This window comes from Pseudomonas fluorescens (assembly GCF_902497875.1).
Taxonomy (GTDB): domain Bacteria; phylum Pseudomonadota; class Gammaproteobacteria; order Pseudomonadales; family Pseudomonadaceae; genus Aquipseudomonas; species Aquipseudomonas fluorescens_BR.
Genome location: NZ_CABVHY010000036.1, coordinates 1 through 56,372, shown reverse-complemented (window position 1 = coordinate 56,372; position 56,372 = coordinate 1). Strand labels below are relative to the sequence as shown.

At 58.2% G+C, this 56,372-nt stretch carries 49 protein-coding genes, 4 tRNA genes and 5 pseudogenes (1 of these 58 running past the window's edge); 21 read left to right on the top strand and 37 right to left on the bottom strand.

Annotated features, from left to right (window positions below; genetic code table 11):
* The 8 genes and pseudogenes from F8N85_RS28350 to F8N85_RS28315 all read right to left on the bottom strand — a co-directional run.
* Nucleotides 1–527: the 5' portion of a DsbA family oxidoreductase gene (locus F8N85_RS28350; RefSeq protein ID WP_150806788.1), read on the bottom strand. The gene continues 172 nt to the left of window position 1, outside the view; 527 of the gene's 699 nt are visible here — the first part of the coding sequence; the start codon lies at nucleotides 525–527; the stop codon falls past the left edge of the window.
* A gap of 23 nt (nucleotides 528–550) precedes the next feature.
* Nucleotides 551–1,123 carry a TetR/AcrR family transcriptional regulator gene (locus F8N85_RS28345; RefSeq protein WP_150806787.1) on the bottom strand — a complete coding sequence of 191 codons (573 nt, stop codon included), beginning with the start codon at nucleotides 1,121–1,123 and terminating at the stop codon, nucleotides 551–553.
* Nucleotides 1,124–1,228: 105 nt separating this feature from the next.
* Nucleotides 1,229–2,000 (bottom strand): annotated as a pseudogene (locus tag F8N85_RS28340) (SDR family NAD(P)-dependent oxidoreductase).
* 98 nt (nucleotides 2,001–2,098) lie between these two features.
* Nucleotides 2,099–2,653 carry an OsmC family protein gene (locus tag F8N85_RS28335; RefSeq protein WP_104910643.1) on the bottom strand — a complete coding sequence of 185 codons (555 nt, stop codon included), beginning with the start codon at nucleotides 2,651–2,653 and terminating at the stop codon, nucleotides 2,099–2,101.
* Nucleotides 2,654–3,048: 395 nt separating this feature from the next.
* Entirely contained in the window at nucleotides 3,049–3,624 is a 576-nt protein-coding gene (locus tag F8N85_RS28330) for a TetR/AcrR family transcriptional regulator (protein WP_150806786.1), read from the bottom strand.
* A 323-nt stretch (nucleotides 3,625–3,947) separates the two neighbouring features.
* Nucleotides 3,948–7,034, bottom strand: coding sequence for an efflux RND transporter permease subunit (locus F8N85_RS28325; protein WP_150806785.1), 3,087 nt, complete (start codon nucleotides 7,032–7,034; stop codon nucleotides 3,948–3,950).
* Complete coding sequence (locus F8N85_RS28320) at nucleotides 7,031–8,152, bottom strand: efflux RND transporter periplasmic adaptor subunit (protein WP_150806784.1); 1,122 nt, start codon at nucleotides 8,150–8,152, stop codon at nucleotides 7,031–7,033. The genes F8N85_RS28325 and F8N85_RS28320 overlap by 4 nt, the downstream gene beginning before the upstream one ends.
* Nucleotides 8,153–8,329: 177 nt before the next feature.
* Nucleotides 8,330–8,950 (bottom strand): TetR/AcrR family transcriptional regulator, encoded by a 621-nt coding sequence (locus tag F8N85_RS28315; RefSeq protein WP_030132395.1) that lies wholly within the window; start codon nucleotides 8,948–8,950, stop codon nucleotides 8,330–8,332.
* 87 nt (nucleotides 8,951–9,037) lie between these two features.
* Between F8N85_RS28315 and F8N85_RS28310 the strand changes: the two genes are divergently transcribed.
* From F8N85_RS28310 to F8N85_RS28300, 3 genes and pseudogenes are all read left to right on the top strand, one after another.
* Nucleotides 9,038–10,555, top strand: coding sequence for an efflux transporter outer membrane subunit (locus F8N85_RS28310; RefSeq protein WP_150806783.1), 1,518 nt, complete (start codon nucleotides 9,038–9,040; stop codon nucleotides 10,553–10,555).
* Between the two features lie 298 nt (nucleotides 10,556–10,853).
* Nucleotides 10,854–11,129: pseudogene (zapE, locus tag F8N85_RS28305) on the top strand (AFG1/ZapE family ATPase); the annotation flags it as partial.
* A 69-nt stretch (nucleotides 11,130–11,198) separates the two neighbouring features.
* On the top strand, nucleotides 11,199–12,530 hold the full coding sequence (locus F8N85_RS28300; RefSeq protein ID WP_150806782.1) for a leucine-rich repeat-containing protein kinase family protein: 1,332 nt from the start codon (nucleotides 11,199–11,201) through the stop codon (nucleotides 12,528–12,530).
* A gap of 129 nt (nucleotides 12,531–12,659) precedes the next feature.
* Here the strand turns inward: F8N85_RS28300 and F8N85_RS28295 are convergent, their stop codons facing one another.
* Entirely contained in the window at nucleotides 12,660–13,367 is a 708-nt protein-coding gene (locus F8N85_RS28295; RefSeq protein WP_150806781.1) for a YebC/PmpR family DNA-binding transcriptional regulator, read from the bottom strand.
* 216 nt (nucleotides 13,368–13,583) lie between these two features.
* Between F8N85_RS28295 and F8N85_RS28290 the strand changes: the two genes are divergently transcribed.
* On the top strand, nucleotides 13,584–15,674 hold the full coding sequence (locus tag F8N85_RS28290) for a type VI secretion system Vgr family protein (protein ID WP_150806780.1): 2,091 nt from the start codon (nucleotides 13,584–13,586) through the stop codon (nucleotides 15,672–15,674).
* An 8-nt stretch (nucleotides 15,675–15,682) separates the two neighbouring features.
* Here F8N85_RS28290 and F8N85_RS35895 read toward each other — a convergent pair.
* The 3 genes and pseudogenes from F8N85_RS35895 to F8N85_RS28280 all read right to left on the bottom strand — a co-directional run.
* Nucleotides 15,683–15,790, bottom strand: a pseudogene (locus F8N85_RS35895) (hypothetical protein); the annotation flags it as partial.
* A pseudogene (locus tag F8N85_RS35220) lies at nucleotides 15,773–15,913 on the bottom strand (FAD-dependent oxidoreductase); the annotation flags it as partial. The pseudogenes F8N85_RS35895 and F8N85_RS35220, both read right to left, overlap by 18 nt.
* 85 nt (nucleotides 15,914–15,998) lie before the next feature.
* Complete coding sequence (locus F8N85_RS28280) at nucleotides 15,999–17,324, bottom strand: MFS transporter (protein ID WP_150806779.1); 1,326 nt, start codon at nucleotides 17,322–17,324, stop codon at nucleotides 15,999–16,001.
* Nucleotides 17,325–17,607: 283 nt separating this feature from the next.
* Here F8N85_RS28280 and F8N85_RS28275 point away from each other — a divergent pair, with 283 nt between their 5' ends.
* Nucleotides 17,608–18,480, top strand: coding sequence for a LysR family transcriptional regulator (locus F8N85_RS28275; RefSeq protein ID WP_150806778.1), 873 nt, complete (start codon nucleotides 17,608–17,610; stop codon nucleotides 18,478–18,480).
* Nucleotides 18,481–18,741: 261 nt separating this feature from the next.
* On the opposite strand, the gene F8N85_RS28270 is transcribed toward F8N85_RS28275, so the two are convergent.
* Nucleotides 18,742–19,617, bottom strand: a complete 876-nt coding sequence (locus tag F8N85_RS28270) for a LysR substrate-binding domain-containing protein (RefSeq protein WP_150806777.1) — start codon at nucleotides 19,615–19,617, stop codon at nucleotides 18,742–18,744.
* A gap of 111 nt (nucleotides 19,618–19,728) precedes the next feature.
* Between F8N85_RS28270 and F8N85_RS28265 the strand changes: the two genes are divergently transcribed.
* From F8N85_RS28265 to F8N85_RS28255, 3 genes are all read left to right on the top strand, one after another.
* Nucleotides 19,729–20,838, top strand: coding sequence for a 2-aminoethylphosphonate--pyruvate transaminase (locus tag F8N85_RS28265; protein ID WP_150806776.1), 1,110 nt, complete (start codon nucleotides 19,729–19,731; stop codon nucleotides 20,836–20,838).
* A gap of 205 nt (nucleotides 20,839–21,043) precedes the next feature.
* The gene (phnX, locus tag F8N85_RS28260; protein ID WP_150806775.1) at nucleotides 21,044–21,871 is read left to right on the top strand and encodes a phosphonoacetaldehyde hydrolase; all 828 of its coding nucleotides are present in this window, start codon (nucleotides 21,044–21,046) and stop codon (nucleotides 21,869–21,871) included.
* Nucleotides 21,872–22,069: 198 nt separating this feature from the next.
* On the top strand, nucleotides 22,070–22,618 hold the full coding sequence (locus tag F8N85_RS28255; protein ID WP_150806774.1) for a cytochrome b: 549 nt from the start codon (nucleotides 22,070–22,072) through the stop codon (nucleotides 22,616–22,618).
* Here F8N85_RS28255 and F8N85_RS28250 read toward each other — a convergent pair.
* Nucleotides 22,615–23,553 (bottom strand): 1-aminocyclopropane-1-carboxylate deaminase/D-cysteine desulfhydrase, encoded by a 939-nt coding sequence (locus F8N85_RS28250; protein WP_150806773.1) that lies wholly within the window; start codon nucleotides 23,551–23,553, stop codon nucleotides 22,615–22,617. The genes F8N85_RS28255 and F8N85_RS28250 overlap by 4 nt on opposite strands.
* 311 nt (nucleotides 23,554–23,864) lie before the next feature.
* On the bottom strand, nucleotides 23,865–25,904 hold the full coding sequence (locus F8N85_RS28245; RefSeq protein WP_150806772.1) for an NADPH-dependent 2,4-dienoyl-CoA reductase: 2,040 nt from the start codon (nucleotides 25,902–25,904) through the stop codon (nucleotides 23,865–23,867).
* A 207-nt stretch (nucleotides 25,905–26,111) separates the two neighbouring features.
* On the opposite strand from F8N85_RS28245, the gene F8N85_RS28240 reads away from it, so the two are divergent.
* Both F8N85_RS28240 and F8N85_RS28235 read left to right on the top strand, forming a co-directional pair.
* Nucleotides 26,112–27,242, top strand: a complete 1,131-nt coding sequence (locus tag F8N85_RS28240; RefSeq protein ID WP_150806771.1) for a nitrilase-related carbon-nitrogen hydrolase — start codon at nucleotides 26,112–26,114, stop codon at nucleotides 27,240–27,242.
* Nucleotides 27,243–27,245: 3 nt separating this feature from the next.
* Entirely contained in the window at nucleotides 27,246–28,283 is a 1,038-nt protein-coding gene (locus F8N85_RS28235) for an AraC family transcriptional regulator (protein ID WP_150806770.1), read from the top strand.
* A gap of 387 nt (nucleotides 28,284–28,670) precedes the next feature.
* Here the strand turns inward: F8N85_RS28235 and F8N85_RS28230 are convergent, their stop codons facing one another.
* The 11 genes from F8N85_RS28230 to F8N85_RS28180 form a co-directional block, all read right to left on the bottom strand.
* The gene (locus F8N85_RS28230) at nucleotides 28,671–29,540 is read right to left on the bottom strand and encodes a DUF2242 domain-containing protein (RefSeq protein ID WP_150806769.1); all 870 of its coding nucleotides are present in this window, start codon (nucleotides 29,538–29,540) and stop codon (nucleotides 28,671–28,673) included.
* Nucleotides 29,541–29,795: 255 nt separating this feature from the next.
* Nucleotides 29,796–31,667 carry a SurA N-terminal domain-containing protein gene (locus tag F8N85_RS28225; protein WP_150806768.1) on the bottom strand — a complete coding sequence of 624 codons (1,872 nt, stop codon included), beginning with the start codon at nucleotides 31,665–31,667 and terminating at the stop codon, nucleotides 29,796–29,798.
* 101 nt (nucleotides 31,668–31,768) lie between these two features.
* Nucleotides 31,769–31,845, bottom strand: a tRNA-Asp gene (locus tag F8N85_RS28220).
* 54 nt (nucleotides 31,846–31,899) lie between these two features.
* On the bottom strand, nucleotides 31,900–32,172 hold the full coding sequence (locus tag F8N85_RS28215) for an HU family DNA-binding protein (RefSeq protein ID WP_002552737.1): 273 nt from the start codon (nucleotides 32,170–32,172) through the stop codon (nucleotides 31,900–31,902).
* 148 nt (nucleotides 32,173–32,320) lie between these two features.
* A complete protein-coding gene (lon, locus tag F8N85_RS28210) occupies nucleotides 32,321–34,717 on the bottom strand; it encodes an endopeptidase La (protein WP_150806767.1) in 2,397 nt (798 codons plus the stop codon).
* 182 nt (nucleotides 34,718–34,899) lie between these two features.
* A complete protein-coding gene (gene clpX, locus F8N85_RS28205; RefSeq protein WP_150806766.1) occupies nucleotides 34,900–36,183 on the bottom strand; it encodes an ATP-dependent Clp protease ATP-binding subunit ClpX in 1,284 nt (427 codons plus the stop codon).
* A gap of 105 nt (nucleotides 36,184–36,288) precedes the next feature.
* A complete protein-coding gene (gene clpP, locus F8N85_RS28200; protein WP_150806765.1) occupies nucleotides 36,289–36,930 on the bottom strand; it encodes an ATP-dependent Clp endopeptidase proteolytic subunit ClpP in 642 nt (213 codons plus the stop codon).
* A gap of 90 nt (nucleotides 36,931–37,020) precedes the next feature.
* On the bottom strand, nucleotides 37,021–38,331 hold the full coding sequence (gene tig, locus F8N85_RS28195; RefSeq protein WP_150806764.1) for a trigger factor: 1,311 nt from the start codon (nucleotides 38,329–38,331) through the stop codon (nucleotides 37,021–37,023).
* Between the two features lie 409 nt (nucleotides 38,332–38,740).
* Nucleotides 38,741–38,825: transfer RNA gene (locus F8N85_RS28190), tRNA-Leu, on the bottom strand.
* A 56-nt stretch (nucleotides 38,826–38,881) separates the two neighbouring features.
* A tRNA-His gene (locus F8N85_RS28185) sits at nucleotides 38,882–38,957 on the bottom strand.
* A 40-nt stretch (nucleotides 38,958–38,997) separates the two neighbouring features.
* Nucleotides 38,998–39,074 (bottom strand) — tRNA-Arg (locus F8N85_RS28180).
* 279 nt (nucleotides 39,075–39,353) lie between these two features.
* Here F8N85_RS28180 and folD point away from each other — a divergent pair.
* Nucleotides 39,354–40,208, top strand: a complete 855-nt coding sequence (folD, locus tag F8N85_RS28175) for a bifunctional methylenetetrahydrofolate dehydrogenase/methenyltetrahydrofolate cyclohydrolase FolD (RefSeq protein WP_150806763.1) — start codon at nucleotides 39,354–39,356, stop codon at nucleotides 40,206–40,208.
* Between the two features lie 93 nt (nucleotides 40,209–40,301).
* Here folD and F8N85_RS28170 read toward each other — a convergent pair whose 3' ends face one another.
* A complete protein-coding gene (locus F8N85_RS28170; RefSeq protein WP_150806762.1) occupies nucleotides 40,302–40,616 on the bottom strand; it encodes a type II toxin-antitoxin system YafQ family toxin in 315 nt (104 codons plus the stop codon).
* The gene (locus F8N85_RS28165) at nucleotides 40,582–40,872 is read right to left on the bottom strand and encodes a type II toxin-antitoxin system RelB/DinJ family antitoxin (RefSeq protein WP_150806761.1); all 291 of its coding nucleotides are present in this window, start codon (nucleotides 40,870–40,872) and stop codon (nucleotides 40,582–40,584) included. Before F8N85_RS28165 ends, F8N85_RS28170 begins: the two co-directional genes overlap by 35 nt.
* Nucleotides 40,873–41,258: 386 nt before the next feature.
* Here F8N85_RS28165 and pbpG point away from each other — a divergent pair, with 386 nt between their 5' ends.
* Entirely contained in the window at nucleotides 41,259–42,197 is a 939-nt protein-coding gene (gene pbpG / locus F8N85_RS28160; protein ID WP_150806760.1) for a D-alanyl-D-alanine endopeptidase, read from the top strand.
* 87 nt (nucleotides 42,198–42,284) lie between these two features.
* On the opposite strand, the gene F8N85_RS28155 is transcribed toward pbpG, so the two are convergent.
* A complete protein-coding gene (locus F8N85_RS28155) occupies nucleotides 42,285–43,016 on the bottom strand; it encodes a PA2778 family cysteine peptidase (protein WP_191636284.1) in 732 nt (243 codons plus the stop codon).
* Between the two features lie 166 nt (nucleotides 43,017–43,182).
* On the opposite strand from F8N85_RS28155, the gene F8N85_RS34680 reads away from it, so the two are divergent.
* On the top strand, nucleotides 43,183–43,350 hold the full coding sequence (locus F8N85_RS34680; RefSeq protein ID WP_191636283.1) for a hypothetical protein: 168 nt from the start codon (nucleotides 43,183–43,185) through the stop codon (nucleotides 43,348–43,350).
* A gap of 78 nt (nucleotides 43,351–43,428) precedes the next feature.
* On the opposite strand, the gene F8N85_RS28150 is transcribed toward F8N85_RS34680, so the two are convergent.
* Both F8N85_RS28150 and F8N85_RS28145 read right to left on the bottom strand, forming a co-directional pair.
* Nucleotides 43,429–44,178, bottom strand: coding sequence for a TerC family protein (locus tag F8N85_RS28150; protein WP_150806759.1), 750 nt, complete (start codon nucleotides 44,176–44,178; stop codon nucleotides 43,429–43,431).
* A gap of 29 nt (nucleotides 44,179–44,207) precedes the next feature.
* Nucleotides 44,208–44,459 carry a hypothetical protein gene (locus F8N85_RS28145; protein WP_150806803.1) on the bottom strand — a complete coding sequence of 84 codons (252 nt, stop codon included), beginning with the start codon at nucleotides 44,457–44,459 and terminating at the stop codon, nucleotides 44,208–44,210.
* 136 nt (nucleotides 44,460–44,595) lie between these two features.
* Here F8N85_RS28145 and nhaR point away from each other — a divergent pair, with 136 nt between their 5' ends.
* Complete coding sequence (gene nhaR / locus F8N85_RS28140; protein WP_150806758.1) at nucleotides 44,596–45,501, top strand: transcriptional activator NhaR; 906 nt, start codon at nucleotides 44,596–44,598, stop codon at nucleotides 45,499–45,501.
* A gap of 4 nt (nucleotides 45,502–45,505) precedes the next feature.
* Here the strand turns inward: nhaR and F8N85_RS28135 are convergent, their stop codons facing one another.
* Nucleotides 45,506–46,660 (bottom strand): MFS transporter, encoded by a 1,155-nt coding sequence (locus F8N85_RS28135; RefSeq protein ID WP_150806757.1) that lies wholly within the window; start codon nucleotides 46,658–46,660, stop codon nucleotides 45,506–45,508.
* Between the two features lie 280 nt (nucleotides 46,661–46,940).
* Between F8N85_RS28135 and sstT the strand changes: the two genes are divergently transcribed.
* Nucleotides 46,941–48,182 (top strand): serine/threonine transporter SstT, encoded by a 1,242-nt coding sequence (sstT, locus tag F8N85_RS28130; RefSeq protein ID WP_150806756.1) that lies wholly within the window; start codon nucleotides 46,941–46,943, stop codon nucleotides 48,180–48,182.
* Nucleotides 48,183–48,254: 72 nt separating this feature from the next.
* On the opposite strand, the gene F8N85_RS28125 is transcribed toward sstT, so the two are convergent.
* Nucleotides 48,255–48,764 carry a DUF1993 family protein gene (locus F8N85_RS28125; RefSeq protein WP_150806755.1) on the bottom strand — a complete coding sequence of 170 codons (510 nt, stop codon included), beginning with the start codon at nucleotides 48,762–48,764 and terminating at the stop codon, nucleotides 48,255–48,257.
* A 111-nt stretch (nucleotides 48,765–48,875) separates the two neighbouring features.
* Here F8N85_RS28125 and F8N85_RS28120 point away from each other — a divergent pair, with 111 nt between their 5' ends.
* On the top strand, nucleotides 48,876–49,523 hold the full coding sequence (locus F8N85_RS28120) for a YceH family protein (RefSeq protein ID WP_150806754.1): 648 nt from the start codon (nucleotides 48,876–48,878) through the stop codon (nucleotides 49,521–49,523).
* Between the two features lie 66 nt (nucleotides 49,524–49,589).
* Here F8N85_RS28120 and F8N85_RS28115 read toward each other — a convergent pair whose 3' ends face one another.
* Complete coding sequence (locus tag F8N85_RS28115; protein WP_150806753.1) at nucleotides 49,590–50,408, bottom strand: shikimate 5-dehydrogenase; 819 nt, start codon at nucleotides 50,406–50,408, stop codon at nucleotides 49,590–49,592.
* On the opposite strand from F8N85_RS28115, the gene F8N85_RS34675 reads away from it, so the two are divergent.
* From F8N85_RS34675 to F8N85_RS28100, 4 genes are all read left to right on the top strand, one after another.
* On the top strand, nucleotides 50,407–50,592 hold the full coding sequence (locus F8N85_RS34675; RefSeq protein ID WP_191636282.1) for a hypothetical protein: 186 nt from the start codon (nucleotides 50,407–50,409) through the stop codon (nucleotides 50,590–50,592). The genes F8N85_RS28115 and F8N85_RS34675 overlap by 2 nt on opposite strands.
* A gap of 72 nt (nucleotides 50,593–50,664) precedes the next feature.
* Nucleotides 50,665–51,033 carry a hypothetical protein gene (locus F8N85_RS28110; RefSeq protein WP_150806752.1) on the top strand — a complete coding sequence of 123 codons (369 nt, stop codon included), beginning with the start codon at nucleotides 50,665–50,667 and terminating at the stop codon, nucleotides 51,031–51,033.
* 246 nt (nucleotides 51,034–51,279) lie between these two features.
* Nucleotides 51,280–51,474: a hypothetical protein gene (locus F8N85_RS28105; RefSeq protein WP_150806751.1), complete on the top strand. Its 195-nt coding sequence runs from the start codon at nucleotides 51,280–51,282 to the stop codon at nucleotides 51,472–51,474.
* 109 nt (nucleotides 51,475–51,583) lie between these two features.
* Nucleotides 51,584–51,766, top strand: coding sequence for a hypothetical protein (locus tag F8N85_RS28100; RefSeq protein ID WP_150806750.1), 183 nt, complete (start codon nucleotides 51,584–51,586; stop codon nucleotides 51,764–51,766).
* Here F8N85_RS28100 and F8N85_RS28095 read toward each other — a convergent pair.
* Nucleotides 51,763–52,824 (bottom strand): AI-2E family transporter, encoded by a 1,062-nt coding sequence (locus F8N85_RS28095; protein WP_150806749.1) that lies wholly within the window; start codon nucleotides 52,822–52,824, stop codon nucleotides 51,763–51,765. The two genes, F8N85_RS28100 and F8N85_RS28095, sit on opposite strands and share 4 nt — an antisense overlap.
* 160 nt (nucleotides 52,825–52,984) lie before the next feature.
* Here F8N85_RS28095 and yegQ point away from each other — a divergent pair, with 160 nt between their 5' ends.
* A complete protein-coding gene (gene yegQ / locus F8N85_RS28090; RefSeq protein ID WP_150806748.1) occupies nucleotides 52,985–54,316 on the top strand; it encodes a tRNA 5-hydroxyuridine modification protein YegQ in 1,332 nt (443 codons plus the stop codon).
* 179 nt (nucleotides 54,317–54,495) lie between these two features.
* Here yegQ and F8N85_RS35890 read toward each other — a convergent pair whose 3' ends face one another.
* Both F8N85_RS35890 and F8N85_RS35885 read right to left on the bottom strand, forming a co-directional pair.
* Nucleotides 54,496–55,251 carry a methyl-accepting chemotaxis protein gene (locus F8N85_RS35890; RefSeq protein ID WP_412072517.1) on the bottom strand — a complete coding sequence of 252 codons (756 nt, stop codon included), beginning with the start codon at nucleotides 55,249–55,251 and terminating at the stop codon, nucleotides 54,496–54,498.
* A 102-nt stretch (nucleotides 55,252–55,353) separates the two neighbouring features.
* A pseudogene (locus F8N85_RS35885) lies at nucleotides 55,354–56,178 on the bottom strand (cache domain-containing protein); the annotation flags it as partial.
* Between the last annotated feature and the right edge of the window lie 194 nt (nucleotides 56,179–56,372).

The following is a 56,372-nucleotide window of genomic DNA, read 5'->3' as shown; positions in this document are numbered from 1 at the left end:
GCGGCGATATGTTCGTCTTCCTCCATCTCTACGCGCAATTCAACGGATGACCACGCCCGTTGGATTAACGCGTCCGAAACACCTGCGGCCCTGGCTATGGCCTCCAGGCTGCCGCGATCAAACAGCGACTGACCATGGGAGGTGCTTTGCTCATATAGCGCCTCGACCAGGCGTTTTTTAACGGCTTCGTCCGCAACCGCCTTGACCAGTACATGGGCATCGGCAGTATCGCCAAACAGCATGCTGTCAAAGCGGTAATCAAGCCCATCGGCCTGGCCATATTTACTGACGGTGTTCATCATTGCGACAGCGGAATCCGGATTGCCGAGCTTGCGTTTAAGGGCAGCGATCATAGGCTCTGGCGCGTGATTTGCCGCCAGACGATAGGCCTTGACGTTGACTTGTACATTGTCTTTTTCAGCAAATTTATCGAGCGCCTGCTCGAATCGGCGCTTGGCTACCCAGCACCAAGGGCAAACAAAATCAGACCAGATATCCACTGCATATTTTTTCGAAGAGGTTTGCATGACTCGTCCTGTACTCAAAGAAATTAAGACCGCGTTACCAGCGTTTCAAGCAAATAATCGAAGCCTGCCAACGTGTCGGTTGATCGGCCCAATGTCCAATCGATAAGGCTCGCGCCCTCCAGGCTGCTCAGCAGCATGAACGCGTAGGTCTCAACGGGTTTGTCCAGCGACCAGTTGCGCTGCCGGACCCCGTCATTGAGGGTGGCCTGAAGCCAATCGAGCTGGCTCTCAAAGAACACCCGAGTGAGCCCTTGCAGCGACAGCGGCAGTGCCGCCATTTCTGCCGCCAGGGCGCCACACAAGGGCAGCAGCCCCTCGTTGGCGCTGATGATGAAAAGCCGGGCAAAACCACGAAGCCGCAGCAACGGATCGGTATTCATTTCTTCGATCGAACTGAGGGTCGCATCGAAGCGTTTGATGTAGTCCTTGATCAGCTCCGCGCCCAGACTTTCCTTGGTCGGGAAGTGATGGTGAATACTGGCTTTTCTAATACCGATCTGCGCCGCAAGATCGGCATAACTGAACGCGGAATAGCCCTTGGAGCGCATTTGGGTTTCCGCGACTCTCAACAGCGCTGCTTTTGTCGTGATCGCCATTGAAGACTCCTGCGGCCAGCATTCAGCCTTCTTTCACTTGAACTGAGTGAAGGCGTGAAAGCTCCCGCGATGGGAGCTCTCATCAGACCGCGCTCGCCACTGTGGTCAGGCCCGAACAGCCATAACTCCAGCATCCACGTCCCAGATTGCGCCGGTCACCCAGGACGTCTTGTCCGACAGCAGGAACAGGATGGTGTTGGCGACGTCTTCGGGAACGCCGACTCGTCCCAACGGGTGGAAATCGTTCAGCGACTTCATCGCTTCCGGGATCGACTCTTTGTCCATGAACCCTTCATAGATCGAGGTGTGAACGATCCCTGGCGAGACAGCGTTGACCCGAATACCCGAGTGAGCCAACTCAATTGCCAAGTTGCGTGTCAGCGCATGCAAACCTGCCTTTGCCATGGAGTAGGCAGAGGCCGGCGAACCTGCCAATGCGGCCTGTGCACCGATGGAGCCGACGTTGACAATTGCCCCTTCAAGCTTGGCGGCCAGCATGTTCTTGACCACGGCCTGAGTGATGAAGAAGGTCGCACGATTGAGAGACAGGTACATGTCGTACTCGGTCTCATCGTGCTCGGTGAACGGCTTCGGAATAAAGATCCCGGCGGAGTTCACCATCAGACTGATATCGCTATGGTTGGCATTGATTTCCTTGCGAACGAAATTCATGCCTTCTTCAGTCATCAGGTTGGCGACGATCACCGACACAGCCCAGCGGGCTCAGCTCGTTACGCACCGCATCGGCCTTGTCTTGCTTGCTGCCGGTGAGCACTACGCTGCCGCCTGCCTTGAGCACCATGCGTGCCGTTTCCAGGCCCATGCCACTGGTACCGCCGACGACCAACAGTTTTTTGCCTTTAAAAAAATCGTACATTGCAGACTCCGGTTATCCAGATTTCGTAAGGGTCGGCACCAGGGCAGCTAGCCGCCTACTGGTGCACGCTAGGTTTGAATCTGTTTGAAACAGGCGAATCAGCCCTCACGCACTTCGAGGGTCGGCACCATACGGATAGCTTTCGAAAAGTTGGCGTAGTTGACAGAGGTTTTGAGCACCACGTTGTGCAGCTCTTCAACACGCTCACGGGAGGCGTCGGTATGCAGGCGAATCACTACACTCACTTCGTCGTAGCCCGGGTTGACGCTTTCGTCGATGCCCAGGAAGCCACGCAGGTCGAGGGTGCCGTCAGTCTCGATTTCCAGGCTGTGAATCTTGATCCCCATCATCGCGGCATTGGCAGCATAACCGACCGACATGCAGGCGTTGAGAGCGGCCATCAGCAGCTCTTGAGGGTTAGGCGCAGTGTTTTGGCCCAGCAATTCATTAGGCTCATCGGCGACGATTTCGAAATCCCGCGAGTAGGTTTCACCGGCCAGACTGTAGCGATTGACTTTGGCCACAGAGCGAGTCTGGCCTTTCCACTGAGTCTTGACGTTGAAGCTCGCGTGGCGCTTGGTCGCATCCTCAGCAACGCCTTGGGCAAACTGCTGGAGTGCGGCGACATCGATACCATTCAGGTTGTTGCTCATGTGTTCGTTCCTCTTTGGATGGACCGGGAGTTTGGCCCGGAAGATAAACAAGCCTACCAACTAGTAGGTTGTCGATCAAGAAGTTATTCTTCTTATAACCAACCACCGAAAAAAAACAGCTTAAACAGCGTTTTTTTCCTGAATAGGGATAACTGCGATAACAATACCGTGATTGCTACTTAATCTTGTACTTTTGGTCACACACCGAAAGGCATGGGTAGGTATCCGCAACCCAAACGCGAGACTAGACGTACGCTCGTCAGATTGAGTGCGCGCAAAAAGAATTCAGAGAGTGTGAGCTAAGCGGCTGAAACCACTTACGAGGCGGGAAAACGGACCGAGCCAGCAGTGGCAGAATCGGTCGTTTTATGACGCAGAAAAAAGCTGATCGAACCTCAGTGATGCGTTTCGGTAACCCGAAGTCCATCTAAAATGAAATCAAATCCAGAAGACTGTTCGTAATTGTCGTTCAGCGCCCAAGATACAAAGCTGCCACCTTCCAACGTATTCAAGATGAACCTGGCAACCTTCACGCCGTCCAGCTCAGCTTTGAGTTCCCCTGCCGCTTGGCCCAGTGCGATATTGGCCTGAAGCCAATTGAGATGGATTTCGAAAAAGTCCCGCGTCATTTCCTTTAGGCTTTCAGGCAAAGCCAGCAACTCCGCCGCCAAGGCGCCGCAGAGCGGAAGCATCGCGTTTTTACTGCTTTGCGCGAACATCAAGGCGAAGGCATTGAGCCGATCGATAATGCCGGTATTTTCATCATTGATGCATTCCAGCTGATTCTTGAACCGGAACAGATAACTCTCAACGATGGCAATCGCCAGACTTTCTTTGGTGGGAAAGTGGTGGTGAATACTCGCCTTCTTGATACCGATGTCTTCCGCCAGATCGGCATAGCTGAAGGCTGCGTAACCCTTGGTACGCAACAGAATCTCAGCGCTGCTCAGGAGGTCGGAACGTGTACTCATGATGCCGTTTCCAAATTTATCAATGCGGCATCATAAATTAGTACTTCTTCATAAGACAGCGTTCAGGTTGCGCACCTATGAACCACCCACTGGAATCGGCCTATAAATGAGACCTGCGCGGACTTGAATGCCGGTAAATACGGCCATGCCTCAAGCAACACCGTCTGCAATGACAGGGCTGCAGATAGCCCGCCAAACACCGTTCTTCCCTGGAGCCAGTTGGCCGGAGCCTCGAAGGGCGCAGCGGGATCAAACTGCTGAGTAATCCGGGCCAACGAGCTCATATCGATTTTCCTTTTTGAGACGATCCAGGCACGCAGGTATCAAGCAACATGAGTGTTCGCTGCAAGCTCATGCGCGGGCTCAGGCTTGATCTTGAACCAGAGGGCGTACATCGCTGGCAGGAACACCAGGGTCAGTACTGTGCCGGCAAACGTACCGCCAATCAGGGTGTACGCCAGCGTTCCCCAGAACACCGAATGGGTCAGCGGAATGAACGCCAGCATCGCCGCCAACGCCGTGAGAATCACTGGCCGTGCACGCTGCACAGTGGCTTCGACCACTGCGTCATAAGGCGACAGACCGGCTTGCTTATTAGAGTGAATCTGGCCAATGAGGATCAGCGTGTTGCGCATCAGAATCCCTGACAAGGCAATCAATCCCACCAAGGCGTTGATCCCGAACGGCTGCTGGAACAGCAGCAGAATTGGCACCACACCAATCAGGCCCAAAGGCGCGGTGGCGAACACCATCATCATTGCCGACATCGAGCGCACCTGAATGATGATGGTCAGCAACATCAGCGCGATCATGATCGGGAACAACGGCAGCAATGCCTTGTTTGCTTTACCCGACTCCTCGATCGCGCCGGCAAACTCAATGCGGTAGCCCGCCGGCAGCTTTTCGATGATGGGTTGCAACTGCGTTATCAAGGCGTTGGATACATCGGGAGGCTGACGACCTTCAGCCACGTCACCGCGCACGGTGATGGTCGGCGTCCGATCACGACGCCGCAGGATGGGCTCCTCCATGCGCACATCCACCGCCCCTACCTGGGACAGCGACACGCGCTGGCCTTGGACGCCGGTCAGCGTGAAGGCGGCAATTTTCGACGGATCCAGACGCGTTTCACCCGCCGAGCGAGCCACCACCTGAACCGAACGAATGTCCTCACGCACCTCGGTGACAGGCACCCCCGTAAGCAGGAATTGCAGCTGTTGCGCGACATCGGTCGAGGTCAAGCCGAATGCTTGCAGGCGATCCTGATCCAGCGTGAGATGAAGTGCCGGTGCGCGCTCGCCTAAGTCGGTGTTGACGGTCCTCATCAGGGGGCTGACGCTCATGACCGCACGCACCTGCGCGGCGATATCTCGTAACACCGCGGGGTCGGCGCCCATCACCCGAAAGGCCACCGGATACGGTGAATAAGGACCAAATACCAACTGCGTCACCCGCACCCGAGCTTCAGGCGCCAAGCCATCGGCCGCCGCTTGTCTGAGGCGGAGTTTGAGCGCCTCACGCTCTTGCTGATTCGCGGTCAGGACGACGATTTTTGCGAAGGATGGATCGGGTAGTTCAGGGGCCATCGCCAAGTAGAAGCGCGGCGCGCCCTGGCCAATGTAAGCAGTGACGATCTTGGCCTCCGGCTGCTGAGCCAACCACGCCTCGACCTTGGCCGCCGCCACATCAGTCTGTTCGATAGAGGTGCCGTAAGGCATCTGCACCTCAACCAGCACCTCAGGTCGGTCGGACGTGGGGAAGAACTGCTTGTTGACCACGCCCATGCCCAAAATCGCAACAACAAACAAGCCCACGACGGATGTCGCCACCAGGCCTTTGCGGCGGATCACACTGCCCAGCAGGCGCCTGAAACGCTGGTAGTTCGGTGTACCGTAAATCGCCGTATGCCCGCCTTCAGGCACCTTGATCTGCGGCAGCAGTTTGACGCCCAGGTAAGGTGTAAACACCACGGCCACCACCCAGGAAGTGATCAGCGCGATGCCAACGATCCAGAACATGTTCGCGGTGTACTCACCAGCGGTCGACTTGGCAAAACCGTTGGGCATAAAGCCGATCGCCGTCACCAACGTTCCCGACAACATCGGCGCGGCCGTGTGGCTCCAGGCATAAGCGGAGGCCTTGATTCGGTCGTAGCCCTCCTCCATCTTCACCACCATCATTTCAATGGCAATGATTGCATCGTCCACCAGCAGTCCCAGCGCCAGAATCAACGAGCCCAGGGTAATTCGATCAAAGTCTTTGCCCGTGGCCGCCATGACAATGAACACGGCCGCCAGGGTCAGCGGCACCGCCGCGGCAACCACAACGCCGACACGCCAGCCCATGCTGAGAAAACACACCAGCAGCACCACGCCCAAGGCAGCAAAAAACTTCACCATGAACTCGTTGACGGAGGCGCCAATATTCACTGCCTGATCCGTGACCTTGGTCAGGCTCATGCCCAAAGGCATCTGCTCGTTGATCGCTGTGGCCTCAGCGTCAAGCGACTTCCCCAAATCCAGGCCGTTCCAGCCGTCGCGCATGACCACGCCGAGCAACAGTGCCGGCTCGCCGTTGTTGCGTACCAGGAACGTCGCGGGGTCCTCATAACCACGCTTGACCTCAGCCACATCGGACAACTTGAGGGTTCTGCCTTGCACCGTCAGTGGGGTATTACGAATCTTCTGCAGGTCATCAAACGCGCCATCCAGGCGGATGAAAACCTGTGGGCCCTTCGCTTCTACCGAACCTGCCGGGGTTATCATGTTTTGCGTGTTCAACGCACTGAAGATGTCTCGTGCGGAAATGCCCAGTGTCGCCAAACGCTCGTAGGACAGCTCGACAAAAATGCGCTCGGCCTGTTCACCGATGATGTTGACCTTCTTCACACCCGCCACATGCAGCAGACGCTGGCGCAAGCTCTCGGCTTCGCGCACCAACAGACGTTGGGGCTCGCCCTTGGCCTTGAGCGCATAGAGCGCGAAGGTGACATCGGAATACTCATCATTGACCATCGGGCCGATCACCCCAGACGGCAACCCCTTCTGCTCATCCAGGATTTTCTTGCGCGCCTGGTAAAACTCCTCCTGGACGGCTGAGGGCGGCGTGCTGTCGAGCAGGTACACCGTAGTGAATGCCAAGCCGGGCCGGGTGAAGGTCTCGGTCCGATCGTACCAACGCAGTTCCTGCATGCGTTTTTCCAGCTTTTCTACCACCTGGTCTTGCATCTCCTGGGCTGTCGCCCCAGGCCAGGCGGTGACCACCGTCATTTGTTTAATGGTGAATGCGGGATCTTCCGCACGCCCCAGTTTGAAGAAGGCGTACAACCCACCCACAGAAATCAGCAGGATCAAAAACAGGGTGATTGAGCGCTCGCGTACGGCCAGCGCCGAAAGATTGAAGCCGCTCATCGACTTACCTCAACCACTGCATTTTGCGGAGCATCGGCGAGTTCAGTCCTGACCTTCTCTCCCTCGCTCAGCAAGTGAGCACCCAATGCGACAACTCGATCACCCACCTGCAGATCCCCCGTCACGCGCACGCTGGCCTCATTATTCAGGCCGCGAACCTTGATCGGGCGCCATGCCACCTGCTCAGCTTCCCCGCCCACCACCCAGACCCCCGGGCCTTTACCGGCGTCGTAGAGTGCCCCCATGGGCACCTGTAATTCCTTGGCATCAGCAACATCCGTGTCAGCGATAACCACTGATATCGTCGAACCCAGGGTGGCGTTGGAGAGTGCCCCCTCCAGCACATAACGCGCTTCAAACGTTCGGGTCTGTCGGTCGGCAGAGTCGGACAACTGGCGTAAACGCGCTTTACCTGCAGTCTGGTGCTGACCGTATAGCTCAACCGTCGCCGCCGAGCCCAGCGCAGGACGTAGCGTCTCGGGTAACTGGATCACGGCCTCGCGCTGCCCTGAATGGGCAACGCGTACCACCACCTGCCCTGCGCCAACTACCTGCCCCGGCTCCGCCAAGGTATCCACTACCACCCCGTCAGCATCCGCCAGCAACGTCGAATAACCGGTCGCGTTTTTCGCCACATCAGCCTGGGCCTGGGCAGCGTTGAGTTGGGCTTTCGCCGAATCGGCAGCTGCTTTGAACCCTGCGTAAGCTGAAGCAGATACCGCTCCGACGGACACCAGATCACGGTAGCGAAGCTCGTCATCGGAGGCCTGCCGAGCTCGGGCCATGGCGGCCAGTACCGCTTCCTGCTGTGCCCGCGCGGTCAGCGTCAGGTCGTTGGCATCGATTCGCATAAGTGGCTGCCCGCGCTTGACACTCTGTCCAGCATCCACCAAACGCTCCAAGACCTTCCCAGGCACCCGAAAACCGAGATCGCTCTGAACTCGGGCCGCGACGATACCGGTGAATACCCGTGCCGCAGGCGCGGAGGGTTGAACCACGCCGATGCGCACCAAGGGCACTTGAAGGCGAGGATCGGCAGGCGTGGCCTCGTTGCAGGCCGCTAGGGCAAACGGCAACAAGACAATGAAAATGGCTGACATGCGGTGGCGGCGGATCATAAAGACCTCTCGGTAGCGGATGCACCATGCTTATTCAAGTGACCATTTATGTCAATAGTCACTACCGAGACGAATGAACATCGCCCACTTGATCAGAGCAGAGCAAAGAGGCTCGATATCTAGTTTTTTCAGGCGCACACGCTAATACGGATGCGCAGCGCATCCGTCAGCAGAGGTTTAAGGCATCAGGCTGCGCAGAACAAGATTGGAGATGAGAGAAGGGGCTTCTTCAACAAAATCGAGGTTGTACTGCAATAGCAGAGGATTGATGAAGGGCCGCAGAGCGAGATGAATCGCCTCTACCGTCTCGTCCAGCGGAGTCTTGCGTTCAAACTCACCGAGCTCTCGCCCCTCACGCACGATTTGCAACACGAAGCTCTTGATCTGAGCGTCATAGACTTGTGAGCTGGGCCATCGCTCCGACGCGGCGAACGCTGCGATGTCGTAGAGTTTACGGTCGTTAAAGAACAGGCTCACACCTGTAGCGATTAGGGTTTTGACCAGGCGCCGAAAACGTTCAGTCGGCGAGATGCCGTCTACATTGATGGCTTGCTCCACTGCCGCAACGATTTCAGTCAGGCAATTTGTACAGATTGCTTCACCAATCGCCTGCTTGGATTCAAAGAATTTGTAGATGTAAGCCTTGGAAAAGCCGATGGCCTTGGCTAGGTCAGAAACCGTTGTTTTGCCATAACCGTATTGACTGAAATGTTCGTTGGCCGCCGCGACAATCTGGTCTCGAATGTCGTGATCGGCTGGGCCACGGGCGCTGGGCGAAGAAACTGATGGCTGATTCATGCGAGCAGCTTACTCATCCCAAAGGTGGTTGACAACTTGTGACCAAATTGTAATATCGTCACAAACCGACCCTTTCGCAGGTATCACATGCACCCTCCTCCTCGTTTCGCCGTTTTGCTGTGTTTGGGTATGGTTGCAGGTTGCGCAGTGGGCCCCGACTACTCAAAACCCCGTGTGGAATTGCCCGAGCATTTCTCCGCGCAAACGTCCAAGGCACGACAACTGGGCGCCGCAAATGACGATCTCGCCGCTTGGTGGAACGCATTTAATGACCCAATACTCAGTCAGCTGATAAATCGAGCACTTGAACAGAACCTCGATTTAGCCCAGGCAAACGCAAGGATCGAGCAGGCTCGCGCCGGTTTGGGCGCAGCTAACGCAGCCCTCCTGCCGTCGGCTACCGTCAATGGTCAAGCGGCCCGAGCCCGTCAGTCATTGGAGACGCCGTTGGGCCAAGTGCTGAATTCAGACCCTTCCTATAATCGCTACGGCAGTGCCTATGAGGCGAACTTGAATACCGGCTGGGAGCTGGATGTGTTTGGCGGGCTGCGCCGAGGTAAAGAAGCGGCCTTCGCCGATTATCAGGCCTCGCAAGCCGGAGCGATTGCCACACGCCTGGCAGTGGTCGCGCAAACAGCCGACCTTTACATCAGCATCCGTGGCCTGCAAGCACGCCTGGAAATTGCCCGGCAGCAAGTAGACACACGACAACAACTGCTCACCACCATCGAACATCTCTACGCAAAAGGCCTGGCGGCTGAACTGCAGTTGAACCAGACCCAAGGCGCGCTGAACCAAGCGCAGGCCACCGTGCCGGTACTGCAAGCAGGCATTGACACGGCAATGAATGCGCTGGATGTCATGTTGGGCAAGGCGCCCGGCACTTACAGCGCGCAGTTGACTAAGCTGGCGCCCATCCCTGAGGTGCCAGGCCTCTCGGACATGGGCGCTCCAGCCGACCTGCTGCGTCGGCGTCCAGACTTGATCGTCGCGGAGCGCCGTCTTGCGGCATCCAGCGCGCGCATCGGCGAAGCCATGTCCGAGTACTACCCCAAACTGTCTGTGGCTGCGCTGCTCGGCAGTGCTACATCGGTATCCAGCGCAAACCTATTCAGCAACGGCGCCAGTCAGGCTTCGGCGGCACTGGGATTACGCTGGCGGCTGTTCGATTTTGGCCGCATCAACGCCCAGATTGATTTGGCAAAGGGCCAGGAAGCCGAAGTCTTGGCCGCTTACCGCCAGTCCGTTCTGCGGGCCTGCGAAGATGTGGAAAGCGCTGTTTCGGCACGGATCAACCGCGAGCAACAATCGACCCAGCTCGCCCAGGGCGAGTCGGCGTATGCGAAAGCCAGAGCGACATCGTTTGCCGCCTATGAAAAAGGCGTGGTCAGCTTGATCGAAGTGCTGGATGCCGATGAACATCTCCTAGCGGCATCTGATGGCAGAGCCCAGGCACAAACTGAATCGGCTCGCGCTGCAGTGGCCACGTTCAAAGCATTGGGCGACGGTTGGCAGCGAGATGACTCAGATGCTCGCGTTGTCTCAAAAAGAGCGGAAACTCGAATGTTTTTTCCTGATCCAGGGATATCGAAAGAACTCCAATAAAATACGGGCTGGATTAGGATAATCGTAGGGATATATATACTAAAAAACAGAATAATTTCATTGTAGAACAAATGCTTATTTTTCTATTCGAGTCCAGGTCGTGGAGCCATCTTCCTGCACTGATTCGCCGGCAACACTCAACAGAGCGCCCTGCTCTGACAGCGAATCAGCTCTGCGCTAAAAATACTTAAATCTGCATCAGCCTCTGATCAACCGATTCAGAGGCCAGTCGCTTTGCGCCTGCTTTCAACAGGCTGTCCGTTGAAGATCATTGGCCGAGCCAGCGCTCCTTTGGTTAAACCTTTGCGAGCAACCCACTGCCGTCATGGACTACCTGGAACTGTGCCGGCGCTTTGACACCTGGATCATCGATGGGCTGCCCGATCTTGCGCACTGCTCGACGGCCACCCAGCAACGCTTTATCAATCTGATCGACGTGCTGTATGACCAGGATAAACGCCTGCTGTTGCTGGGAGAAAGGCCTCTGCGCGAGCACCTGGGCTTTGAAGCCATCGACCTTGCGCGAACCCGCAGTCGCCTGGGGCAGCTGATCGAGATTGGCCCGACGGCATAAACCATCGAGCCCGGACCCCATTGTCGCTATCATGACGCGCCCTCCTCTTTCCAGGCGATGAAACTGTTTATGGATACCCTTGCGCGACTGCGGGCCGGCCACCTTGCCGGAGCCAAACGCCTGGATCTGGCCTGTGGGCTGACGGAGTTTCCAGCCGAGATCTTCGAACTGGCGGACTCCCTCGAGGTGCTGAACCTCAGTGGCAATGCCTTGAGTACACTGCCGGACGACCTGCATCGGTTGACGCAGTTACGGGTGCTGTTCTGCTCGGACAATCAATTCACCGAGCTGCCGGGCTGTCTCGGCCAATGCGCGCAACTGAGCATGGTCGGCTTCAAGGCCAACCGCATCGAGCACGTCCACGCCAGCGCGTTGCCGCCGTTGCTGCGCTGGCTGATCCTGACCGATAACTGCATCGATGAGCTACCTGCCGAGCTGGGCGAAAGAGTGCATTTGCAAAAGCTCATGCTCGCGGGCAACCACTTGCAGCAACTGCCGGCAAGCCTGAGCCAGTGCCATCAGCTTGAGCTGATCAGGATCGCCGCCAACCGCCTGACCGAGCTGCCACAGTGGCTGTTGTCGCTGCCACGGCTGACGTGGCTGGCATATGCCGGCAATCCTATGGAATCCGCGATTGACCTGGCAGCGCTGGACGCCACCCCGAACATTCCCTGGTCGCAGCTGCAACTGCAACAGTCACTGGGTGAAGGCGCGTCCGGGGTCATTCATCAAGCACTGTGGGAACAACCGTCGCCACCTGTGCGAACGGTTGCAGTGAAGCTCTACAAGGGCAGCATGACCAGTGACGGTTCACCCCTGCATGAAATGAATGCCTGCATTACCGCGGGCCAGCATGCCAATCTGATCAAGGTCGAAGGCAGGGTCGTCGAGCATCCGCAGGCCCGGGCCGGGCTGGTGATGCAACTGATCGATCCCGGCTACCGCAATCTGGCCGGGCTGCCGAGCCTTGCTTCCTGCACCCGGGACGTCTATGAAGACGGCACCCGGTTCAGCGTTGCGGTGGCGCTGCGAATCGCCTGCGGCATCGCCTCGGTCGCCGCGCACTTGCACCAGCAGGGCATCACCCACGGCGATCTTTACGCTCACAACATTCTGTGGAACACAGAAGGTGACTGCCTATTGGGGGATTTCGGCGCAGCGTCGTTTCACCCTGCATCAGACAGTGTCGAGAGCCGCGCCCTGCAACGCATAGAAGTCCGGGCGTTCGGGATTCTGCTGGGGGAATTGCTGGAGCGGATCGAGCCGGGATTGAGCGCCGAGAGCCGTGAACAGCTGGAAGCCTTGCAGAGGCACTGCTGTCAGCCAGAGGTGCTGGCGCGACCGGGGTTTGTAGAAATTGGCGAAGAGTTGCAGGTTGCGCGGGAATCGGCGGTGTCTTGAAAAGATCGCAGCCTGCGGCAGCTCCTACAGGGATCGAGTCCATCCGCGATATCGGATGAACGAAAATCCCGTAGGAGCTGCCGCAGGCTGCGATCTTTATCAGCCAACGCAGCTCTTGCAGAAAGCCCCTTAACCCGCCAGACCGACAAACATGTCCTGCACGTCATCGTGGTTGTCGAGGCCTTCGAGGAAGGCTTCGACTTCTTCCATTTGCGCGTCGCTCAAACCGCTGACCGGGTTTTTCGGCTGGTAGCCCAGCTTGGCTGACAGCACGGTAAAACCCTGCTCCGGCAATGCCTTTTGTACCGCGTCGAGGTCGGCTGGTTCGGTAATGAACAGCGTCGTACCCTCTTCTTCGCCCGCTTCGAAGTCCTGAGCGCCGGCCTCGATAGCCGCCATCTCCGGATCTGCATCAGGGCTGTCAGGGGACGCTTCGATCATGCCGACATGGTTGAAATCCCAGGCAACCGAACCCGAAGCACCCAACTGGCCCTTACGGAACGCCACGCGAATTTCCGCGACGGTGCGGTTGATATTGTCGGTGACGCACTCGACGATGAGCGGGACCTGATGCGGCGCGAAACCTTCATATGTGACACGATGGTACTGAACGGTTTCGCCCAGTTGGCCCGAGCCTTTCTTGATCGCGCGTTCCAGGGTTTCGCGGGGCATCGAGGCTTTTTTCGCCTGTTCCACCACCAGACGCAGGTGCGCGTTAGTCGCCGTATCCGCGCCGTTGCGCGCGGCAATGGTGATCTCTTTCACCAGTTTGCCGAAGATCTTGCCCTTGGCATTGGATGCCGCTTCTTTGTGTTTAACCTTCCACTGTGCGCCCATTACTCACTCTCTTGATCTGTGGCGCCGAAACATCTATTGGCCGACGCTTTGTGCAAGTTTATACGGCATAAAGTTACCAATCGACCAAAAAGTAGAGTGACTGATCGACTTCTGCGCCTCATGTCGTAGGGGCTTTCCTAAAAGCCGCTTGGGCCACCCATTCGCCGCTGTCGTTTCGTAACCTCTGCCTCCTGATCGAAGGCAAGAGCGTATGAGATGCACAAGGACCTGCAACCCCCCATTACCCTGACGAGCTGCGAAGGCTCCTGGAGCCTGCAGGTGACCCGTTTCACCGGTCGCGAAGCACTCAATGAGCCTTTTCGTTTCGATATGGAGCTGGTCGACCGCAACCCCGGAACCGACCTTGAACCCTTGCTGCAACAGTCGGCATTCCTGCGCCTGGGAGACGACAGCGGCATCCACGGCATCATCCAGCGTGCCGGCAGACACCATCTCGGGTCACTCCAGACCGGCTACAGCCTCACCTTGGCGCCCTATCTCCAAGTGCTCGAACAACGCACCTGCCGGCGGGTGTTCCACGACCTGAGCGTGCCGCTGATTCTGCGTCAGCTACTCGAAGAACATCGGTTGCCAGTCGGCAGCTATCGCTTCGAACTGCCCTATGGCCAATACCCGCTGCGGCCTTTTTGCATCCAGTTCGACGAAAGCGATCTGTATTTCCTGCAACGTTTGTGCGAAGAAGAAGGTATCCACTACCACTTCGAGCACGAGACCGACCGGCATGTGCTGGTGTTCGCCGATGACAGCGAAGGATTTGTACAACTGCCGGTAGCCACCCCTTATCGTCCTCCCGCAGAACAGCAACCTGGCCAACCGACCATCAGTCAGCTGTCCGAATGGCATGTTGCCGAGGTGGCGCAACCGACGCGTTTTCACAGTCCGATCCTGTCGTTCGACACCCCTGTCGCCGACCAGAGCGCAACCCATCTAGCCCATGGCCAGATGTACGGCCCCGCCAACCGACTCGCACCCGATCAAATGCATACAAGCCAGCGAGGTCGGCGCGCATTGGAGCGCCTGCGCAGCCAGCACCGCCACATCGTCGGTCACAGCGATCAGCCGCGGCTGCACAGCGGCCAGATCCTTCAGGTACTGGGCCATCCGATGTCGCAGTTCAACGATCAATGGTTGCTCAGCGAAGTGCACCACCAGTGGCAACAGCCGGCACTCAAACCCGAGACCTCGCAGCCGTGTGGGTGGCAGGTGGCCGAGGGGTCGCGCGATGAACACCTGGCGAACCCCGCGACAGCGCCGCTGCCCGAGGGTTATCGCAATCAGTTCAAGGCTATTCCCTGGTGCGTGGCCTTCCGACCGGCGCTCAAGCACCCTAAACCCTGCATGCCCGGCTATGAGCGTGGCTGGGTGGCCGGCTCCCATGGGCAGCCCGCAGCGCAAGATGCTCAAGGGCGGATCAAGGTGCGTCTGGCATGGGCGCGACAGGACAGCCATGACCCGCACAGCGGCCTCTGGATGCCGCTCGCTTATCACCCGTTCAGTGGCCACGCTGATCAGAGCAGACTGCCCATGGCCGGCAGCGAAGTGCTAGTCAGCTTCATCGACAGCGACCCGGACCAACCAATCGTCTGGCCCTGCGCTGGCAATCTTGCATTGTCAGCGCCCGCGGCGGACCCGGCGGCAGCCTTGCCCGGTATTTACCTCAACGGGCAGCGACTCGCAGAGCAGACTCGCCGCGTGCAGGTCGAGCCTGGGCAAACGCTGCAGGTGCAGCACAGCCAGGCGCTGACCTTGACCGCCAACGGTAACCGGCTGCACCTCAGCCCGAGCAATATCACGTTGTCTGGAACCCTGTTCGACTTAAAGGGACCGGGTCAGGATTTACCACCGGCGCCTGAACCGACACCCGCCGAGCCCGAACTGTGGAACGCTGATATCTACTTGTACGAGCGTCCGCCAGCTTCGGACCAGCGCCTGCCCGAGACCCAGTGGTACATCGTGCGCATGCCTCGTCCAGGACTGCAGGACCTGGCCAGCCTGAGCCGCGACGACATCCTCATGGAAGGCAAAAGCCAGCACTTGGGCAGCCTCGACCTGAACCCGGAACAAAAGCGCCAATTGGCCCTGGAGTTTATTCGAACCCCGAACCAGCTCTGCCTGCTGTACCCGGGACAATGCGTAGCGCTGGCCGAGTACCTTCAGCACCACTGGACCACCGAGCAACGACAGGCGTTCATGAGCACCGGTACGGTGTCCATGGCGCACACTGCCGGCATCGAATCGAGTCTGTTTTTCGACTGGCTGGTGAATGGCAAGGACCGTTGGCGCTGAAACCGCAATCAGCCTTTGTCGGCCTTGCCCGCCGCTGCGGCGAACCGGGCCAGACGCACGTCCAGGTGCCGCGGACGGTGCCCGTGATCTTCGGCGCGTTCCTTGCGCCGGATCGCGGCCCACAGCCCGGTATAACCACCGCCGACGATACAGACGTCAGTGCTGGTATCAGCCTGCAAAGGCTCGCAAGACGCTGACGGATCATACTTCAGGGCTTGTTCCAGCCAGAAAGGTCTCATGGGGGGTAAATCTCCAGATCAATTGGCCACAGCCTGACCTGCCGTCATGACACGACGGCAGGCAGGACAGGTTTGGAAAAGGGGCTCAGGTGCGCAGCGATTTGATCGCCATCGGCTGATTGGGGACAAAGGCGCAATAGGGCTTGAGACCCGCCGGGCGGCTGTTCCAGTGGGGAATCAGGACCAGTGCGGAGAACATCGCGCAACCGGCGAAGACGATAAATACCGTGACCGTGTCGAAGTAACCTGGCAGCAGCCCGCCGAGAATCGCTCCGACCGAACCGCAGCCATTGACGAAGCCGGCGGCCGTCGCGCCGGCCTTGGCGGTACCGAAGTCGATCGCTGCCGCGCCGCTGATCATCGAGTCGGGTCCGTACAGGGTCAGCCCCATGAAAAACAGCAGGGCCACTACCAGCAATACACTGCCGGTATGCAAGGCACCCATGAAAAATACCAGCGATACGGTCAGTGCCAATAAGCTCAACACGCAGGCCGGCATTCGTCGCGCACCGAACAACTTGTCCGATGCCAGGCCAATCATGATCGGCCCGAGCAAGCCCGCCAGTTCAAAGGCAGTCGGGATGATCGCCGCACCGACCTTGCCCACCGAGGGCATTTGCTCGAAGACAATCACCGGCCCCCATAGCAGAATCGCGTAGCGCGCCGGTTTCAACATAAAGTAAGCCAGGCCAAGCGTCAGCACCGTGCGGTTACGCAGAATCTCGCGCAACGGCTCCCAGACGCTGATTTTGCTCTGGGCCTCGGCCTCTTCAGCCGTCAGTTCCGGCTCGGGCTCCACGGCGGGCAAACCAACGTCTTCAGGCTTGTTGCGCTGAAAAACAAAGAACAAAACCGCAACGACCGCGACCACCGCCGCACTGGAGATGAATGCGGCGTGCCAGGTACCAATCAGCGTGTAGGCCCACCAGCCAGCAAATGGCGATGCAACCAGTCCGCCAAAGGCGTAGCTGGAACTCCATAAGCCCAGAACCCGCCCGCGCTGCTCGGCGGGAAAGAAGCTGCCGACGTTTTTGCACAATCCCGACCAGCCTGTGGACTGAGCCAAGCCCTGGATCAACATACAGGTGAAGAAGATCGGTAGCGTCGCGAAACTGCCCATGACCAGCGCCGCCACGGCAGAAATCAGCAAGCCGCCCAACACCACGACCCGCGGGCCGAAACGGTCGGCGAAAATCCCCCAGGTGAACTGACCGACCGCGTAAGCCGCCAGGTAGACGCCGTCGAGGTTGGCCATCATCATTTTGTCGAGATGAAAATTGGGGTCTTCACCGATCCCCAGTTTGGCCACGGAAAAAGCTTTGCGGGTGAAATAGAAGGCCGCGTAGGCCAGCCAGGTGATGGCGAAAATCTGCACGCGCCAACGCTTGATGGTGCCGATGTGCTTGTTCATTGTGATTCTGACCTCAGGGTGTGCCGGCAGAATTAGAAAAAAACGCCTGTATTTTTATTGTTGAGCACCGCGATATCACTCCTCGGAAGGAGCGATACCGGTCAGATGAGTCCTGCCGTTCCCTGTAGTCGGGATTGTCCATGCACGCATAGGCTCATGGCCACCGGGAACTGTCGAACGGCCAGTCCCCAGGGGTTGAAGCGGATAAAAACAATTACTGACTAATAAGTGAAATCGATTTATCGTATTTTAAATATAAGCTCAGCTTGTACGAGGAACCCCGATGTCGGTATCTCACGCCCAGCTCAAGGCCTTCCACGCGGTCGCCGTCCATGGCAGCTTCACCCGCGCCGCCGAACGCTTGTTCCTGACTCAGCCAGCGATTTCCGACCAGGTGCGCAAGCTTGAGGAGCGCTTCGAGGTTTTGCTGTTCCATCGCAATAAACGCTCGGTGCGCCTGACCGATCTGGGCGAACGCTTACTGAGCATCACCCAGCGTCTGTTCGTCGTCGAAGCCGAGGCGCAGGAGTTGCTGCAGTACTCTCAAGCCCTGCAGACCGGCAGCCTGATCCTCGCCGTGGATGCCCCGGTTCATGTGCTGCCGCAGATCGCCCGTTTCTGTGAGCACTACCCCGGCATCAGCGTGAAGATCGAGACCGGCAACACCGATGAATCGCTGTTTCGGCTGTTCAACTACCAGGCCGACCTGGCCCTGCTCGGCCGTGAAGTCAACGACGAGCGGTTGCTGTCGCTGCCGCTGCGCAATGACCCGATGGTTGCCTTCGTTTCACGCAATCATCCATGGGCCAACCGCACATCAATCTGCCTGGCGGACCTGGATGACACGCCCTTGGTATTGCGGGAAGTCGGCTCGGTGACCCGGCAGACGCTGGAGGAAGAAATGCACCAGGCCGGATTTCGTATCCGACCGGCGATTCAGGTCGAAGGACGTGAAGCGGCGCGCGAGGCGGTGGTGGTGGGGATTGGTGTGGGCGTGGTCTCGGCCGCCGAGTTCGGCGCCGACTCGCGAGTCTGTGCGCTGCCGATTACCGATTGCAAACGGCGGTTGACCGAGACCCTGGTGTGTTTGCGTGAACAGAGTTCAAGGCGGGTGGTGGCGACCTTTCTGGAGATGGTTCGCGAGAGTCTGGTGTAGGTTTCACTGGCCCCATCGCGAGCAAGCTCGCTCCCACAGTAGATCTCCTGCCTATACAAATCTTCTGCACGACAAAGGCCAAATGTGGGAGCGAGCTTGCTCGCGATGAGGGCTTGGTATTCAACATTGATGCATCTGACAGTCCGCTATCCCAGCAAGCTCCCACAGTAGATCTCTGTCAGCCAAAAATTTTCGTCCAACGCAAATCCAGTGTGTGCGGCCTTGCTCCGGGCGGCGTTCCGACGATGGCCACACCTCGGTCTATCTGGCGGACTCGCCCCCCGGCGCCAACCCGAAAAATGCCTGAATCAGGCGCAAATCCCGGCGTCGTTCCATGCAGCCGATCATGTGCCGGTTGACCAGCCCTTCGCCAATGATCGGCACCGCGGCCACCCGCGGATCGTGGCTGACTTCTACCGACGAGACCACGCCCACGCCCAACTCGGCCGCCACCGCTTCGGTCACCGCCTCGCGGCTATCCAGTTCCAGCAGCACACGTGGGCTGACCTTGACCAGGTTGCAAGCCTCGTCAAAGGTTCGGCGGGTAATCGAACCCGGCTCACGCAGCACCATGATCACCTGGTCCAACTGTTCGATGCCGATTCCCTCTGGCGTTACCAGCCAGGGATGATTGGCCGGCACCAGGGCGCAGATCCTCGACTCGCTCATCCGTTGCAAATGCAGGCCTTTGCGCGGCTGCACTTCCGTCAGCACCGCCACATCCGCGTGCTCCGAGAGCAACGCCGCGAGGGTCTCCTGGGCATTGCCCAGGCGCAGGTTCACGGTAATTCCCGGGTACTTCGCCCGCAGGTTGGCGAGCATCGGCATGACCATGTGCGGACCATCCGCCGCGACTTCCAGACGCCCGGTGAGCAACTGCCGATTGGCCTCGAGCATTGCCTGGGCCTCTTCGGCCAGACCGAACATGGCCCGGGTGATCGCTGCCAGCTTGGTCCCCTCCTCCGTCAGCTCCACCCGTCGCGCGGTGCGCCGCAGCAAGGTGATCTGGTAGCGCTCCTCCAGCGCCTTGATATGCCCGGTAACCGCCGGCTGGCTGATGAACAACCGCTCGGCAGCCCGGGTGAAGCTGCCTTCACGGGCCACGGCATCAAACGCTCTGAGCTGGAACAGGTTCATATCTATCGGCCTCACTGATGGCTGGCATAACAACAAACAATTTGATTGATGACAAGCCAAACTGCAATTTATGTCCAGTAGCTTCATCCCACTGCTTGCGAGGACACGAGAATGAGTACTGCCGAACCCATCCTGCTCACCCCCGGCCCATTGACCACGTCGGCCCGCACCCGTCAGGCGATGATGGTCGACTGGGGGTCATGGGATGACCGCTTCAATCAATTGACCGCCAGCCTTTGCGAGCAGCTGCTGACGATCATCAACGGTGCCGACAGTCACCACTGCGTGCCCTTGCAGGGCAGCGGCACCTTCTCGGTGGAAGCGGCCATCGGCACTCTGGTGCCCCGCGACGGTAAAGTGCTGGTGCTGATCAACGGCGCCTACGGCAAGCGCCTGGCGAAAATCTGCGAAGTGCTCGGTCGCTCGTTCAGCACCTTTGAAACCGCCGAAGACGAACCGACCACCGCCGCCGACGTCGATCGCCTGCTGCGGGCCGATACCAGCATTACCCACGTTGCGCTGATCCACTGCGAAACCAGCACCGGGATCCTCAATCCGCTGCCGGAAATCGCCCATGTCATTGCCCAACACGGTAAACGCCTGATCATCGACGCCATGAGCTCCTTCGGCGCACTGCCGATCGATGCCCGGCAAGTGCCGTTCGATGCGCTGATCGCCGCCTCCGGCAAATGCCTGGAGGGCGTACCCGGGATGGGCTTCGTCTTCGCTCGGAAAGAAGCGTTGGCCGAGTCGGCCGGCAACTCCCACTCGCTGGCGATGGACCTGTTTGATCAACACACCTATATGGCCAAGACCGGCCAGTGGCGCTTCACTCCGCCGACCCACGTGGTCGCGGCGCTGCACGAAGCCCTGCTGCAATACAGCGAAGAAGGCGGTTTGCCGGCGCGGCATCAGCGTTACGCCGACAACTGCAAAGTCCTGATCGATGGAATGGCCAAACTCGGCTTGCGCAGCTTCCTGCCGGAGGCGATCCAGGCGCCGATCATCATCACCTTCCATGCACCGAAAGATCCGCGTTACCAGTTCAAGGAGTTCTACGAACGGGTCAAGGCCAAGGGTTTCATTCTGTATCCCGGCAAGCTGACCCAGGTCGAAACTTTCCGGGTCGGCTGCATTGGCCACGTCAATGAAGCCGAGATGCAAGCGGCAGTGGCTGCGGTGGCTGAAGTGCTGCGCGAGATGGAAGTGTTAGAGATCTGATCGCCCCCCGTAGCAGCTGCCGAGCCTGCGAGGCTGCGTTCGGCTGCGTTCGGCTGCGAAGCGGCCGCAAAACCATACGGCTCGTTCCACCTGAAACACCGCGGCGGCTGATTTACGACTGCTTCGCAGCCGAACGCAGGCTCGCGCTGCTCGCCAGCTGCTACGGGCATGTAATTCATCATTCCCCAGACACAGGATTAGAGACATGAACTACAACAACCCAACCCAACTTCAAGCCGCCATCCTCGACTGGGCCGGCACCGTGGTCGATTTCGGTTCATTCGCGCCGACCCAGATTTTCGTCGAAGCCTTCGCCGAGTTCGACGTACAGGTGTCCATTGAAGAGGCTCGTGGCCCGATGGGCATGGGCAAGTGGGACCATATCCGCACCCTCTGCGACCAACCGCAAGTCGCCGAGCGTTATCGCAAGGTGTTCGGCCGTGCACCGACCGACGATGACGTCACCGCCATCTACAAACGCTTCATGCCCCTGCAGATCGAGAAAATCGCCGAGCACTCGGCGCTGATCCCCGGCGCTCTGGAGACCATCGCCAAGCTGCGCGAGCAAGGGATCAAGATCGGCTCCTGCTCCGGTTATCCGAAGCAGGTCATGGACAAGGTGGTCGAACTGGCCGCCACCAACGGCTACGTCGCCGATCATGTGGTCGCCACCGATGAAGTCCCGAACGGTCGCCCATGGCCAGCCCAGGCGCTGGCCAACGTGATCGCCCTGGGCATCGACGACGTCGGCGCCTGCGTCAAGATCGACGACACCGTCCCGGGGATTCTTGAAGGTCGCCGCGCCGGTATGTGGACCGTGGCGCTGATTTGCTCGGGCAACGCCCTGGGTCTGACCTATGAGGGCTACCGCGCCTTGGGCAGCGAGGAACTGGCCAGCGAACGCAAACGCATCCATGCCATGTTCGCAGGCTCCCGCCCGCATTACATGATCGACACCATCACCGATCTGCCGGAAGTCATCGCCGATATCAACAAGCGCCTGGCCAACGGTGAGATGCCACAAAGCGCCTGATGCCCATCACGCTATAAAAAAGCGGCAGCCCTTGAACGGGGCTGCCGCTTTTTTTGTCCGGGAAGGCCGGTCCAGAGCATTCCAGGCCCGACAAAATCTTGATCTACCTCAAGCAAACCCGGACGAACGGGATTACAGTGAAGGGACTCCGTCGCACAAGAATGGAGACTCCAGACCTGATCAATGAGGAAGAAAAACATGCCCTGGAAAAACTCCGACTCGCGCTACAGCACGGTGTCGATTGCCTTGCATTGGCTGATGCTGGTGTTGTTGGCGGTGGTGTATGCCTGTATCGAATTGCGCGGGATCTTTCCCAAGGGCAGTGGCGGCCGGACCCTGATCAAGGAAGCGCACTTCATGCTCGGCCTGACCGTCTTCGTACTGGTCTGGCTGCGGCTGCTCGCCCGGTCCCTGAGCGTTGCGCCAAAGATTCTGCCATCCCCGCCCACCTGGCAAACCCTGCTGGCGACCTTGATGCACTGGGCGCTGTATATATTCATGATCAGCATGCCGATCCTCGGTTGGTTGATTACCAGCGCCGAAGGTCACCAGGTGATGTTTTACGGCGTGGACCTGCCGCTGCTGATCGACCAGGACAAGGACTTTGCCAAGCAGCTCGAAGGCTGGCACGTACTGGGTGGCACCATCGGTTACTGGTTGATCGGCCTGCATGCGCTGGCCGGCCTGTACCACCATTACTTCATGGGCGATAACACGCTGGTGCGGATGCTGCCCAAACGCGGCTAGTGCCGGTCCGTCTCTGCAAAACCCCGGCGGCCCTGTAAGCCGCCGGTGTGCACGAAAATCAATCGAGTGCCCGCAGCGAAGCGTCCCGCTTCAATCTGCTGTTTCAACGCCAACAGCGCCTTGCCGGTGTACAGCGGTTCAAGCGGCACACCGCCGACCCGCTCAGTTAGCTCGATGAACTCAAGTAACTGCGGATCGACTTTGGCGAAACCGCCGCGACTGCCATCGAAGAGCTCATAGGCGCGATGGCACAAGCCCGCCTCCTGGATAATCGCCTCGACCTGCCGAGCGACTCCATGATCATCCGGTACCGCCAAGGCACCATAGACCGGATGCGCCCCTTCCTCGGCCAGCACCAGCCCGGCCAGCGTGGTCCCGGTCCCGGCGGCCAGCCACCAGCCGTCATAGCCGTTCCAGCCCAGTGCACCCAGTTGATCCCGTGCCATGGCCAGCAATCCTGCGCAGCCGCGCGCACCCGGTAGACCGCCACCGCCTTCGGGCACTGGATGCAAATGCGGGTATTGCGCCTGCCACGGCAGCCAGAAGCCGGGTTCATGCCGCGCGCGATAGCCGCCATACCCCAGCCAATGCAACTGCATGCCGAACGCCTGCAAATCCAGAACAGTCGGGGTTGGGGTTGCTTGTGGATGACCGCGCAACAGGCCGACGACAGGAAAACCGAAGCGCTTGCCCGCCGCTGCCAGCGCGTGCAGATGATTGGAGTGAGCGCCGCCCAGACTGATGATGCCCCGGGCCCCGGCAAGATCGGCGGCAGCCAGATGCTCGATCAGCTTGAACCACTTGTTGCCGGAGATCAGTGGGTCGATACGGTCCAGACGCAGCACGGCGACCTGGATATTGGCTTGGGTTAGCCAGTCCAGATGAAGGGATTCGAGGGGGGCATGGGGCTGCCAGTCAAAGGGATTCAAGCCCATGATCGACCTTTGGCAGTAGAGGGAAAGAAGGACATCAGTGCCGCGCGCTTCGAGAATAGTGCCAGCATTCTAGCAACTGATCGGACGCCTTCGCGGGCAAGCCCCAAAGCCTGTCAGTTAGCGTAGATGTTAAGTCTGGCGAATACTTGTGGCGAGGGGGCTTGCCCCCGCTGGGGCGCGCAGCGGCCATAAAAACTGCAAAGGCGTTGTATCAGGGGCACCGCATTCACCGATTTTACGACTGCTTCGCAGCCGAGCGGGGGCAAGCCCCCTCGCCACAGGGTTTTGTGGTTGTCGCAATATTGCGTTGATTACAGCTCGGCAGCTAACCGCGAACCCTGGTTGATCGCCCGCTTGGCATCCAGTTCAGCGGCCACGTCCGCTCCACCAATCAGATGCACGTTCTGCCCGGCAGCCACCAGGCCTTCATGCAATTCACGCAGCGGGTCTTGCCCGGCGCAGATCACAATGTTGTCTACCGCCAGCACCTGCGGCTCGCCGGCTTCGCCCATGCGGATATGCAAACCGTCATCGTCGATTTTCAGGTATTCGACGCTGTTGAGCATCTGCACCTGCTTGTTTTTCAGACCGGTGCGATGAATCCAGCCGGTGGTTTTACCCAACCCGTCGCCGACCTTGGATTTCTTGCGTTGCAGCAGGAACACCTCACGCGCCGGCGCATGAGGTTCAGCCTTGATACCAGCAACACCGCCGCGCGCTTCAAGGTGCGTATCGATGCCCCACTCCTTCCAGAACGCCTCGCGGTCCTGGCTGGTGGATACGCCTTGATGGACCAGGAATTCCGAGACGTCGAAACCGATACCGCCCGCACCGATCACCGCCACGCTTTTACCCACAGGCTTGCGCTCGAGGATCACGTCGAGGTAGCTCAGGACCTTGGCGTGTTCCACCCCTGGAATAGCCGGCAGCCGTGGGGCGATGCCGGTCGCAAGGATAATCTCGTCATAACCGCCCGCCAACAATTGCGCGACATCGACCCGAGTGTTCAGGCACAACTCGACATGGCTGGTCTGCAATTTGCGTTTGAAGTAACGCAGGGTTTCGAAAAACTCTTCCTTGCCCGGTACACGCTTGGCGACGTTGAACTGGCCACCGATCTCACTGGCGGAATCGAACAAAGTCACCTGATGCCCACGCTCGGCGGCGACGGTAGCGGCCGACAACCCCGCAGGCCCGGCACCGACCACGGCGATTTTCTTGATCTGCTGCACCGGCAGGTAATTCAGTTCGGTTTCATGGCAGGCCCGCGGGTTCACCAGGCAGCTGGTCAACTTGCCGCCGAAGGTGTGATCCAGGCAGGCCTGGTTGCAACCGATGCAGGTGTTGATTTCGTCGCCACGTCCGGCCGCGGCCTTATTGACGAAGTCCGGGTCGGCGAGGAACGGCCGCGCCATCGACACCATGTCGGCGTCGCCTTCAGCGAGGATCTGCTCGGCGACTTCCGGGGTGTTGATGCGGTTGGTGGTGATCAGCGGAATGCTCACCGAACCACGCAATTTCGCGGTGACCTTACTGAAGGCAGCGCGCGGGACTTTGGTGGCGATGGTCGGGATCCGCGCCTCATGCCAGCCGATTCCGGTGTTGATCAGGGTCGCGCCGGCCTGCTCGATGGCCTTGGCCAGCTGGACGATTTCTTCCCAGGTACTGCCGCCTTCCACCAGATCGAGCATCGACAAGCGATAAATGATGATGAAGTTCGGCCCTACCGCTTCACGCACACGGCGGACGATTTCCACGGGCAGGCGCATACGGTTCTCGTAGCTGCCACCCCAGCGGTCGGTGCGATGGTTGGTATGCGCCGCGAGGAACTGGTTAATGAAATAACCTTCGGAGCCCATGATTTCGACGCCGTCGTACTCGGCGTGTTGCGCCAGCGTCGAACAGGTGACGAAGTCGCTGATCTGCTTCTCGATGCCTTCCTCATCCAGCTCTTTGGGCTTGAACGGGTTGATCGGCGCCTGGATGGCACTTGGCGCTACTTGCCTGGGGCTGTAGGCATAACGCCCGGCGTGGAGGATCTGCATGCAGATCTTGCCGCCCGCTTCGTGAACCGCACGGGTCACGATCCGGTGTTTCAGCGCCTCTTCCTCGGTGGTCAGCTTGGCCGCGCCCGAGTACACCCCCCCCTCGTCGTTCGGACCAATACCGCCGGTAACCATCAGGCCGACGCCGCCCAGGGCGCGCTCGGCGAAATAAGCCGCCATGCGCTCGAAACCACCGGGCTTTTCTTCCAGGCCAGTGTGCATCGAGCCCATCAGGGTGCGGTTGCGCAAGGTGGTAAAACCCAGATCCAGCGGGGCCAACAGGTGCGGGTAATGAGCGGCGGCCATCGGTAACTCCACAACAAGTAATCACGGAAAAGTGCGGGAGCTCTGCGGCTCCCATCAGTCATGTCGACAGACTAAGAGCACGCCCCCCGCCACTCAATGACCGTAACTGACAACTTATTGATCCAAATGCACAGCGCCCCTTGGCAATCCCGTGCATGGGCCCTACCCTAGTCGCGAACCCTGCACACAGCCGTTTATTGTTTCCCCATGCGCAAACTTCTCTGCTTCACCTTTACCATGGCCTTGATCGCCGTCATCACCACCTATGCGATGTGGACCGCCGAACGCCCCGTCGGCCATTACCTCTCGGACTTGCGGATCAATCTCGCCGTGGACCAAGGCATTCGTGCCGACCGCGGCAACCTGCTGGGCATCCAGCCCGAGCTGTTCCCCAGCGACTATCAAAGCCCCCAGCGTCTGCATCGCAAGCTCGCCGCGTATCTGCAGCAAGCCCGGGATCAAGACTTGCTGAATGCCAAGACCATCGTTGTGCTGCCAGAACATATCGGCACCTGGCTGATGCTCAGTGGCGAGAAAAACGAGGTGTATCAGGCCACCAGCCTTGATGAAGCGATGAACTGGCTGGCGGTCAGCAACCCGCTGGCATTTGCCAAGGCACTGCTCAGCGCCAAAGGTGACAATCGCCTGGACGATGCGCACCTGCGCATGAAAGCCAAAACCATGGCCAGGGACTACCAGGCGCTATTTGGCGGGCTGGCCAGGGAATTCGGCGTGACGCTGGTAGCGGGTTCGATCGTGCTGCCAGAACCCAGCGTCAGTGACGGGCTGCTGAGTGTCGGGCCTGGTGTGCTGTACAACAGCACCCTGGTGTTCGGCAGCGATGGCGCGCCGATCGGCCAGCCGCAGCGCCAGCTGTATCCAAACTTCGATGAGCAGGGTTCGATCCAGCCCAGTAGCGACCAGACGATCAACGTCATCGAGACCCCGGCCGGACGCCTGGGGGTGCTGATCGGCAGCGACAGCTGGTACCCCGACAACTACCGCAAACTCAACGACCAGGGCGCGCAGTTGATCGCGGTTCCGGCCTCTGTCATCGGCCGCGGCGCCTGGGATAAACCCTGGCGCGGCTATAAAAGCCTGTCGACGCCCGGCGAAATCAGTCTCAAGCCCGGCGAACTCAGTGAAGGTGCGGCCTGGCATCGCCTGACATTGATCAGCCAACTTCCCAGCAGTCAGGCCCTGGCGGGTATGAGTGTGTTCTTGCGCGGTCAGTTCTGGGATCAAGGCAGCGACGGCCAGAGCTTTATCAGCAGCAACGGTCAAACCATCGCCGACGGCAATGCCCGTGGCGCCCGCCTGTTGAACATCTGGTTGTAGCCGATGAAACCGCTGCCGATGCGCCTCGGGGATCTGTCGGTCGGCTTTGTCCATAGCCTCGCCGACGCCGTGCGCAGCCATGGCCTGGACCCGCAGGAGCTGCTCGACCAATACGGTCTTGACCCGGCGCGTCTGGCCGAGGCCGGCGCCCGGCTGTCGATTCCGCGCTACATGCGCCTCGGTCATGCGGCCATTCAACTGACTGGCGACCCCGCCTTGGGATTGCGCATGGGCCAGCTCAGCCGCCTCAGCCAGGCCGGCCTGGCCGGAGTCACGGCCGCCCAGGCACCGACGGTGCGGGAAGCGGCGCGCTGCCTGATCCGCTTCGAAGCCCTGTACGGCTCGAACTATCGCGGCCAATCGAGTTTCCATGAAGATACCCAAGGCGCCTGGCTGAGGTTCTATTCCATCAGTCCCTACAACGCCTACAACCGTTTTGTCGTGGACTCGATCATTGCCGGCTGGCTACAGCAGTTATCCAGCCTGGGCCAGGCGCTGCATGCCGAGCAGATCGACATCGAGTTCGCCGAACCGGATTACCGCGAACGTTATGAGGTGCTGGGTGATTGCCCGATCCATTTTGGCGCCGAGCACAATCAGCTGCGTCTGAGCCAGACCAGCCTGGCGCTGCGCAACCCCGAACATTGCCCGAGCACCTGGCGCCTGCTGCTCAAACTCTGCGAACGGGAACTGGAGCTGTTGACCCGAACCCGGAGTCTGCGTGAACGCATCATTCAGCTGCTCGGGCCATTGCTCAACGGCGGTCGGGAACCCGACCTGGAAGAAGTGGCGGCACGCCTGAAACTGCCAACCTGGACCTTGCGTCGCAAGCTCACCGAAGAAGGCACGCAGTTTCGCGCGATTCTCAACGACACTCGCCGTGATCTGGCCATGACCTATATCCGCGATACCGAACTGGCGTTCGGGGAGATCGCCTACTTGCTGGGTTTTGCCTCAGCCGAGGCCTTTCAACGGGCCTTCAAACGCTGGAACGGCCAGACCCCCGGCGAGTTTCGCCGCAGTCATCGGCAATCCGCCTGAAGTACTCTCCCGCCATTACAGCTCGGTAGCGTCTTCTGCAGGCTCCAGCGGATCCAGTTCGAATGCTTGATATTCCAGAAGCTCTTCTTGGTATTCGTCCATTGCGAAATCCTTTTGGGTGCGGTGGAAACCGATTGATTAAATGACCTCAGACCTCAGCATAAAGTGCCTTTGTGACGAAAAAAATACGTCGTCATGACGTCAAGGCACTTAAAAATTAAACGTAGCAGATCCCGACGAATTTACCGCCGTGCTTTGTAACGATTTTCAGGAGTGTGCCGGCTGCGCTGAATGCGTAAACCGATGATGGGCTGAACGCCCATCGTGGTGTGCCGCGAGCGATGGTCCGTTACGGGATCAATTATCCCGCAGCGGTCTGAGCCCGGCTTACTGAGCCGAAACCGGCATCGAAGAAATGGGTTCTGTGGGCGGCGGCAGCGAATCCGGATTGGCGGGTGGCGCAGTGGATTCGTTCGACGAGGCCGGCTCCGCGGACTCCTCAGGGGCAATCGGCGCGTTGTCAGCTGGAGGTGCCACTGGCTCAGAGGCAGGGGCATTTTCGGCGGGCATCATATTGGCCGGTTCTGTGGGGGGTGCGGCGGGCGCGGCGCCAGGCTCTGGTACGGTAGGTGCAGGCTCGGGCTCGGGGGCCGGCGCTGGTGCCGCCTGGGCTTCGGGCACCCCCAGAACAGTCTTCGGTTTCTCGGTGATATGCGCGATTTTCTTGGCTTCTGGCGGCAAGAACAACTCGACCAGCGCAAAGAACCGCTCATAAAACTTGGCTGAAGACACGGTTTCGCTGGCGACCTTGACCATCGAATCGTCGGAGGAACCGATCGGCATCGACACCGAACCCAATACACCGACCCCGAGGCTGGCAGAATTGTTGGTCTTCTTCAGCGCATAGCGGTCCTGCAAGGCATTGGCGAACATCGTCGCATGGTGACCGGCACTGCCGTCTTCGGCACAGACCACGTTGAAGCTGATCTCCATATGCGAATCGCCGGTCTGCTGAAAGCTCTTGTGACCGCTGATCAACTTCGGATCGCTGCTGGTAATGATGTAACCCTGGCTCAGCAGGGCGCGGCGCGCAGCTTCGCAGGTGGCGGCATCGCTGACCGGATAATTGCGCGAGAAAGTGCCGGAGTCGGCAAAATCTTCATGCTCATAAATGGCGGCTTTCTTTTCCGAGCAACCTGCAGCGCCGACCATCACAAGCGCCATTACCGCGAAACGCATGTGGAGTGATTTAAACATTGAACATCCTGGGCAAAACGGTTCGGGACGTATTGTGCAACAGATCGACCCTCGTGGGCGTACCGTTTAGTGTCTTAAAAGTATTACAAGCTTGATGAGCCCAGTTTACGGGGGAAAGTCACGCAGATAAATGATCAATGAACACTCGCCACTTGGTCGCTGTGAGCCGACTGGAGCATTTGATAGCCCCATAAACAAAAAACCCCAGCCTTGCGGCCGGGGTCTTTGTTAACTGCGTAGTGACTCAGTCAGGCATCAGAACTTCTCGATGTCCGCCTGGCTTTCCAGCTGCTTGCGATAGGCAGCAAAGTCTTGCTGACCCACGCGCGAGGCCAGGAAGCGACGGTATTGAACCTTCTCTTCCTCGGTAGGCGCTGCCGCTTCGTTGACGCCGTTCAGGCGCACGATCACCAGGCTACCATCGGCCAGGGTCACGCTGGTGAAGGTCGGCTTGTCCTTGGCTTCAGGCTTCGGCATGCGGAACAGCGCCTGCAGCACGGCCGGGTCAATCCCTTCCTGGCCACGCGTGACGGCTTCGAGCACTTTCCAGTTCTGGCCATCCAGCGCTTTGTCCAACGGCGTCTTGCCGTCGCGCAGGCTGGTGATCAGCTCCAGGGCCTTGGTCTTGGCCGCAGCACTTGCATGCTCCTTGGCCAATTGCACGCGGATGTTCGCAGCGACGCTTTCCAGTGGCAGTTGCTCAGGCTTGCGATGCTCTTTGGCACGCAGGACCACAACGGTTTCCGGATCCAGTTCGATGGCGGTGCTGTTGGCACCTTCATCCAGGACTTCAGGGCTGAACGCCGCCGTCACTACAGCACGGTTGGCTGCCACCCCCTCACCGCCTTCACGACCAAACGGTGCAGAGGTGTGAACGGTCAGTTTCAGCTCTTGAGCCGGCTGGGCCAGGTCGGACGCTTCGAAAGAAGAGTCTTCCAGTTGCTTGGTCGCTTCGACAAAGCGCTGCTCGACCTGTTGGGCCTTGAGCTCGCGAGTCAGCTTGTCTTTCAAGCTGGCGAAACTCGGCACTTCAGGAGCCTCGACGCCCAACAACTTGATCAGGTGCCAACCGAAGTCGGTACGAACCGGTGGCGAAACTTCATCCTTGTTCAAGGCGTACAAGGCCTTTTCGAAGGTTGGGTCATAGACACCCGGACCGGCGTAACCCAGGTCACCACCGTTCGCCGCCGAACCTGGATCCTGGGAGAACTCTTTGGCCAGGGCCTCGAAGCTTTCACCTTTGGCCAGGCGCGCCTGAACTTCGTCGATTTTGGTCTTGGCTTGCGCCTCGTTCACCTTGTCATTGACTTCGATCAGAATGTGCGCGCCCCGACGTTGCTCGGAGATATTGGCGGTTTCCTTCTGATACTGGGCCTGCAGGTCTTCGTCCTTGACGCTGACCTGGTCAAAGAAAGAAGCTTTCTTCAACTCGAGGTAATCGATCACCACCTGGTCGGGAGTCATGAACTCCTTGGCATGTTCGTCGTAATGAGCCTTGATCTCTTCATCAGTCACTTTGACTGCCGATGGATCGGCCTTGATGTTCAAGGAGGCAAAATCGCGGGTCTGTTTTTCCAGACGGGCAAACGCCAGAACCTGAGCATCGGTGACAAAACCGCTACCTGCCAGGCCTGCACGCAATTGACCGATCAGCATTTCCTGCGCCAGCATCTGGCGGAATTGCATACGGCCGTAGCCCAGCTGACGGATCACCTGATCGAAACGCTCGGCGCTGAATTTGCCGTCGACCTGAAATTCAGGTGTTTGCAGGATCACCTGATCCAAAGCCGCTTCGGAGAAAGCGAACTTCGATTTGTCTGCGCCTTGCAGCAACAGCTTGCGGTCGATCAGCCCTTTCAGAGCGGATTCACGCAACATTTTTTCGTCGAGCAAGGAAGCATCGAAGTCCTTGCCCAGCTGTTGCATCAGCTGACGGCGTTGCATGTCGACCGCCTGGCTCAGCTCGTTCTGACTAATCTCTTCACCATTGACCTTGGCGGCGTCCTGGCTGTTGGTAGTGGCCTGGAAAATGGCCTCGATACCGGTAAAAGCCATCAATACGACGATGATCCCGATAATGGTCTTGGCAATCCAGCCTTGTGAATTGTCCCTGATATTCTGCAGCATGCGTCCCCCAGAAACGGTTGTACTTCAAATTAAGCAACCGTGGAGCGTGGGTAGAATCCGGATAGAAGAAAGGCGCATCCGAGGATGCGCCTTCTCGTAACTGGCGGAGCGGACGGGACTCGAACCCGCGACCCCCGGCGTGACAGGCCGGTATTCTAACCGACTGAACTACCGCTCCGCTGCCAAGTCAGGAATGACCCCGACCCGGATGGGTAAAGACTTGAAAAGACGCTTAGTTGACAGCTTCTTTCAGTGCTTTACCGGCTTTGAAACCTGGTTTTTTGGCTGCTGCGATTTCCAGCGTCTTACCGGTCTGTGGGTTACGACCAATGCGAGCTGGACGATCGGTTACGGAGAAGGTGCCGAAACCAACCAGTACAACAGAGTCGCCAGCCTTGAGAGCGCCAGTGACGGATTCGATTACAGCGTCCAGCGCACGGCCAGCAGCAGCTTTCGGGATATCAGCGGATGCAGCGATAGCATCAATCAGTTCCGACTTGTTCACTCTAAGTCCCCTTATATCTATTTGAGTATGATTCTAAGTTTTTTGGTGAAAGCAAAAGCGAGTGCTGAATGGCCTACAGACACTTAAGAGCCGCTTTATAACAAGGGCTCTAAAAAGCTGTCAAGGAAGCCCCCCAGGCAAATTCGTACTAATGCGTGCTAATTCTTTCCTTAGAATCAGACTCGCGTTTTTCATCCTTTGCAACTATCTCCGGAGCCACATCCGGCAAGGGCTCCGGCGCGTATTGCAGCGCAATTTGCAGGACCTCGTCAATCCATTTAACTGGTTTAATCTGAAGATCTTGCTTGATATTGTCGGGAATTTCCTTCAAGTCGCGGACATTCTCTTCAGGAATGATCACGGTTTTGATCCCGCCACGGTGTGCCGCCAACAGTTTTTCCTTCAGACCGCCAATTGCCAGAACCTGGCCACGCAAGGTGATTTCACCGGTCATGGCAACATCCGCACGTACCGGAATCCCGGTCAGTGCCGATACCAGGGCCGTACACATACCTACACCGGCGCTCGGACCGTCTTTAGGCGTAGCCCCTTCCGGCATGTGGATATGGGTGTCACGCTTCTCGTGGAAGTCCAAAGGGATCCCCAGGCTCTTCGCACGACTACGCACAACCGTCAGCGCCGCAGTGATCGATTCGACCATTACGTCACCCAGGGAACCGGTCTTGATCAACTGACCCTTGCCCGGTACCACGGCTGCTTCGATGGTCAGCAACTCACCACCGACCTGAGTCCAGGCCAGGCCTGTTACCTGTCCGATCTGATCCTGCTGTTCAGCCAGGCCGTAGCGGAATTTGCGCACTCCAAGGAAGTGTTCAAGCATCTCGGCTGTCACTTTTACCGAGAAGCGTTTTTCCAGTGAATGCTCTTTGACCGCCTTGCGGCAAACCTTGGCGATCTGTCGCTCAAGCCCACGCACACCTGCTTCGCGAGTGTAATAGCGAATGATGTCGCGGATCGCCTCGGCGTCGAACTCCACTTCGCCTTTCTTCAAGCCGTTGGCCTGAATCTGCTTGGGCGAGAGGTATTTGACGGCGATGTTGATCTTCTCGTCTTCGGTGTAACCCGGCAGACGAATCACTTCCATCCGGTCGAGCAGCGCCGCCGGGATATTCATCGAGTTGGCGGTGCAGAGGAACATCACATCGGAAAGGTCGTAGTCGACTTCCAGGTAATGGTCGTTGAAGTTGTGGTTCTGCTCCGGATCGAGCACTTCCAGCAACGCCGACGCCGGATCGCCACGCATGTCGCTACCCATCTTGTCGATTTCATCGAGCAGGAATAGCGGGTTGCGCACACCCACCTTTGTCATCTTTTGAATCAATCTTCCCGGCATCGAACCGATGTAAGTGCGCCGATGACCACGAATTTCCGCTTCATCACGCACGCCACCGAGGGCCATGCGCACGAATTTGCGGTTGGTCGCATGGGCAATCGACTCCGCCAGGGACGTTTTACCGACCCCGGGAGGACCGACCAGGCACAACACCGGACCACGAATTTTCTTCACGCGCTTTTGCACGGCGAGGTATTCGAGGATGCGTTCCTTGACTTCATCCAGACCGTAATGGTCGGCGTCGAGGATATCTTCAGCCCGCGCCAGGTCCAGACGCACCTTGCTCTGGGCCTTCCACGGCACCTGAACCAGCCAGTCTATATAGGTACGCACCACTGTCGCTTCAGCAGACATCGGCGACATTTGTTTGAGTTTGTTCAGCTCGGCTTGAGCCTTGGCCAAAGCGTCTTTCGGCAAGCCGGCGGCATCGATGCGCTTTTTCAGCTCTTCGATTTCGTTATGGCCTTCGTCGCTATCACCCAGCTCTTTCTGAATGGCCTTCATCTGCTCATTCAGGTAGTACTCGCGCTGGCTGCGCTCCATTTGCTTTTTGACGCGACCACGAATGCGTTTTTCAACTTGCAGCAGGTCGATCTCGGCATCCAGCAACGCCAGAACGTGCTCGACCCGGGCCGACAAATCGATGATTTCGAGGATTTCCTGCTTCTGCTCGATCTTCAGCGCCATGTGCGCCGCCATGGTATCAACCAGGCGACTTGGCTCATCGATGCTGTTAAGCGACGACAGCACCTCGGCAGGGACTTTCTTGCCCAGTTGCACATACTGCTCGAACTGAGCCAGCAGGCTGCGGACAAAGACTTCCGACTCACGCTCGGGCGCATCGACTTCGTCGATCAGCGAGACTTCGGCACGGCAGTGGCCGTCCACTTCGATGAAACGTTCGACCGCACCGCGCTGCTCACCCTCGACCAGCACCTTGACCGTGCCGTCAGGCAGCTTGAGCAGCTGTAGAACTGTCGCGATGGTACCCACGCGATAAAGTGCTTCTTCTCCCGGATCGTCGTCGGCAGGGTTTCTCTGGGCCAGCAGGAGAATCTGCTTGTCGCCCGTCATCGCGGCCTCGAGGGCTTCGATGGATTTCTCGCGCCCCACGAACAGCGGGATAACCATGTGCGGATAAACCACAACATCACGCAATGGCAGGAGAGGCAATTCTATGGTTGTCTTCATGATTTCGCCTCTACGGCGGCCATAAGGCCGGAAACAGATGGAATTAAGCTTGAAACCAAGATGGGGGCTACCTTCGAAAAAAACAAGCTTAAAAGATCGTCCAAAGGTGGCCCGAACCTTTGAAAGTTCCTGCAAAAGCAAAGGGGCCCGAAGGCCCCCTCTTGAATCCAGCAGTATGACGCTTAAGCGTCTGGCGCTGCCTTGGCCGTCGGCTCACTGTTTTCGTAGATATACAGTGGCTTGGACTTGCCTTCTATAACGCTTTCGTCGATCACTACTTTACTCACCTCGGACTGCGAGGGGATCTCGTACATAGTGTCGAGCAACACGCCTTCGAGGATCGAACGCAATCCACGAGCACCGGTCTTGCGCTCAAGCGCACGCTTGGCCACCGACTTGAGTGCGTCGGCACGGAACTCCAGATCGACGCCTTCCATCTCGAACAGCTTCGCGTATTGCTTGGTCAGGGCATTTTTCGGCTCGGTGAGAATCTGCATCAAAGCAGCTTCGTCGAGCTCGTCCAGGGTGGCCAGAACCGGCAGACGACCAACGAATTCCGGGATCAGACCGAACTTGACCAGATCGTCAGGTTCGACTTCACGCAGGGATTCACCGACCTTCTTGCCCTCTTCCTTGCTGCGCACTTCGGCGTTGAAGCCAATGCCGCCACGGGTGGAACGGCTTTGAATGACCTTTTCCAGCCCGGAGAACGCACCACCGCAAATAAACAGGATGTTACGCGTGTCGACCTGAAGGAATTCCTGCTGTGGATGCTTGCGACCACCTTGAGGCGGTACAGAAGCCACAGTGCCTTCGATCAACTTGAGCAACGCCTGCTGCACGCCTTCACCGGAGACATCCCGGGTAATCGAAGGGTTGTCGGATTTGCGCGAGATCTTGTCGATCTCATCGATGTAGACAATGCCCATTTGAGCTTTTTCTACGTCGTAATCGCATTTCTGCAGCAGTTTCTGAATGATGTTCTCCACATCTTCACCGACATAACCAGCCTCGGTGAGGGTGGTGGCGTCAGCGATGGTGAAGGGTACATTCAGCAGGCGAGCCAGTGTTTCGGCAAGCAGGGTTTTACCCGAGCCTGTCGGGCCGATCAGCAAGATGTTGCTTTTGCCGAGCTCGACGTCGTCATTCTTTTTGTCACGCTGGTTGAGGCGTTTGTAGTGGTTGTATACCGCTACGGCCAAAACCTTTTTCGCACGTTCTTGACCAATCACATACTGATCAAGGATGCCGCTGATTTCTTTAGGCGAAGGCAATTTATGCGCGCTGCTTTCTGCCTGTGCTTCCTGCACCTCCTCACGGATGATGTCATTGCACAGGTCGACGCACTCGTCGCAGATAAAGACCGAGGGGCCGGCAATCAATTTGCGCACTTCATGCTGGCTTTTGCCACAGAAGGAGCAATAGAGCAATTTGCCGTTGTCCTCGCCGTTGCGGGTGTCAGTCATTCGATCGATCCAAATCCGATAGGCTTGCAACACAAGATGAAGGCAATTGCGGGCTTTTTCAAGCCCGCAGGCGGTCGGTTAACCAACCACCTACATTTGGGCTGCTTAGGTTGGCATTTTACGCTTGTCGATCACGGTGTCGATCAGGCCGTATTCAGCCGCACGTTCTGCGCTCATGAAGTTATCACGCTCGGTATCGCGTTCGATGACTTCAAGGCTTTGCCCGGTGTGATGGGCCAGCAACGAGTTCAGGCGAAGACGAATGGCGAGGATTTCCCTGGCATGAATGTCGATATCCGACGCCTGCCCCTGGAAACCGCCCAACGGCTGGTGAATCATCATGCGCGAGTTAGGCAGGCAGTGACGCTTGCCCGCAGCGCCACCGGCGAGCAGGAACGCGCCCATGCTGCAGGCCTGGCCGATGCAGATGGTCGACACGTCAGGCTTGATGAATTGCATGGTGTCGTAGATCGACATCCCCGCAGTCACCGAACCACCTGGTGAGTTGATGTAAAGATGGATGTCCTTGTCCGGATTTTCCGCTTCAAGGAACAGCAGTTGCGCCGCGACCAGGTTGGCCATGTAGTCTTCTACCGGGCCAATCAGGAAGATCACTCGCTCCTTGAGGAGGCGCGAGTAGATGTCATAGGCACGTTCGCCACGGGCGGACTGCTCGATAACCATCGGGACCAGGCCGCCTGCGGCCTGGATGTCAGAGCTCTGCTGATAATAAGAATTGCGGGACATGTCCGGCAGTCACTCCCAAATAGTTATGTCTTGAATACGCATAAGCCAGCGCAAAGGCTGGCTTATGTGTGTATTTCAAACAAAGAAAAATCAGTCGGCTTGTGGTGCTTCCACCGGCTTGACCGCTTCTTCGTAAGAGACCGATTTGTCGGTCACGCTAGCTTTCTGCAGAACAGTATCCACAACTTGCTCTTCCAGCACAACCGAACGGACTTCGTTCAGCTGCTGGTCGTTCTTGTAGTACCAGGACACAACCTGCTCAGGCTCTTGATACGCCGAAGCCATTTCCTGGATCATTTCGCGAACGCGGGCTTCGTCAGGCTTGAGGTCGAATTGCTTGACCACTTCAGCCACGATCAGGCCCAGCACTACACGACGGCGGGCTTGCTCTTCGAACAGCTCGGCCGGCAGTTGATCAGGCTTGATGTTGCCACCGAACTGCTGAACAGCCTGCACGCGCAGACGGTTGACTTCGTTTTCCAGCAGGGATTTCGGGACTTCGATCGGGTTGGAGGCCAGCAGACCGTCCATTACCTGATTCTTGACCTTGGATTTGATCGCCTGACGCAGCTCGCGCTCCATGTTCTTGCGAACTTCGGTGCGGAAACCTTCAATACCTGTTTCCTTGATACCGAACTGAGCGAAGAATTCTTCGGTCAGCTCCGGCAATTTCGGCTCGGATACAGTGTTCACGGTAACGGTGAACTCTGCTGCCTTGTTAGCCAGGTCCAGGTTCTGATAGTTTTCCGGGAAGGTCAGGTTCAGAACACGTTCTTCACCGGCTTTAGCGCCAACCAGACCGTCTTCGAAGCCAGGGATCATGCGACCGGAACCCAGAACCAGCTGAGTACCCTTGGCAGAACCGCCCGCGAACACTTCGCCGTCGACCTTGCCAACGAAATCGATGTTCAGCTGGTCTTCGTTCTGGGCAGCGCGATCAGCTTGCTCATAACGGATGTTCTGCTTGCGCAGGACTTCCAGCATCTTGTCGAGATCGGCATCCGCCACGTCAGCGCTCAGGCGCTCGACATTGATACCTTCGAAGCCGGCAACGGTGAACTCCGGGAACACTTCGAAAACTGCGACGTATTCCAGATCCTTGCCAGCTTCGATCGACTTAGGCTCGATCGAAGGCGCGCCAGCCGGGTTCAGCTTCTGCTCGACAACAGCTTCGTAGAAAGAAGACTGGATCACGTCGCCTACAGCTTCCTGACGCGCATCAGCACCGAAACGACGCTTGATTTCGCTCATTGGCACTTTGCCTGGACGGAAGCCAGCGATCTTGGCCTTTTGGGCAGTCTGCTGCAGACGCTTGTTGACCTGAGTCTCGATGCGCTCAGCTGGCACGGTGATGCTCATGCGGCGTTCAAGAGCAGAAGTATTTTCAACAGAAACTTGCATGGATATTCCTCGTTGCACAGACGTTAGCCGGCCGTTTCCGACCCCAGAATCAAGGGCATGCATTCTAGTGGGTCAAACTCAAGAAGTCACCCTACTGAAAACGGGTAAAAAAGCAGCAGGCAATTTATAGGCGGGGGACAAACGGTTGCGCCCCGCCCTGAGAGCAAATACAGCGAATCAAGCCAGGGCCCTGGACCAACCCTTCTATATATAGGAAGGAGCAATCCTCACCCTGACGACCGAAACCCACGGGCTCCGACAGACAAGCCAGGCATCATTCAGCAACATAATGACGACGAACCGTCATCCTGTCAGCCCGGCACCTGCGGCCGCGCCGACTTCTGAAACGAAAACGGCGCAGCCCTTTTCAGGTGCTGCGCCGTTATCTGCTATTAAATAGCCACTTAATTGGTGCGGACGAAGAGACTCGAACTCTTACACCTTGCGGCGCTGGAACCTAAATCCAGTGTGTCTACCAATTCCACCACGTCCGCGTATCAAGCTTTTAAAGCAAAGGCGCCAGATTATTAATCTGGCGCCTTTCTAAATATGGGGTGGACGAAGGGGATCGAACCCTCGACAACGGGAGTCACAATCCCGTGCTCTACCAACTGAGCTACGCCCACCATATTGCCATGTTGCGTTACTTGTGCCAAAGCTGCCTAATGGCGCACCCGGCAGGACTCGAACCTGCGACCATCCGCTTAGAAGGCGGATGCTCTATCCAGCTGAGCTACGGGCGCCTTGTTAATCTGTATTCTTGGACGATTACAAACTAAGTGCTTTCAGTCTTACCGAGTTAACATCAACTCTGCTCAACCTTCTTAACCAGTGCTAGGCTGTGCCCGACAAGTGCGACGAATGTTATAGGTGGTCCGGTAGGTCGTCAACTCTTTTTTGAAAAAAATTCATTTAATTAAAGGGGTTAGGGGAATTTGCAGACCAAGCGCCTTTGCCCTCACGTCACGACATGCGAGAATGCGTTCTCTTTTCTTCCCCCTCTCGATGGTTAATCACGCGTCATGACTGCACAACTAATCGACGGCAAAGCGATCGCCGCTCGCCTGCGCCAGCAGATCGCCAAACGTGTCGCCGAGCGTCGCCAGCAAGGCTTGCGCACTCCCGGCCTCGCGGTGATCCTGGTCGGCAGCGACCCCGCCTCTCAAGTTTATGTCTCGCACAAGCGTAAAGACTGCGAAGAAGTCGGCTTCCTTTCGCAGGCCTATGACTTGCCCTCCGACACCACCCAGCAAGCTTTGACCGATCTGATCGATCGCCTCAACGATGACCCGAACATCGACGGCATCCTGCTTCAGCTGCCGCTTCCCGGACAACTGGAAGCTTCCAGACTGCTGGAACGCATTCGCCCGGACAAGGACGTGGATGGTTTCCATCCTTATAACGTCGGCCGCCTGGCACAACGCATCCCATTGCTTCGTCCCTGCACGCCAAAAGGCATCATCACCCTGCTGGAAAGTACCGGTGCCGACCTTTATGGAATGGATGCGGTCGTGGTGGGTGCTTCCAACATCGTCGGCCGTCCGATGGCGATGGAGTTGCTCCTGGCTGGCTGCACCGTCACCGTCACTCACCGCTTCACCAAGGATCTGGCTGGCCACGTTGGCCGCGCCGATCTGGTGGTGGTGGCCGCCGGCAAGCCGGGCCTGGTCAAAGGCGAGTGGATCAAGGAAGGCGCAATCGTCATCGACGTTGGCATCAACCGCCAGGAAGACGGCAAGCTGGTCGGCGATGTGGTGTATGAAACCGCCCTGCCCCGCGCCGGCTGGATTACTCCGGTTCCAGGCGGGGTCGGCCCGATGACGCGTGCCTGCCTGCTGGAAAACACGTTGTACGCCGCGGAAACGTTGCACGGCTGATCATTTGGCCACTGCTTCACTCAATAAAAAACGCCGCTTATCTCTAAACGAGTAAGCGGCGCTTTGCTAATAAATTCAGTGAAGTCGACATCGCTATCTGAACAGCTCGGAATGACTCCCGAGATCGACGAAGGTAATCAGATCGGCCCTTGAGTGTTCATAGATCATCAGGAAGTCGCCGCCTATATGACATTCCCGAAAGCCCTCCCAATCCCCAGTCAAGGCATGATCGAGATACTCGGCCGGTAGCTGCTCTCCAAGAAACAGCATAACCATCACCTCACGGACCTCATTCATGTCACGGCGGCCAGCCCGCTTATAACGCTCCCAGGATTTTTTGAATTCCGACGTTTGCGCGCACTGTTTTGGAAGCTCAGCGCGTTTCTGCTTTTTCTCCGGCTTCGCCATCTGCATCCCTTAGCATGTCGTCTACCGAGTCGAACTGACGGCGAATTTCCCGCGCCTGTACCATGGCACGAGCGGTTTTCTCCGAAGGGACGCGTACTTCAAAAGGCAAGCCCTGCGTTGACACAACCTGGCGAAGAAAAAGCCGCATCGCGTCACTGAGGCTAAGCCCGCAAGCACTCAAGACCTCAGTGGCTTGCTTCTTCAAATCCTCGTCGATGCGGCAACGCACATCGGTCGTTTTCAGCAATGCACCCATGGTAATACCTCGTCGTTATTTTGTAGCTACATTGGAGCTACGTTGTTATTGTGGTGGAGCGCACCGCTTTCAGCAACATCAACTTGATGAGTGGCTTTCGTACATTGGGCAAAAACAGCGTGCAGCTTCCAGGCCGACTGCGGGTGCAAACGCTCGATGCATTGCGCCCATCTGGCGGGGTTCTTTGTTTTGGCGCGACACAGGACGGTCCGAACCAAAGGCCATCCAGACTGATAAGTAACTGTTACACCGTTAAATTTAGTTCATCCAAAGCCCCTGTATCGCAGGCGTGTAGCGCTTTCCTGGCACATACTCATAAAATGTAACGTTTCTTCGAGTAAAGCCCGTTGCACGACGGCATATCCACCTTTAACGAGTCCGCCCGCGTGAAAATCCGTATTTCTATCCTCAGCCTATTTTTTGCATTTACAGGCACTTTCACCACGCCGAGCCTCTATGCTCGTGAAACCATCGAAGCCCCTCGAGATACCTCCCAACTGCACATTGCCTCCGGCAGCGCGATGCTGATCGACTTGCAGACCAACAAGATCATCTATGCGAGCAACCCGGACGTCGTCGTTCCTATCGCATCGGTTACCAAACTGATGACCGGCTTGATCATTCTCGAAGCCAAACAGTCGATGGACGAGTACATTTCCGTGTCGATCAGCGACACCCCGGAAATGAAAGGCGTGTTCTCCCGCGTCAAACTCAACAGCGAATTGAGCCGCAAGGACATGCTGCTGATCACCCTGATGTCCTCGGAGAACCGTGCAGCCGCCAGCCTGGCCCATCACTACCCTGGCGGTTACGTCGCGTTTATCGCCGCGATGAACGCCAAGGCCAAGGCACTGGGCATGACCAGCACCCATTACGTGGAGCCTACCGGTCTGTCGACTCGTAACGTTTCCACTGCCCGCGATTTGAGCAAGCTGGTACGGGCCGCCCACAAGTACCCGATGCTGAGCGAGCTAAGTACCACCAAGGAAAAGACCGTGACCTTCCGCAAGCCCACTTATAGCCTGGGCTTTCGCAATACCGATCACTTGGTCAGAAAGGACAACTGGGACATCGAGCTGACCAAGACCGGTTTTACCAACCAGGCGGGTCACTGCCTGGTCCTGGTGACCCGCATGGCCAATCGTCAGGTCGCCCTGGTGATCCTTGACGCCTTTGGCAAATATACCCATTTCGCCGATGCCAGCCGTATCCGCAAGTGGCTCGAAACCGGGAAAAGCGGTTCGGTACCTGGGGCGGCCTTGCAATACAAGGCCGCCAAGAATCTCAAGAGCCGCCAAGGCGAGGTGGTCCAGACGGCTGAATAGCGCTGGATAAACGCAAAAAGCCCTGACTGTCATGTCAGGGTCTTCACCATCAACGGCAATCGACAGCGCCGTTTTTCATGCTTTGAGTCAGTGCGCACTCAAGGCTTTAGTCGCTCTCGCCGCGGCCTGTTCCTGACCGGCCTGAGCCAGCTCATCGGCTGCTTTAAGCCAGCGCCGGGAGTCGACTGCGGCAGGAATCTGTGTCGGCCCCTGGATGAGCACGGCCCAACTGCCAGCGTTTTCCCAGGCAGACTCAAACGATTTGAAGTCCATCAGCAGGCGACGGTTCATCCCCGCCCGCAGCAGGACGGTCTGCTTATGCCGGTTGTAGCCGGCGAGTACCGCATACCTTGGCCCGGACCAGAATGCCGAGCCTTCAGTGAAGCGCACCAGCACCGGATAACCGGCCGCGACCTGGGTTAACAGCGCAGGAAGCGTGCTATCGAGTGGATAAACCACCAGGCCGTACTCGCGGGCCAGGTTCTGCATGTTCTGCTGCAACCGGTCTTCAGCGCCTGGTAGATGCAGTGGCTTGTCCAATAGCCCCGGGGTAATCACGATGCCCTGCTGGGACAGCATGCTGGCCAGGGTTGCGGGCCCACTCTGATAAAGCTCGCTACGAAAGAACGGCACGCCGCTGAGCTCGACACGCTCCGGCAAGCGCTGGATCTCGGGCTGCACGCTGCCGGCGCAACCGGCCAGACTCAGAACACAGGCACTGGCCAACAGCGCCAATCGAAATCGAGAAAATACCCGCAACATCATCACTCTCTTGTTCAGACGCCAGGCAAACACACTCCCGGCTTGGGTCTCGATCATAGGACGGTCTTGAGCGTCGGTATAGCCTTAACCGGCAGTTGGCAACGATCGATAGAGCGAACTGGTTGATAGGTCTCGACTGTTGGTCGATAGCTTGAAACACAGGGTGCGGCTAGACTGTCCCTTGCAGGAGTGTGTGTCCGCAGCCGGACACAAGGAGGCACGTATGAGCCTGGCAACGACAATCTTCATGCTGATCTGTGGCTGGCTGGCCGTTGCCGCCGCGATGCTGTGGGGCGTACTGCGCATTACTCGCAGACATCACCACCCGCACCAACCCGCAGCACCGGGCAAAAATGCAAAACCCGACCGGCGCGCCGCTGGCGTGCACTGATTGGCATTTGAATCCCCCATAAAAAAACGGTCGTCTGCGCCCTTTCGAGCACAGACGACCGTTTAGTGTGGCCTCTGATTAAGCTTCAACAGCCTGGCGCTTTTGCCGAGCGCGACGCGAGAGCATGTTCAAGCTTTCAATCGCTGCCGAGAAGGCCATGGCCGCGTAGACGTAGCCTTTCGGCACATGGGCGCCGAAGCCTTCAGCGATCAGGGTCATGCCGATCATGATCAGGAAGCCCAGGGCCAGCATCACCACCGTCGGGTTGTCGTTGATGAACTTCGCCAGCGGTTCGGCCGCGAGCAACATCACCAGTACCGAGACCACCACCGCGATGATCATGATCGGCAAGTGCTCGGTCATGCCAACAGCGGTAATGATGCTGTCGATCGAGAACACCATATCGAGCATCAGGATCTGACCGATCGCTGCCGCAAACCCAATGGACACGCCTGAGGTCGCGGAGGTCGTATCCTGCGACTCCGGGTCCATGCTGTGATGGATCTCCGTCGTGGCTTTCCACAGCAGGAACAGACCGCCGGCAATCAGGATCATGTCTTTCCAGGAGAATACCTGGCCGAACACATCGATGACCGGTTCGGTCAACTGCACGATGAACGCAATAGTGCTGAGCAGACCCAGACGCAGAATCAGCGCCATGCTGATGCCGATGCGCCGCGCTTTGGCCCGGTGCTGTTCAGGTAGCTTGTTGGTCAGGATCGAGATAAAAATCAGGTTGTCGATGCCAAGCACGATTTCCATGACGATCAAGGTGGCCAAGGCAACCCAAGCGGTGGGGCTGGCGGCGAGTTGTACTAGGTAATCCATGGGTCAGTCCTGACTCGGTGTATGACGGGTTAGATTTCCTGCGACGAGTCTTCGCGCTGTTGGCGCTCGTCAGCGGGCTTTTCCTTGTTGCCAAGAATGTCTTGAGTCGTGTCGCGTAATGCTTGCTCCGCGGCTATCCGGGTATCGTCAATGGCCTGTTTCGCCGTCTCGGCCGCTTTGTCCATCACTTGCTGAGTGCTTTTCTCGACCTGGTCGCAGCCACTGAGTGCCAACACGGAAAGCGCCAGCAGCGAAGCGGCGCCTATGGATGTGAGTTTCATCATGTCTTCCTCGATATAACGCACGGCCCCAAAGTGATGGCCCGTCGATAGCGCTGCATTCTAAGCAGCAAAACACTTCAGGAAAATTCGTATTTTTAGCAGCTATACTTCGGTTTTTACGAACTGAATTCTATTTATGCTTAATTATCGGCAACTGCATTACTTCTGGGTGGTGGCCAAGACGGGCAGCATCGTTCGGGCCTGCGAGCAGCTGAACCTGACACCCCAGACCATCAGCGGGCAAATCAGCCTGCTCGAACAGACCTACGGGATCGAGTTGTTTCGCCGGGTCGGGCGCCAGCTCGAGCTGACGGAAGCCGGACGCCAGACCCTGCCGTACGCCGAACAGATGTTCCAGCTCGGTGGCGAGCTGGAGGCCATGCTCAGGGCCCAGCCCAACGAGCAGCAGCTCCTGTTCCGGGTCGGGGTGGCCGACGTGGTGCCCAAGTCGATCGTCTATCGGCTGATCGCGCCGACCATGGAATTGAGCGAACCTCTGCGCATTACCTGCCGTGAAGACAAGCTTGAACGGCTACTGGCCGACCTGGCGATTCAGCGCCTGGACCTGGTGATCTCCGACAGCCCGATGCCGTCGCATCTGGACATCAAGGGCTACAGCCAGAAACTCGGCGAATGCGGCATCAGTTTTTTTGCCACCGCGGCGCTGGCTGCACGTTACGGAAAAGACTTCCCACGGGGTCTGCACGGCGCTCCACTGTTGATTCCAGGGCAAGAAACCGTGGTCCGCAGTCGTTTGCTGCGCTGGTTTGCCGAACAGCAGATCCAGCCGCGGATCGTCGGCGAGTTCGATGACAGCGCGCTGATGCAGGCCTTCGGTCAATCCGGCAGCGGGATATTCATCGCCCCGAGCGTGATTACCGATGAAGTGAAGCGTCAGTACGGCGTGGAGTTGATTGGCCAGACCGATGCCGTCAGCGAATCCTTCTACGCCATTTCGGTGGAGCGCAAGGTCAAGCACCCCGGCATCGTCGCCATTACCGAAGGTGCCCGACGCGAACTGTTTACCGCGATCACTATCTGAAAGTTCAGGCGCAGGCCGCCCGGGGTTTGGCGGCCATCAGCAACAACGCCAGCAGGATCGACAGCAAGATAAAGCCCGCTGCCGCAAAGCCGAGACTGCCCAGCCCCAGGGTATCGATCACCCGACCACCGACCATCGCGCCCAAGCCGATCCCCAGATTGGCGCCGGCGATATTCAGTGAAGCGGCGAAGGCCGGCGCCTGGGGTGCGACCTTTATCAAGCGCACATGACTGACCAGGAACAGCGCCGCCTGGGTGACACCCCAGATGCCCATAGCCGCCACCAGCCCCAGCGTCGAATGAATGGCCGGCACCAGCGCCACCATGCCGCCGATCATGAAGGCACAGAACACCATCGAGGCGATCAGCGGATGGCGATCGACCATGCGTCCGCCCAGCGAGTTGCCGATCAGCCCCATCGCACCGAAGCCCATCAGGCACCAGCCAACCAGGTTGCCGTTGAAACCGGCCAGCCGCTCGAGGATGTCGGCCAGATAGGTGTAAGCGGTGAACATGCCGCTGAACACCAGGATCGACAACAGGACATGCCCCTGCATCAACGGACTGCGCAGAATCTTCAACTGCGAACGGAAACTCACCTGCTGTTTGTGCAAGTCGGTTTGCGGTAAATAGACGAACAGCAGCAACGCCTTGGCGAAAGCGATCACCGCCAGAATGCCAAACACACTGCGCCAGCCGAAGGCATCGCAGATCAGCGTACCCACGGGAATCCCGAATACGGTGGCGCAGACTATCCCGAAACCGATTTTCGCAATCGCCCGTCCGGCGTAATCCGGCCCGACGATCCCCACCGCCGTCTCACTGGCCAAAGCCCAGAACACTGGCAAACCGAGGGCGGGAATCAACCGGGCAACCGCCATGACACCGATGTTGGGCGCAAGCATCGCCAAGGTGTTGGCCAGCCCGAACATCACCAAGACCGTGATAAACAGCCGTTTACGCTCGAATCGAGCACACCAGGCGGTCAGAAATGGCCCGAAGGCGGCCACGGTAAAAGCGAACAAGGTCACCAACAAACCGGCTTGGGAAACACTGACATCCAGATCGCGGGCGATGGATGGCAAAAGGCCGACGATGATGAACTCTGTGGTCAGCACGGTAAAACCGGCGGCCGACAACAGCAAAATGGGCAACAACATGCATAACTCCGCAAACAACGACACCAGCGATAGCCCGAGGGCCCACTGACTGGAGATAAAAAGAGGATCGCGAATCTTAACAGAGAGAATCCGCCAGCGGTTTAACCACGCTGCACTCTCTGGCGGCAGATCGTCACAGGCCGCAGGAATCGGCCTGCGGTGTGATAAAGTCCGGCCCCTTCCAGAGACACCCTCCGTTCATCGACCGTTCACGGCCACGGGTTTTACTGCTGCCCCTTCGTTGAACCACAACACTCTATAAAAAATCCGAGATACCGCTATGACTGCTGCCCCCCTTTCTCCATTGCAAAGACTCAAACGCACCAGCCTGGTGACCCAGATCGTTATCGGCCTGATCGCCGGTATTCTGCTGGCGTTGTTCTTGCCCGAAGTGGCGCGATCGACAACCTTTATCGGCAAAGTCTTTGTCTCGGCCCTCAAAGCCGTCGCGCCGATTCTGGTGTTTGTGCTGGTGATGGCTTCCATCGCCAACCACAAGCTGGGTCAGGAAACCCATATCCGGCCAATTCTGTTTTTGTACCTGCTGGGCACCTTTGCGGCGGCGGCCGTTGCCGTGGTCGCCAGCACGCTGTTTCCGTCCAACCTGGTGCTGGCCACCCAGGATGTGGCGGTGAGCGCTCCAGGCGGGATCAGTGAAGTGCTGCAAAGCCTGCTGCTGAGCGTGGTCGACAATCCGATCAGCGCCCTGATGAACGCCAATTTCATCGGCATCCTGGCTTGGGCGATCGGCATGGGCATTGCCATTCGCCATGCCGGGGAAACCACCCGTACCGTGCTGGACGATCTGTCCAATGGCGTGACACTGATCGTGCGCATGGTGATCCGCTTCGCACCGCTGGGGATCTTCGGCCTGGTGGCTTCGACCCTAGCCACCTCCGGTTTCGGCGCTCTGCTCGGCTATATGCATCTGCTGGCGGTGCTGATCGGCTGCATGCTGTTTGTCGCCCTGGTGATCAACCCGGCCATCGTGTTCTGGAAACTGCGCCGCAATCCCTACCCACTGGTCTTCACTTGCCTGCGCGAGAGCGGCATTACCGCGTTTTTCACCCGCAGTTCGGCGGCGAACATTCCGGTCAACCTGGAGTTGAGCAAGCGCCTGGGCCTGCATGAAGACACCTACTCGATATCGATCCCGCTGGGTGCCACCATCAACATGGCGGGCGCGGCGATCACCATTACCGTGTTGACGCTGGCGGCCGTGCACACCCTCGGAATTGCCGTGGACATTCCGACGGCGGTGTTGCTGAGTGTGGTCGCGGCGATTTGCGCCTGCGGGGCATCCGGCGTGGCCGGTGGTTCGTTGCTGCTGATTCCGCTGGCGTGCAGCCTGTTCGGTATTCCCAGCGAAATCGCCATGCAAGTGGTCGCCGTCGGTTTCATCATTGGCGTGCTGCAGGACTCGGCGGAAACCGCGCTGAACTCCTCCACCGACGTACTGTTCACCGCCGCGGCCTGCCTGGCCCAGGAAGAACAGGCCGAGCGTATCGCGCAGAAGGCTTGATTCAGGGGTAGCCCAAGAAAAAGCCCGGCAAGGTTCACTGCGAACCTTGCCGGGCTTTTTTGTATCCTGGGTTTAGAACGCGCCCATGTAATCGCGCTTGCCGACTTCCACACCGTTGTGACGCAGGATCGCGTAAGCGGTGGTGACGTGGAAGAAGAACTGCGGCAAGCCGTAAGTCAGCAGGTAAGCCTGGCCAGTGAAGCGTTTTTCTTTCGGCGTGCCCTGGCGGGTGATGATCTCGATCCCTTCCTTGCCGTCGATCTGCTCAGGCTTGATGTCTTCGATGAAGGCCAGGACTTTGCTGATCAGCGCTTGCAGTTCGGCGAAGGTCGTTTCAGTGTCGTCGTATTTCGGCAGCTCAACCTCGGCCAGACGCGCGGAAACGCCTTTGGCGAAATCCACGGCGATCTGCACCTGACGCACCAGCGGGAACATATCCGGGGACAGACGCGCTTGCAGGAAGACTTCTGGTGCAATGTTTTTTGCCGTGGCGTGGGCTTCAGCCTTGTTCAGGACGCCGCTCAAGGCGGTGAGCATTTGCTTGAAAACCGGGACGGATGCGGCATACAGAGAAATAGTCATGACAGTCTCGCAGGTTGTGGCGGGAGTTGAACGTGGCGCGATTATAGCCGTGCTTGTCTTTTATTCTGCAAGGATTAGGCTAGTTGGCTTCGACAGCATAGGGAAAGCGCGATGAGCAACGAGCACGACACCGCCAGCGATGAACCGCGGCTCAGCAGTACGGAAATCCGCATTCTCGGCTCCTTGATCGAGAAACAGGTCACCAGCCCGGAAACCTATCCGCTGACCCTCAATGCACTGGTCATCGCCTGCAATCAGAAAACCAGCCGCGAACCGGTGATGAACCTGACGCAGGGCCAGGTCGGTCAGAGCCTTCGGGCCCTTGAAGGCCGGGGTTTCACCCGCCTGGTCATGGGCAGCCGCGCCGATCGCTGGGAGCATCGGGTGGACAAGGCGCTGGAGCTGGTGCCAGCCCAGGTGATCCTGGCGGGGCTGCTGTTTCTGCGCGGCCCGCAGACTGTCAATGAACTGCTGACCCGCAGCGGCCGCATGCATGATTTTGAAGACACCGAACAGGTCGTGCACCAGTTGGAACGGCTGATTGCCCGCGGCCTGGCATTGCTGTTGCCACGTCAGTCCGGGCAACGCGAAGACCGCTACATGCATGCCCTGGGCGACCCGGCCGATATCGACGTGATTATGGCCGCACGGCAGAGTCCAGCGGAACGCGGTAGCGGCAGCGGCGTGTCGGTGGAGCGCATCGAAGAACTGGAAGCGCGGATTGCGGCGCTGGAAGAGCGTTTGGCACGGCTGGAGTGACCCCCGTAGCAGCTGCCGAGCCTGCGAGGCAGCTGCTACAGAAACGCGCCGCACCAAGACCGTTGCTCAACCTCGCGCGAAAGCCACCGCTTTCTGGAACTGCTCTTGGGTCGGACGCACGCCGGTGTACAACACGAATTGCTCAAGCGCCTGAATGGCGATCACTTCCAGACCGGTGATCACGCGTTTGCCTTGGGCACGGCCGCGCAGGATCAACGGTGTTTCCGCGGGAATCGCCACCACATCGAAGATTATTTGCGCAGAGTCAATGGCGTTCGCGTCAAAAGCCAGCTGATCGGCTTCGTCTGCGCCAGTCATACCGATCGGTGTGACGTTGATCAGCATCTGTGGCCGCTCGGCACCCAGCTCTGGCAGCCATTGGTAACCCAGGGAACTCGCCAGGGCGCGGCCAGCCGTTTCATTGCGAGCCACGATCAAACCGTTCCGATAACCGCCATCACGTAGCGCGCTGGCCACCGCCTTGGCCATTCCCCCACTGCCGCGCAGGGCAAAGGTCAAATTCTGCGGCACGTCATGAGTCTTGAGCAGTTGCGCGATGGCAATGTAATCGGTGTTGTAAGCCTTGAGATGGCCATGAGTGTTGACGATGGTATTGATCGACTGGATGGCCTTGGCCGAGTCATCCAGCTCATCGACCAAGGCAATGCAGGCTTCTTTGAAAGGCATGGAGACCCCGCAGCCGCGAATGCCCAATGCACGGATGCCACCCACCGCACCCGGCAGGTCATTGCTGCTAAACGCCTTGTAGTAAAAATTCAGCCCCAGTTGCTCATACAGATGGTTATGAAAACGCAGGCCGAAATTCCCCGGGCGCCCAGACAGCGACATACACAGTTGGGTGTCTTTATTCGGGTTCATCTGCATGTTTTTCTCCTTCAAAAAGCACTTTCAGATGGACGGGATTAGCCAGCCCACCGGTTCTGTTCGATCATTATTCAGTGAGGCTCAGATGCCTGGTTTCGCTGCATATCAAGGTAAAGAAACCGCTACAGACCTTACACAATATTTACTCAATGGCTCGGTAGTTTTTTCAAAAATTGCTGTCTGAGAAGTATCCCCGCGACAATCCTTGGGTCTATTGCAGACCACAAGCGTCGGGAGTTGAAAATGAGGTGTAGCCATGATTCGTCATCTCCCCACAGTAGCCTTGCTCATCGGCGCACTCGCTGTCACAGGTCAGGCATCCGCCGGTGGTCACGGTCACGGTCATGGTGGTGATTGGAGGGGGCCAGCGGTGTTCGGCGCGGTGGTCGGCGCAGCCATCGTCGGCTCGGCAATCATCAGTCGCGATCGGCCGGTCTATGTGCAGCAGCCGGTGTATGTCCAGCCGCAGCCGGTCTACGTGCAACAACCACCGGTCTATTACCAGCCGCAACCGATTTACATCGAGCAACCGGTCTACTACCGGCGGGCACCGGTCTATTACGGTCCGCCACCGGGTTACTACTATGGCCCCCCACGCGGTTATTACGGTCGGCCACGCTGGTAATCATCACGCTGCAGCACTCTCGGGCCCCAACTTGAACGGGGCCTGACGCGTTGCAAACCCTGAACAATGTCTGAATAGATCTCGCCAAGGTCGCTGCCGAGACAGTGCCTGCGGCTGAATTTGACATGATTGACCCGGCTGTCTCCTTGGCATCTCGATGCGGCAGCTGTCATATTTATGTCGTGACAGGTCCGCAAGATCGGACTTGTCCGAAAAAACCGGCTAATAAAAACAAGGACAGCCACAATGCCCACTCAGCACCCCCACCGCGACGCCGGTCTCTGCACCTCGAGCAAGGTCTATAGCGCGCTGACCGAACTCAAGCACCTGGAAGGTCACCGCAACGCCAAGTTTCTCTCGTTACTGGCGGAGAATCTGGTGCGCAAAGGCCTGTTGAATGAGCAGGAAGTGGTGAACATGCTCGACCTGGTGGTCGACTGACAGCGCTTTTCACCTTCTATTTCGTCCGCGTCGATGTCCACTATCGAGCGCGATGATTTCAAGTTGAACCCTTTGGTCCATAAGGTAGTCCCATCTGATGGAGGTACTTATGACCCAGGTTCAAATCATGTCCGTAGTTGGCAGCGCAGTTCCCACACCGCTCAGAGAGCTGGGATTGCTCGCTTGTTGGTATCTGATGCAGGACGGCGTGGCGATCAGCGGCCCGTTCACTTCACTTCTCGCCGCTCAGGCATTATCGCAAAGCATGGATGTTCATAGCTTGTGCGCCTAGGGTAATTGCACCCGAGGCTTGGTTTCGACGAACAGCGCCCAGCTTGAGATGAACAGCGCGGCGATCAAGGGTCCGATGACAAATCCGTTCAGACCAAAGATCGCCAGGCCGCCCAGGGTGGAAATCAGAATCAGGTAGTCCGGCATTTTTGTGTCCTTGCCCACCAGGATCGGCCGCAGCACGTTGTCGACCAGTCCGATGACCAGTACTCCGTACAATGCCAGCACCACACCCTGCCAGATCGCCCCGCTGAGCAGAAAGAATGCAGCTGCCGGAGCCCAGACGATCCCCGCCCCAACCGCGGGCAGCAGCGACAGAAACGCCATCAACACCGCCCAGAGCAAGGCACTGGGAATGTCGAGAAACCAGAAAATCACCCCGCCCAATGCCCCCTGAGTGACCGCCACCAGCAGGTTGCCCTTCACCGTGGCGCGCACCACCCGGTTGAATTTCAGTTGCAAGCGGCGTTTCTGCTGGTCGTCCAGCGGTATCGCCGCGCGGATTTTGCGCGCCAGCTCGGCACCGTCGCGCAAAAAGAAGAACAATAAGTACAACATGATGAAAAAGCTCACCAGGAACTCGAAGGTACCCTGGCCGAAGCTGAAGGCCTGGGTGGCGAAGAACTGACTGCCCTGCACCGCGCCTTTGATGATTGTTTCCCGCAAGTTGCTCAGATTACCCATCCCGAAACGATCGAGCAGATTCTGAAAATACGGCGGCAGGCTATGTTTGAACTGCGACACATATACGGCGATGTCCAGCTCTCCGCTTTCGATGCTCTTGTACAGGGTCGCCCCTTCCTGAACCAGCAAGGCGCTGATAATGATCACCGGCAGAATCGCAATCACCAGGCAGATGCTCAGGGTAACCAACGAGGTCAGGTTGCGTTGCCAGCCAAACTTCAATTGCATCCGTCGCTGTAACGGCGCAAAGAGGATCCCGAGTATCACCGCCCAGAACACCGCGCCGTAAAACGGCAACAGAATCCAGATAAAGGCGATGGTCACCAGGACCAGCAGCACCAACAGCGATTTGTTTTCCAGCGTGGTTTCGTTCATGTCCGATCCATGTAAGTAAGGCGCGGGACTGACGGCGTCCTGATGTTTAGTCAGCCAGGGCGCGCCTGAGTGCCATCTTTATTCATGGAGCATAGATCCAGATCAATTAAGTCCGGACACGACTGGCTTACCCTCCTGGCCTTTTGTGATCGAAACCACCATGCCCCTCGCCAGCCCCGAACTTCTCGCCCCAGCGGGCACCCTGAAAAACATGCGCTATGCCTTCGCCTACGGTGCCGACGCGGTCTACGCCGGGCAGCCACGCTACAGCCTGCGAGTGCGCAACAACGAATTCGATCACGCCAACCTGGCCCTCGGCATCGCTGAAGCCCAGGCTCAAGGCAAGCGCTTCTATGTGGTGGTAAATATCGCCCCGCATAACGCCAAATTGCGCACCTTTCTCAAGGACCTGGAGCCAGTGATCGAGATGGCGCCAGACGCGCTGATCATGTCCGATCCCGGGTTGATCATGTTGGTGCGCAGGCATTTCCCACAGATGCCGATTCATCTGTCAGTGCAGGCCAATACGGTGAACTGGGCCAGCGTCGAGTTCTGGCAGCAACAAGGCCTGAGCCGGATCATCCTTTCCCGCGAACTGTCCCTCGAAGAAATCGCCGAGATTCGCCAGCAGGTTCCCGCCATGGAGCTGGAAGTTTTCGTCCATGGCGCGCTGTGCATGGCCTATTCCGGTCGTTGCCTGCTCTCCGGCTACATGAACAAGCGCGACGCCAACCAGGGCAGTTGCACCAACGCCTGCCGCTGGAAGTACCAGGCGCAGCCGGCCGTGGAAAACCAGCTCGGCGATATCGTTCAGCCGTTCCAGCCCGAGCCGACCCTGGGCCTGGGCGCACCGACCGATCAGGTATTTTTGCTGCAAGAAGCCAATCGTCCTGAAGAGCTGATGCCGGCGTTCGAGGACGAACACGGCACTTACATCATGAACTCCAAGGACCTGCGCGCGGTGCAGCACGTCGAACGCCTGACCCAAATGGGTGTGCATTCATTGAAAATAGAGGGTCGGACCAAGTCCCACTTCTATTGTGCGAGGACTACTCAGGTCTATCGCAAGGCGATCGATGATGCCGTGGCCGGTCGCGAATTCGACCGCAGCCTGATGACCGATCTCGAATCTCTGGCCCAACGCGGGTACACCGAAGGCTTTCTGCGCCGGCATGTGCATGACGAGTATCAGAATTACCAGCAAGGCAGCTCAGTCTCAGAGCGCCAACAATTCGTTGGCGAGTTGACCGGCGAACGGCGTGATCGACTGGCCGAAGTCCGGGTGAAGAATCGCTTCCAGCTCGGCGATCATCTGGAGTTGATGACCCCCCAAGGCAATTTCCACTTCGACCTGCATCAACTGCACAACGCCAAGGCCGAAGCCATCGAAGTGGCGCCGGGGGATGGGCACACGGTGTATTTGCCGATACCGGACGAGGTGGATTTGCGTTTTGGGTTGTTGATGCGGGATGTGCGGGTTAGTACGGTTTAGGCTCCGGACGCAGAACCTGTGGCGAGGGGGCTTGCCCCCGCTCGGCTGCGAAGCAGTCGTAAAATCGGCACATGGGTTCTAACCAAGAGAACTCGCTGCCTGATTTTAGGACCGCTTCGCGCTCCAGCGGGGGCAAGCCCCCTCGCCACAACGGTTTGTCAGACACCAAATCCCCCGGATCAGATGCGGAACTGCCCCACCAGCTTGCCCAGCCGCTGACCCAACTCGGCCAGGCTGCGGGAGGTCTGGGCGCCGAGTTGGGTTTCGGCGGCGACGTTGTCCACGGCCACGGCGATCTGATGCACGCTGCGGTTGATCTCTTCAGCCACCGCCGTTTGTTCTTCGGCGGCGCTGGCGATCTGTGCGTTCATCGAGTTGATGGTGCCGATCAGTTGGGCCATGGTATCCAGCGAAGCGCCGGCCTCGTTGGCCTGGGCCGAGGTACCGTCACCGGCATCGCTGGAGCGGCGCATGGCTTCAACCGCCGATTGAGTGCCTTTCTGCAGGCGGTCAATCATCCCCTGGATTTCCTGGGTGCTTTGTTGGGTGCGGCTGGCCAGCGCCCGCACCTCATCGGCCACCACCGCAAAACCGCGTCCGGCCTCACCGGCACGGGCCGCTTCGATGGCGGCGTTGAGTGCCAGCAGGTTGGTCTGGTCGGCAATCGAGCGAATAACACTCAGCACGCTGACAATCGACAACACATCCTTTTGCAGGCTATCCAGGGACGTACCGCTGTTGCGGATGTCGCTGACCAATGCATGGATCTGCTTGATGCTGCCATCCACCACGCGCTTGGCAGCCTGGCCTTCTTCGTCGGTCTGCTGCGCAGCGACTGCGGCGCCCTGGGCGCTTCTCGCAACTTCCTGAGCCGCCGAGGACATCTCGTTGATCGCCGTCGCGACCTGATCGGTTTCATGGCGCTGACGCTCCATGGCATGCTCCGAACGATGAGCCTGATCGGTGACTTGAGTGACAAGCCCGGTCAATTGCGAGGTCATTTCGGTGATTTGCCGCACCAGGCCATGAATCTTGTCGACGAAGCGGTTGAACGAACCAGCCAGTTCACCCAGCTCATCCTGACTGGTAATTGCCAGACGCCGGGTCAGATCGCCCTCGCCGGCGGCGATATCGTCAAGGTTGGCTTTCATCAGATGCAGCGGACGCAGCATAGTGTTCGCCAGCAGCATGCCGACCGCGCCAATCACCAGCAGCACCACCACGGCGATGCCGACGATACTCAGCACCACCCCTTCCATGCGCTCATGAACCTTGGCTTCGACCAACGCGACCTGCGCTTCGATACCGTCGAGGTTGACCGCAGTGCCGATGACCATGTCCCACTTGGGCAGGTATTCGGAGTAGCCGAGTTTGGGCACCAGGACTTTGTTGTTACCCGGCAGCGACGAGCTGTATTGCAGATAGTGGGTACCGTCCTTGGCGACTTGCACCAACTCACGGTTGAAGTACACGCCATTCGGATCGCGTTTGTCGTTGAAGTTCTGACCCACACCTTCCGGGCTGTTGCCCTTGAACAGGCGCACGATTTGCGAGTCGTAACCGAAGAAGTAGCCATCCTTGCCGTAGCTGATGCTCGACAGCAGCTTGACCACCTGCGCCCGCGCCGCGTCATCACCCGGTGCCGCCGCGTCGTACAGCGGCTTGATCGCACTCATCGCCACCGCTACATAACTTTGCAGGGTCGCCTTGGCATCGCTCAGCAGACGCTGACGGGTTATTTCGACTTCGCTGCGGGCCTGATTCTGCAGAATGAACACCGTGGTCAGACTGATCACCAGCGCAAACAGTAAAACCGGGAGTACCGCGAGGGATAAAACTTTGGCCTTCAGGCTCAGGCGCATGGCGTTCACTCTTGATTGGCGTGGTTAAAGCTATAACGGCACGCCACCGCAAAACTGTAGGAGCGTCGACCGACTGCTCCTTGTAGGGAGAATTGCGGGCCCCACGATATTTCAGATGCCTGCGGTCGGCGAGCTGGCGAAGCCTGCGATCTTTGAGGCGGACAATACGTTGGCCGGACGGGCGCCAGGATCAA

Bases quoted from the DNA above. Each gene is read 5' to 3' on its own strand.
- F8N85_RS28230 (WP_150806769.1), bottom strand. From the start codon at position 29,540: ATGTTTAAATCACTCCACATGCGTTTCGCGGTAATGGCGCTTGTGATG.
- F8N85_RS28295 (WP_150806781.1), bottom strand. From the start codon at position 13,367: ATGGGCGCACAGTGGAAGGTTAAACACAAAGAAGCGGCATCCAATGCC.
- nhaR (WP_150806758.1), top strand. From the start codon at position 44,596: ATGCTTAATTATCGGCAACTGCATTACTTCTGGGTGGTGGCCAAGACG.
- F8N85_RS28120 (WP_150806754.1), top strand. From the start codon at position 48,876: ATGAGCAACGAGCACGACACCGCCAGCGATGAACCGCGGCTCAGCAGT.
- yegQ (WP_150806748.1), top strand. From the start codon at position 52,985: ATGCCCCTCGCCAGCCCCGAACTTCTCGCCCCAGCGGGCACCCTGAAA.
- F8N85_RS28280 (WP_150806779.1), bottom strand. From the start codon at position 17,324: ATGAACAAGCACATCGGCACCATCAAGCGTTGGCGCGTGCAGATTTTC.
- F8N85_RS28270 (WP_150806777.1), bottom strand. From the start codon at position 19,617: ATGAACCTGTTCCAGCTCAGAGCGTTTGATGCCGTGGCCCGTGAAGGC.
- F8N85_RS34680 (WP_191636283.1), top strand. From the start codon at position 43,183: ATGAGCCTGGCAACGACAATCTTCATGCTGATCTGTGGCTGGCTGGCC.
- F8N85_RS28115 (WP_150806753.1), bottom strand. From the start codon at position 50,408: ATGCAGATGAACCCGAATAAAGACACCCAACTGTGTATGTCGCTGTCT.
- F8N85_RS28315 (WP_030132395.1), bottom strand. From the start codon at position 8,950: ATGAATCAGCCATCAGTTTCTTCGCCCAGCGCCCGTGGCCCAGCCGAT.
- F8N85_RS28170 (WP_150806762.1), bottom strand. From the start codon at position 40,616: ATGGCGAAGCCGGAGAAAAAGCAGAAACGCGCTGAGCTTCCAAAACAG.
- F8N85_RS28095 (WP_150806749.1), bottom strand. From the start codon at position 52,824: ATGAACGAAACCACGCTGGAAAACAAATCGCTGTTGGTGCTGCTGGTC.
- F8N85_RS28250 (WP_150806773.1), bottom strand. From the start codon at position 23,553: ATGGGCTTGAATCCCTTTGACTGGCAGCCCCATGCCCCCCTCGAATCC.
- F8N85_RS28330 (WP_150806786.1), bottom strand. From the start codon at position 3,624: ATGAGTACACGTTCCGACCTCCTGAGCAGCGCTGAGATTCTGTTGCGT.
- F8N85_RS28135 (WP_150806757.1), bottom strand. From the start codon at position 46,660: ATGTTGTTGCCCATTTTGCTGTTGTCGGCCGCCGGTTTTACCGTGCTG.
- F8N85_RS28240 (WP_150806771.1), top strand. From the start codon at position 26,112: ATGCGCAAACTTCTCTGCTTCACCTTTACCATGGCCTTGATCGCCGTC.
- F8N85_RS28155 (WP_191636284.1), bottom strand. From the start codon at position 43,016: ATGATCGAGACCCAAGCCGGGAGTGTGTTTGCCTGGCGTCTGAACAAG.
- F8N85_RS28165 (WP_150806761.1), bottom strand. From the start codon at position 40,872: ATGGGTGCATTGCTGAAAACGACCGATGTGCGTTGCCGCATCGACGAG.
- F8N85_RS28320 (WP_150806784.1), bottom strand. From the start codon at position 8,152: ATGATCCGCCGCCACCGCATGTCAGCCATTTTCATTGTCTTGTTGCCG.
- sstT (WP_150806756.1), top strand. From the start codon at position 46,941: ATGACTGCTGCCCCCCTTTCTCCATTGCAAAGACTCAAACGCACCAGC.
- F8N85_RS28325 (WP_150806785.1), bottom strand. From the start codon at position 7,034: ATGAGCGGCTTCAATCTTTCGGCGCTGGCCGTACGCGAGCGCTCAATC.
- F8N85_RS28125 (WP_150806755.1), bottom strand. From the start codon at position 48,764: ATGACTATTTCTCTGTATGCCGCATCCGTCCCGGTTTTCAAGCAAATG.
- phnX (WP_150806775.1), top strand. From the start codon at position 21,044: ATGAACTACAACAACCCAACCCAACTTCAAGCCGCCATCCTCGACTGG.
- F8N85_RS34675 (WP_191636282.1), top strand. From the start codon at position 50,407: ATGTTTTTCTCCTTCAAAAAGCACTTTCAGATGGACGGGATTAGCCAG.
- F8N85_RS28150 (WP_150806759.1), bottom strand. From the start codon at position 44,178: ATGGATTACCTAGTACAACTCGCCGCCAGCCCCACCGCTTGGGTTGCC.
- F8N85_RS28275 (WP_150806778.1), top strand. From the start codon at position 17,608: ATGTCGGTATCTCACGCCCAGCTCAAGGCCTTCCACGCGGTCGCCGTC.
- F8N85_RS28100 (WP_150806750.1), top strand. From the start codon at position 51,584: ATGACCCAGGTTCAAATCATGTCCGTAGTTGGCAGCGCAGTTCCCACA.
- clpX (WP_150806766.1), bottom strand. From the start codon at position 36,183: ATGACTGACACCCGCAACGGCGAGGACAACGGCAAATTGCTCTATTGC.
- clpP (WP_150806765.1), bottom strand. From the start codon at position 36,930: ATGTCCCGCAATTCTTATTATCAGCAGAGCTCTGACATCCAGGCCGCA.
- tig (WP_150806764.1), bottom strand. From the start codon at position 38,331: ATGCAAGTTTCTGTTGAAAATACTTCTGCTCTTGAACGCCGCATGAGC.
- F8N85_RS28345 (WP_150806787.1), bottom strand. From the start codon at position 1,123: ATGGCGATCACGACAAAAGCAGCGCTGTTGAGAGTCGCGGAAACCCAA.
- F8N85_RS28255 (WP_150806774.1), top strand. From the start codon at position 22,070: ATGCCCTGGAAAAACTCCGACTCGCGCTACAGCACGGTGTCGATTGCC.
- F8N85_RS28310 (WP_150806783.1), top strand. From the start codon at position 9,038: ATGCACCCTCCTCCTCGTTTCGCCGTTTTGCTGTGTTTGGGTATGGTT.
- F8N85_RS28245 (WP_150806772.1), bottom strand. From the start codon at position 25,904: ATGGCCGCCGCTCATTACCCGCACCTGTTGGCCCCGCTGGATCTGGGT.
- F8N85_RS28105 (WP_150806751.1), top strand. From the start codon at position 51,280: ATGCCCACTCAGCACCCCCACCGCGACGCCGGTCTCTGCACCTCGAGC.
- F8N85_RS28265 (WP_150806776.1), top strand. From the start codon at position 19,729: ATGAGTACTGCCGAACCCATCCTGCTCACCCCCGGCCCATTGACCACG.
- F8N85_RS28145 (WP_150806803.1), bottom strand. From the start codon at position 44,459: ATGAAACTCACATCCATAGGCGCCGCTTCGCTGCTGGCGCTTTCCGTG.
- F8N85_RS28335 (WP_104910643.1), bottom strand. From the start codon at position 2,653: ATGAGCAACAACCTGAATGGTATCGATGTCGCCGCACTCCAGCAGTTT.
- F8N85_RS28110 (WP_150806752.1), top strand. From the start codon at position 50,665: ATGATTCGTCATCTCCCCACAGTAGCCTTGCTCATCGGCGCACTCGCT.
- F8N85_RS28225 (WP_150806768.1), bottom strand. From the start codon at position 31,667: ATGCTGCAGAATATCAGGGACAATTCACAAGGCTGGATTGCCAAGACC.
- F8N85_RS28235 (WP_150806770.1), top strand. From the start codon at position 27,246: ATGAAACCGCTGCCGATGCGCCTCGGGGATCTGTCGGTCGGCTTTGTC.
- F8N85_RS35890 (WP_412072517.1), bottom strand. From the start codon at position 55,251: ATGGAGCGTCAGCGCCATGAAACCGATCAGGTCGCGACGGCGATCAAC.
- folD (WP_150806763.1), top strand. From the start codon at position 39,354: ATGACTGCACAACTAATCGACGGCAAAGCGATCGCCGCTCGCCTGCGC.
- lon (WP_150806767.1), bottom strand. From the start codon at position 34,717: ATGAAGACAACCATAGAATTGCCTCTCCTGCCATTGCGTGATGTTGTG.
- F8N85_RS28290 (WP_150806780.1), top strand. From the start codon at position 13,584: ATGCACAAGGACCTGCAACCCCCCATTACCCTGACGAGCTGCGAAGGC.
- F8N85_RS28300 (WP_150806782.1), top strand. From the start codon at position 11,199: ATGGATACCCTTGCGCGACTGCGGGCCGGCCACCTTGCCGGAGCCAAA.